Genomic DNA, 55,861 nt, shown 5'->3' on the forward strand with positions numbered 1-55,861 from the left:
GTGGTCGCGTACACCAGGTGCTTGCCGTTGTAGGGCGCGACGGTGAAGTCCTTCAGCGACGCCCAGCCCGACTTCGGCTGCGCCAGCGCACCGGTCGACGACCACCGGTACGACGACGGCAGGGTGCAGGTGCCACCCGGCGGGGGCGTGGTCGGCGGCGGCGTGGAGGGCGGTGGGGTGGAGGGCGGCGGTGCGGTCGTGGGCGAGCCGGTCGGGGTGGTGGTGCCGCCGGTGCAGGTCACCCCGTTGAGCGCGAAGCTGGTCGGGGCGGGGTTGCTGCTGGTCCAGGCGCCGTTGAAACCGAACGAGGTGGTGCCGTTGGTCGGCACGGACCCGTTGTAGCTGACGTTGCGGGCGGTGACGGCTGCCCCGCTCTGGGTGACGGTGGCGTTCCATGCCTGGGTGACGGTCTGTCCGGCGGCGTAGGACCAGGTGAGCGTCCAACTCGACAGCGGGTCGCCGAGGTTGGTGACGGCGACCTCGGCGCCGAACCCGCCGCCCCACTGCGACGACACGGTGTACCTGACCGAACAGCCCGCCGCCGCGGCTCCGGCGGGCAGCGCGGCGACGACCCCGGTCGTCGCGAGCAACGCGACGCCGGCCGACACCAGGCCGACATTGGCGGCCCTTGATCTGGACATGATGCTTCCTCCTGTGGTGGTGGCGGCCGCGCATTCATCACCCTGATCATGTTGTGAACGTTAACAGCCGCGACAGGAATGTTACGGGAGCGCTCCCATGCTCTCAACCGCAGAAATGAAGCAAAGACCAACATCGATCCCGGGCGGGGGGTGGGTCAGGGGGTGGCGCAGGGGATGGTGTCGGCGGCGCAGGACTCGGGGGCGTCGTGCAGGGGATCCGGGTCGCGGACGTCGAAGCGAATCGTCGTCGACCCGTCGGGCGGCAGCGCGTCACCGGTGAACGTCAGCACCGTGCCGTCCTGCGCCACCTCGGCCCCGGCCACCGAACCCACCGTGGCGCCGTCGCCGATCGTCACGGTCACCGTCCACCCCGAGCGGGGCCCCGGGCCGGGATTGCGCAGCACCACCTCGCCCCGGTAGCCGAAGACCCGGTCGGTGACCGTCTCGTAGGTGGCGGTCAGCGGTGCCACCGCAGGCGGCGGCGGACTCGGCGTACGGCTGGGGGAGCGGGACGCCGACGGTGAGGGGGAGGCGCTGCGCCGGGTGGGACTCGGCGTGGGCCGGGCGGTCGTGGGCCGCGGCGACGCGGCGGCGGTGGTGGAGGGCACGACAAGCGGTGGCGTGGACGGCGGCGGTCCGGCCGGCGCGGGCGGGGCGTCCCGGGTCGTCCAGAGCGCGGCGCCGGTGGTGGCGGCGAGCACCGCCACCGTGCCGGCCGCCAGCAGGAGCAGACGGCGGCGGGACCGGCCGGGTTCCGGCCCGCGCAGGGGGACCACCGGCAGTTCCGCGGTCAGGCCGCCCTCGGCGCGGCGCAGGTCCACCTCCTGGAAGGCGAGCCAGTCGAGGATCGCCGGCAGCCGCCCGGTCAACGCCCGCTCGTGCTGCTCGGCGCGGGCGTCGGCGTCCCAGTCGCCCTCCTCCAGGACCTCGCGCACGGAGAGTCGGGTGCCGTGCGCGGTGGGCGTGAGATCGCACGCCAGCCGGGTGGCCCGGTCGGCCTCCCGGCACCGCACCACCAGCCGTCGTGGTGCGCGCACCTCGACCACCTCGACCTCGGTGTCGGCGTCGTAGCCGGGAAGCCCGGCGGTCGCCAGCGTCCACCGGTCGTCCCCGGACGAGCTGTCGACGAACCACTTGGCCAGGAGCGCCCGCTCGGTCAACGCCTGCCAGACACGGGCGGGCGGGTGGAACAGGTCGACCTCGGTGGCGATCTCGATCACCCGGAGACTCTAAGGCCCGGGTCGCCCGGGCGGCCGTGGTGGTCGGATCACTCCGACCCGCCGTCGTGCCAGCGGGCCCGCCAGGCGGCCTCGCTCTCCTCGGCGCTGACCCGCTCCTGGTGCACCACCCGGCGCAGCGCGGCGCGGGAGTCCGCGAAGACCACCAGCTCGACCGCGACCAGCGCCAGGCAGATGGCGGTGACCAGGGCGAGCGCGCCGAGTGCCGGCAGGTGCCGGCCGACGGGCAGCCCCGCCGCCAGGACGACCACGGCGCCGACCCGGGTCCAGGACAGCGTCCGCAGGGTGCGCCACTGGAACGCCATGTTGGCGGCGAGATAGAGCATCACGCCGACGAAGAGCAACGGCACCGCCGGCCCGTGACCCCGTTCCGCCGCGCCGCCGACCGGGTCGGTGACGATCCGGACCAACTCCTCGGCGCCGATCGCGAACAGGATCACGCCGGCGATCATCGGCAGGTAGAGGTACGCGTACGCGTCGCGGGCCATGGCCACCCGGGGATGGCCCTGGGCGGCGTGCAGAGCGATCCGGGCGGCCGGCCCGATCATGTCGAAGTGCGCCCACCACAGCGCGGCGGTGAACAGGATCCCGCAGACCGCGGCCGGGATGGCCGGCCAGGTCACCGGCTTGCCCAGCAGGTTGCCGCCGACGCCGACCGAGATGACCGACTCGCCGAGCGCGATGATCAGGATCAGGTCGTACCGTTCGGTCCAGTGCTCGGCGGAGGTGATCTTCCAGCCGTCGGTGCCGGCCAGCACGCCGCTGCTGTACTGGATCACCACCACCGCGATCCACAGCCCGTCGCGCAGCCACGGCCCGGCGTCCGGGTCGACGTGCGGCGGCAGCAGCGCGGCCACCAGCAGCAGGCAGGTGGAGAGCAGCACCTCGGGCAGGAACAGCCACACCTTGCGCCGGGCCGGCGGATCGCCGCGGGTCGCGTACCAGTAGAGCAGCGTGTGCACGATCCGGATCACCACGTAGCTGACCACGACCAGGATCGGGCCGGCGGTGCCCTGGTCCTGACCGCCGAACGTCTGCGGCAGCGCCAGGGCGAACGTGAACAACGCGACCATGCCGACCACCATGAGGATCGGCACGAACCCCTCGCCCAGCCGCAGCCGCGCGGCCACCGCGCTGTGCACCACCCAGCACCACCACAGCACCGCGAGCACCAGCAGCGCGTGCAGCAGCTCCCGCACGGTCACGTTGGCGGCGGTGGCCCGGGTGATGATGAAGAAGGACACCACGAAGACGAGGTCGAAGAAGATCTCGAACTTGTCCACCCGGGTGGCGGGGGCGACCCGGGCCGCGGGCCCGAGCCCTTTGCGCCACCGGTCGCCGCCCACCGGGAGAGTGTGTCAGCCCAGCTCAGGGGCCGGGTCGGAATCGGGGGGCAGCCCACCCATCCGCAGCCGTGCCGGCGCCGAATCACCTGTGTGACGGACCATCTCGAGCGTGTGGGGCGCTACCGCCTGGTGCGCTGCGTCGGGCAGGGCGGCATGGGGCGGGTGTGGCTGGCCCGCGACGAGTTGCTCGACCGCGACGTCGCGGTCAAGGAGATGCTGCCCCGGGCCGGCGCGTCGCCGCAGGAGACCGCCGAGCTGCACGACAGCACCCTGCGCGAGGCGCGGGCCGCCGCCCGCCTGGACCACCCCAACGTGGTACGCGTGCACGACGTCATCACCGCCGACGGCCGGCCCTGGATCGTCATGCAGTACGTGCCGTCCCGGTCGCTGCACCGGATCGTCACCGACGACGGCCCGCTGCCGCCGCGGGTGGTCGCCCGCATCGGCGTCGAACTGGTGGAGGCGCTGCGCGCGGCCCACCGCGTCGGCGTGCTGCACCGCGACGTGACCCCGCGCAACGTGCTGGTCGCCGCCGACGGCCGGGCGCTGCTCGGTGACTTCGGCGTGGCGGCGGTGGAGGGCGCGGCGGCGCTGAGCCGGTCGTGGGGGATCACGGCCACCCCGCAGTACGTGGCGCCGGAGCGGGTCCGCCAGGGCGTGTCCTCGCCGGGCACCGACCTGTGGGCGCTGGGCGCCACGCTCTACACCGCGGTCGAGGGGCGACCGCCGTACCGGCGCGACGGCACCATGGCGACGCTGCTGGCCATGGCGACCGAGCCGCCGGACCGGATGCGCCGCGCCGGCCCGCTCGCCCCGGTCGTCGGCGGCCTGCTCGCCCGCGACGAGCGGCAGCGGCTGACCGCCGGCGAGGCGGCCCGGATGCTGCGTCGGGTCGCCGGCCTCGACGGGCGCCGCGGACTCGGCCTGCTGCGCCCGCCGTCCCGGCTCGTCGAGGGGACGGACCGGACGCCGGGCGTCGAGCCGTCGCGGTCACCCGAGAGCGACGCGGGCGAGCCGCGGCCGGCGACGGCGGAGGATGTCACCCAGGCGTTGCCGGCAGCGGAGGTGACGCAGTCGCTGCCCGCCGGAGAGGTGACGCAGGCGTTGCCGGTCGGAGACGTGACGCAGGCGGTGCCGCTGCCGGCGGCCGATCGGTCGCTGCCGTCGAGCGCGGCGGGCACCCGGGCGCGCCTGGCCGCGGACGTCACGCAGGCGATGGCGGCGGCGGACGTCATGCGGTCGCTGCCGTCGGAGTCGGAGGTCACCCAGGTCCTGCGGGGCGGGGCCGGGACGCCGGCTCCGGCGGGCGGCGACGTGACGCAGGTGCTGCCGGGCGGGGGCCGGGACGTCCGCCGGCCGCCCGTGCCGCAGCTCGACGTCCTGCCGCTGCGCGTGTCGACCGGCGGGCCGGACCGGCGTACCGGATGGCGGTCCGCGGCCACGCTTGCCACGGTGGTGGTGGCGCTGGCGGCGGCCGGCGGGGTGGCGGTCGCCGGCGTGCGGACCGCGCTCGGTGAGTGGCGCGACGGCACCGGGGCTGGCTCGGCCTCGACGGCGGCCGAGCCCGCCGTGACCGGCCCGGCGGCGGCCGGCTCCGCGTCGCAGGGCCCGCCCGCCGCGGTGAGTCCGACGCCGACCGGGGCCAGCCCGACGCCGACCGGGGCCGGGGCGGGCGCGGCGGGCGCGCCCTGCCTCACCCGGCCGTCCGGGTCGACGCCGGTTGCCGCCGGGCGTGCGCCCACCGGCAGCGGCCGGTTGCCGGAGGGGTGGGTGTGGCACCGGGACCGGGTCGGGTTCGCTGTCGCCCTGCCGGCCGGCTGGACCCGCGACACCGCCGGCGCGGTCGTCTGCCTGCGGGACCCGGTCGGGACGCGGGTGCTGGCGGTGCAGGTCGGTGGTGCCCGGGCGGCGGACCCGAGCGGGCTGTGGCGCCGCGAGGCGGAGCGGCTGCGCGCGGCGGGCGGGCTGCCCGGCTACGAGCGGATCAGCATCGGCCCGGTGATCCGGCCGGGTGGCGCGGCCGAGTGGGAGTACACCTGGGACGGTCCCGACGGCCGGCTGCACGCCCGACGGCTGGTCGCCAACGGCGCCGGGGCCGCCGGCCGGCACCGGCTGGTCTGGGTGACCGCGGACGGCCGGTGGCCGGCGGAGCAGGAGACCTACCGGGTGGTGCTGGCGAGCTTCCGCCGCCCCGGCTGAGCGGGAACCCATCCGGTCGCCGGGCCGCTCCGAATGCCTGACATGTCCCGGCGCCGAGCCGGGGCCGGCGACGAGGAGAAAGCCGTGAGACTGTCCCGAACCCTGCTGGCGCTGCCGGCGGCGGCGCTCGTACTCAGCTTCCCCGGTGTGGCGCACGCCGACGAGAGCGTGCGGGTGGCGCTGCTGGACCTCAACGAGACCGGGGCCGCCGGCACGGCGACGCTCACCGCTACCGACGGCGGTGACCTGCGGGTGCGGATCACCTCCACCGGCATGACGCCGAACTCCCCGCACGCGCAGCACATCCACGGCGCGGTCAACGGCATGGACTTCCACTGCCCGGACAAGTCCGCCGACGCCGACGGCGACGGCTACGTCAGCACCGAGGAGGGCCTGAAGATGTACGGCGACATCTTCATCTCGTTGACCACGACCGGTGACACCACCCGCGCCAGCGGGCTGGCGGTGGACCGGATGCCCAAGGCGGACGCCCAGGGCAGGCTGACCTACGACCGGGTCATCCCGGCCGCCGACCTGCCGGCCGGCACCATCGCCCACCTCAAGGACCTGCACCTGGTGCAGCACGGCATCGACGCCAACCGCAACGGGAAGTACGACATGGCGGCGCTCGGCGAGTCCACGTTCGCCAAGTCGGTGGGCGTGAACGGCATCCCGGAGGAGGCCACCGACCCGGCCACCTGCGGCATGGTCAGCGGCGCCGCCGCGGGTTCGGTGCCGGCCGGCGGCGTGGCCACCGGGGACGGCAGCACCGGGACCACCCCGACCGGCGGGTACGTCGCCGGGGGCCTGGCGTTGCTCGGCGCGTTCGGCCTGGTCGCGGCGCGGCGTCGCCTCGGCCGGCAGGGCTGAGCCGGTCGTGGACGACCCGCAGGAGCGTACGGCCACCGGCCCCCGCCGTCAGCGCGCCGCGCTCGCGGCGGGGGCCGGCCTGCTCGCCCTCGCCGCCGTCGTCACCGTCGGTCACGCCGTCACCCGGGCCGACGACCGCCCGCCGGAGGCGGCGCGTCCGGCGGTGACGGGCGGGGCCCCGACGACCGGCCAGGCCCCGACGCCACGCCCGGTCGGGCGGGCCGGCGACCTGACCAGTGGGCCGTTGATGGCCGACTCCCCGCCGGTGCGTGTCCGCATCCCGAGCCTGCGGGTGGACGCGCCGATCGTCCCGCTCGGGCTGCGCCCGGACGGCGCGATGCAGGTGCCGGACAGCGCGACCGACGTCGGCTGGTTCACCCGGGCGCCGGCGCCGGGCGCGCTCGGGCCGGCGGTGCTGGCCGGGCACGTGAACTGGAAGGGGCGCGCGGGCTCGTTCTTCGACCTGGCCCGGTTGCGCCCGGACACCACGCTGGCGGTGCGGCGGCGCGATGGCAGCACCGCGGTGTTCGTCGTCACCCGGGTCGAGCAGCACCCGAAGGACCGGTTCCCCACCGAGGACGTCTACGGCCCGACCGACCACGCGGCGCTGCGTCTGATCACCTGCGGCGGCGAGTTCGACCCCAGGCGGGACAGCTACCGGGACAACGTCATCGTCTACGCGCGGCTGGCCCGGGCGGAGCCGGCCCGGTGACGGCTCAGACGGCGTAGGCGGCGCCGGCCGGGGCGGCGTGCGCCAGGACGTCGCGCAGCACGTCGCGCAGCGGCGCGTCCGGGTGCTCGATCCACTGCTGGGCGCCGACGCGGAGCGTGGCCAGGAAGGTGGCCGCCAGCACCCGCGACCGCACCGGCACGTCGGGACCGATGAGCCGGCCGGCGATCTCCGCGGCCAGGTCCCGCTCGATGGCCGCGTACGCGCCGACCTGGTGGGCGGCCAGGCTCGGGTGGCCGTGCAACCGCCGGCGCCGGTTGAGCCAGGGCTCGGCCGGGTCGTCGTAGCTCTCGTCGGCCTGGAGCACGGCCGCCCGGGTCAGCGCGGCCCAGGGCGGCAGCTCGGTGGGCTGTGCCGCGAACAGCGCCAGCAGCCGGCGCAGCCGCAGCGTGTCGCCGTGGAAGAGCGCCTCCTCCTTGCCGGAGAAGTAGTTGGAGAAGGTGCGTCGGGAGACGTTGGCGGCGTCGGCGATGGCCTCGACGGTGACCCGGTCGGGGCCGTGCTCGACGGCCAGGCGCAGGGCGGCCTCGTGCAGCGCCAGGCGGGTGGCCGCCTTCTTCCGTTCGCGCAGACCGGTGCACTCCTCCACGCCGGCCAGCGTACGTGATCCTTTTCTCAATGGGCAAACTTGCCTGCTGGGCAAGATTTGTTGATGATTGCTTGAGGCAACCAAGCGGCCACCCCATCCGACACACCTGGAGGACGCGCGATGAGCGCACCCACCGCGACGGCCCAGGCCGCGCCCATGAGCCGGCGGCAGACGCTGGAGGCACTGAGCGGGCTGCTGCTGGTGCTCTTCGTGGCCATGCTGAGCAGCACCGTCGTCTCCACGGCCCTGCCGAAGATCATCGGGGCGCTCAACGGCTCGCAGACGCAGTACACCTGGGTGGTCACCGCCACCCTGCTCACCGCCACGGCGACCACCCCGATCTGGGGCAAGCTCGCCGACCTGTTCAACAAGAAGCTGTTGATCCAGGTCGCCATCGTGGTCTTCCTGGCCGGCTCCGTCGCGGCCGGCTTCTCGCAGAGCGCCGGTCAGCTCATCGCCGCCCGGGCCTTCCAGGGCATCGGCGTCGGCGGCCTCCAGGCGCTGGTCCAGGTCGCCATCGCGGCCATGATCCCGCCGCGCGAGCGGGGCCGCTACAACGGCTACCTGGGCGGCGTCATGGCGCTCGCCACGGTCGGCGGTCCGCTGCTCGGCGGCCTCATCGTCGACACCTCCTGGCTCGGCTGGCGCTGGTGCTTCTTCGTCGGCGTACCGGTCGCGATCATCGCGCTGTTCCTGCTCCAGATCACGCTGAACCTGCCCACCGTGCGCCGGCAGAACGTCAAGATCGATTACTTGGGCGCCGCGCTGATCGCCGCCGGGGTCAGCGTGCTGCTGATCTGGATCTCCTTCGTCGACGACTCCTTCGCCTGGCTCTCCTGGCAGACCGGCGCGATGGTCGGCGGCTCGGTGCTGCTGCTCGCGCTGGCGGTCCGGGTCGAGTCACGGGCCGCCGAGCCGGTGGTCCCGCTGGAGATCGTCCGCCAGCGCACCACCGCGCTGGCCATCCTGGGCAGCCTCGCGGTCGGCATGGCGATGTTCGGCGGCGCGGTCTTCCTCGGCCAGTACTTCCAGATCGGTCGCGGCTACAGCCCGACCGAGGCCGGCCTGCTCACCATCCCGATGATGGCCGGCGTGCTGATCTCCTCGATCGTGGCCGGTCGGATGATCACCGCCTCCGGCCGGATCAAGCCGTACATCGTGTTCGGCTCGATCGTGCTGGTCGCCGGCTTCGCGGTGCTCGGCACCATCGACCACGAGACGTCCCTGGTCATCGTCGGGGTGGCCATGTTCGTCGTCGGCGTCGGCGTCGGCATGACCATGCAGAACCTGGTGCTCGCGGTGCAGAACACGGTGGCGCTCAAGGACATCGGCGCGGCCAGCGCCAGCGTGGCCTTCTTCCGCTCGCTCGGCGGCACCATCGGCGTCTCGGTGCTCGGCGCGGTCCTGGCCCGGCGGGTCACCGACCGGATCACCACCGACCTCGCCGCGGCAGGCATCCCCACCTCGGGCAGCGGCGGCAGCAGCACGCTGAACCTCGACGCGCTGCCCGGGCCGGTGCGGGAGATCGTCCGGGCCGCCTACGGGGACGCGACCGGGCACATCTTCCTCATCTCGGCCGCCATCGCGGTGGTCGGCGTCGTGGCGGCGCTGTTGCTGCGCCCGGTTACCCTGCGCTCCAGCCTTGATCTTCCGGACACCGGTCGATCGGTGGCGGTGGGCGCCGACGCGGTCGACGGGGCGCCCGCGTTCGACGGGGTGAGCGCCGACCAGGCCGGCCGGGAGGAACACGCCCGCCGCTGAGGCCGTACCCCAGGGCCGTCGCCGACCCCGGCGGCGGCCCTGGTCCGTGCCGAGAGGCACCGAAGGAGGAGCCCGTGCCGCTCACCGAGACCACGTCCACGCGGGCCGGCGCGGTGCGCCGCGCGGCCCGCGAACTGGCGCTGGTCGCCGTGCTCTTCCTCGCCTACAAGGTGGGCCGGCAACTGATCACCGGGCGGGCCGGCACCGCGCTGGCCAACGGCGAGCGGATCTGGTGGCTGGAACGGGTGCTGCGCCTGCCCGACGAGGCGCTGGTGCAGGCGCCGCTGCTGGCGCACGAGCTGCCGGTGCGGCTGGCCAACAGCTACTACGCCTATGTGCACTTCCCGGCCACCGTGCTCTGCCTGGTCTGGCTCTACCTGCGGAGGCCGGCGCACTACCTGCGGCTGCGGCGGGCCCTCGCGGTGCTGACCGCCGCGGCGCTGGTGCTGCACGTCTGCGTCCCGCTCGCGCCGCCGCGACTGACCGCGCTCACCGGGATGGTGGACACCGGCAGCCGCTTCGGCCCCAGCGTCTACGGACCGCCGGAGGCCGACCAGCTCAGCAACCAGTACGCGGCGATGCCGTCGCTGCACGTGGGCTGGGCGCTCGCGGTCGCGTTGGCCCTGGTGGGGGTGACCGCCGGGCGGTGGCGCTGGCTCTGGCTGGCCCACCCGCTGGTCACCGCCGTGGTGGTGGTCGCCACCGGCAACCACTACTGGCTCGACGGGGTGGTCGCGGTGGCTCTGCTCGCGGTGATCCTGGCCGCGCTGCCCCGACCCGTGGCGCCGGTGGCGTCGCCGCCCCCGCCGGTGGCCGGGCCGCCGCGCCCGCACGTGGTGCCGCCCCCGCGCCGGGCCGGCCGCCGCCGGACCACGAAGGTCCCGACGGCGGCCGACGCCCGGCTCCGGCCACCCGGCCGGGGCTGAGCCGTGGCTCAGGAGCGGACGGTGCAGACCGTGCCGTTGAGCCGGAACACCCCCGGCGGCACGTTCGGCCCGCTGTACGCGCCGACGAACCCGACACTCGTGCTCCCGCCGTCGGCGGCGAGCCGGCGGTTGTCGGCGGTCGGGGTCACCCGCACCTGCGTGCCGGTCTGCGTCCAGGTGGCGTTCCAGCCGCTGCTCACCTGCTGCCAGCCGGTGGGCCAGGTCCACGTCAGCGTCCAGCCGTCGACCACGTCCGGGCCGGTGTTGACCACCTCGACGGTCGCCACGTAGCCGTTGCCCCAGTCGGTGTCCTCGTGGAAGCGCACCGCGCAGCCGCTCGCGGCCGGGCTGCCGGTGGCGAACGTCAGCGGCGGGGACGACCAGGAGACCCGGCCCGCGGTGTCCCGGGCCAGCACGTTGGCCGTGTAGCGGGTGCCCGGTTCGAGGTTGCGCACGGTGAACGACGTGCCGGCGGTCTCGCCGAGCTGCTCGCTGACCGCGCCGAACTGCCGGTACACCTCGTACTTGGCGATCGGCGCGGCGCCCGCGGCCGCCGCCGGCCAGGAGAGGGTCGCGGCGCGGTCGGTCACCGCACCCGCCGTCGGCTGCCCCGGCGCGGTCGGCCGCCCGGCGGAGCTGCCGGCCGGTCGCAGCACCAGCGTGGTGAGCGAGTACGGCGGCAGCGTCCGGGTGGTCGCGCTGCCGGCGCGGTCGGTGCGCACCCCGCTCGCGCCGTTGGTCAGCGTGTGCACGGTCGGCGCCTCGTCCGCCGGGGTGAAACCGGCGTAGTCGACGGTCACCGGGTAGGCGGTGTCCGGGTCCTTGTTCAGCAGTTGGACCGCGAGGCCGCCGTCCGGTCGACGCACCGCGTGCGCGCTGACCAGCGGCTGGTCGGTGCCGGCACGGACGAACTGGTCGCCGGGGCGGGCGAACAGGTTCATCATGGACAGTGCGTGGTAGGGCGCGAACGGCGTGTTGAACGCCGGTTCGCAGACCTCGCCGTCGCTGGTGCAGCCGCCGCTGGAGAGCAGCCCGAAGTCGCCGTAGTCGGTCTGCCCGGCCACCTCGGAGACGGTGCCGATGCCGTTGTGCACGTTCCACCACTGCACCGTGAACACGCCTTGTTCCAGCAGGCCGCTGTAGGCGTCGGCGAGGAACAGCGCGCCGGGCTGGGTGGTGCGGCCGGCGTCGACGTTCAGCTCGGTGAGGCTGATCCCGATCCGGTCGGCGTCCGGGCCGGCGTACCGGGAGATCTGCCGCCGCAGCAGCCAGGCGGCGTCGGGGAGCTGGTCGGTGCGGGTCAGCGACTCGGCCGCGCTGCCGCCCGGGTACCAGTGCACGTCCACGAAGTCGATCTTCGGACCGGCGAGCGAGAGCACGGTCCGGTTCCACGGTCCCGGGTCGCCGCCGGCGGTGATCCCGTCCGGCCAGTTGCCCGGCATGGTCAGCACCGCGCCGACCCTGACGCTCGGGTCGACCGCCTTCATCGCGTCGGCGTACTCGATCACCAGCTTGGCGTACTGGGTGGCGCTCTTGTCGGCGTGGTCGTCGGCCTCCCACGCCGACCCGTAGAGGCCGTTGCCGTAGTTCTCGTTGCCGACGGTCCAGAACTTCGCGCCGTAGCCCTTGGTGACGTTGGCGTACCGCACCCAGTCGGCCGCCTCGGCGGGCGTGCCGGTGCCGTAGTTCGCGATGATCATCGGCTGCGCGCCGACCCGGCGGGCGGCGGCCATGAACGTGTCGAAGTCGGTGTCCGGCGCGACGTAGCCGCCGGGCGCGGTGTGCGTCTTCCAGTGGTAGATGTCGGCGTAGGAGCCGCCGGGGTAGCGCAGCATCCGCACGCCGGCGGCCTTGAGCAGGTCGGACGTCTCGGGGCTGCCGAGCTTGGCGTCCCAGATGGCGTGGTTGACGCCGAGCGCGGTGTCCGGCACGGTGGCCAGCCCGGCGCGGGCGTTCACGGTCACCGCGACCGGGTCGACGGCGGCGCCGGCGGCGGGCGGTTCGACGGTGGCGAACGCGGTGGTGACGAGCAGCAGGCTCACCGCGTACGCGGTCCAGCGGCGCGCGCGGGGCAGGGATCTCCTCATAGGGGGTTCCTTCGAGAGGCGGGGTTCCCGGGTTCGGTCCCGCCGTCCGCCCGGATGCCTGCCGGCGCCCGGGTGCCCTGGGACGACGATCGGCTCCGCGTGCTGCCCAGAATTCCATGCGTGACGCGGCGGGCTCAAGGCTTAATTTATAGATAGGAGTCTTTACTGTTAACAAGGTTTAATTTATGTTCGTGACACCTTCCGTTTCCCCCCGAAGGAGTCACCGCCATGCGTCGAAGAATCACCCTGCCCCTGCTCACCACCGGTGCGGTCGCCGCCGGGCTGGCGCTCGCCGCGCCCGCGCAGGCCCACGGCTACGTCTCCGGGCCGCCCAGCCGCCAGGCGCTCTGCGCGCAGAACCGGGTGCCCGACTGCGGCCAGATCAGGTACGAGCCGCAGAGCGTCGAGGGACCCAAGGGCCTGAAGACCTGCCACGCCAACATCGCCCAGTTCGCGGTGCTCAACGACGACAGCCGCAACTGGCCGGCCACGTCGGTCGGCAGCACGGTGACGTTCACCTGGGTCAACACCGCCCGCCACGCCACCGCCAACTGGGAGTACTGGATCGGCGGCACCCGGGTCGCGGTCGTCGACGGCGGCGGCCGCCAGCCCGACGCCACCGTCTCGCACACCGTCAACCTGGGCGGCTACACCGGTCGGCAGAAGGTGCTGGCGGTCTGGAACATCAGCGACACCGCCAACGCGTTCTACTCCTGCATCGACCTGCAGATCGGCGGCGGAGGTGGCAACCCGACCCCCACCCCGTCGCCGACCCCGTCGCCCACGCGCACCGCCACGCCGTCGCCCACGCCCACCGGCTCACCCGCCCCGACCGGCACACCGGCGCCGGGCGGCACCTGGACCGCCGGGCGGTCGTACCAGGTCGGCGACACGGTGACCTACGCCGGCCTCAGCTACCGCTGCCGCCAGGCGCACACCGCGATCGCCGGATGGGAGCCGCCGAACGTGCCGGCGCTCTGGCAGCAGATCTGACCCGGCGCCGGGCAGGTCACCCGGGCGAGGTCGTGCCGCCGAGGCGGGTCGGACGATTCGCGCGCCGCGCGGGGACTGCCGCACGGGGCCCGTCGGGCGGTCGGCCGGTCCCGCCCGGCCGTCCGACGGGCCGGCGTTCGTCGCCCGCCGCTCGTCGCCCCGCAGCCCGGGTGCGGGTGCGCCGGAATCGTCCGGGCTGCCGTCCGGACCGCAACGCCCGAGACCAGATCGGAGGACCGACATGCGCCGACCTCTCGCCGCCCTGCTGGCCGTCCTGCTCACCGCCGGCGTCGCCGGTTGCGGTGGCGGCTCGCCGGCGCCCGCCGCGTCCCGGCCGGCGCCGGCCGTCGACGGCACGACTAGCGGCATCGACGCGCTCTTCCTCGCCATGATGGTGGCGCACACCGAGCAGACCCTGGAGATCGTCGCCGTCGGGCTCGACCGGGTCACCGATCCCGAGGTGCGTACCCTGCTCGCCGCCGTACGCGCCACCGAGACCGACGAGTCGGCCACCATGCGCGGCTGGCTGCGCGAGGCCGGTCCCTCGGCGGCGGCCGTCGCGGCGCGACACGACCACGCGGGGCACAGCGACGCCGCCGCCGGCCTGGCCCGGTTGCGGGCGGCCCCGGCCGCCGACGTCGACCGGGTGCTGCTCGACGTGCTCGCCGCGCACCAGCGCACCGCCGCCGCCCTGGCCCGCGCCCAGGTCGCCGCCGGCACCAGCGAGCGGGTACGCGACCTCGCCACCCGCGTCGACCGCTCCCGCACCGCCGAGGTGGCCCTGATGGCGAAGTTGGCCGCCGCGCCGCGAGGCTGACCTCGTCGACCCGGGAGTGGTGGCGCCCGGAATGCGCCGACCGCACTATTCGCGGCGTGCTCCCGCGCCACGGTCGAAGACAGCGGGCGGGGCATGACCTTCGTCACGGTGGGTGGGCGCCGGGCGGGGAGGCGTGCGGGGCCAAACGGGGCGGATCGGGGTCTTTCTCTCGCCCGCCGGCGTCTGCGCGGCGACGTGCGGCGGTGCGGGACGGGGACCGGGCGGTGGGGGCGTTCGCCTCTGGGCAAAACCGGCCGCGCGATGTCGCAGTCCGTGACTAGGCTTTCGCCGGACCTCGTCCCACCGCGCGCCCCGCGTGCGGCGCCGCCTCCCCTCGGACCGGACCGGAACCAGGAGACTGTCTGTGACCCAGCAACCCGTCGCGACATCGAACAAACTCGACGCCGCGGTGCTCAAGGTGGCCGGCGTCGTCGTGCTCGGCGCGATCATGTCGATCCTCGACGTGACCGTCGTCAGCGTGGCCATCCCGACGTTCCAGAGCGAGTTCGACGCGTCCTACGCGCGGGTCGCCTGGACCATGACCGGCTACACCCTCGCCCTGGCCACGGTCATCCCGCTCAGCGGTTGGGCCGCCGACCGGTTCGGCACCAAGCGGCTCTACATGGTGGCGTTGGCGCTGTTCACCATCGGATCCGGGCTGTGCGCCACGGCCGACTCCATCGGCGAGCTGATCGCCTGGCGGGTGGTCCAGGGCCTCGGCGGCGGCATGCTCATGCCGCTCGGCATGACCATCATGACCCGGGCCGCCGGCCCGAACCGGATCGGCCGGTTGATGGCCGTGCTCGGCATTCCGATGCTGCTCGGCCCGATCGGCGGCCCGATCCTCGGCGGCTGGCTGATCGACACCGCGAGCTGGCACTGGATCTTTCTGATCAACCTGCCGATCGGCGTGGTCGCGCTGATCTACGCCCAGCTCGCGCTGCCGAAGGACGCTCCCGAGCCGTCCCAGTCGTTCGACTTCCTGGGCATGCTGATGCTCTCGCCGGGCCTGGCGCTCTTCCTCTACGGCGTCTCCTCGCTGCCGGAGGCCGGCACGGTCACCGACACCGAGGTCTGGCTGCCCATGCTGGTCGGCGCGGCGCTCGTGATCGCCTTCGTGATCTACTCGTTCCGGCCCCGGCACCCGCTCCTCGACCTGCGGCTGTTCCGCAACCGCAACCTCACCCTCGCGTCGCTGACCCTGTTCGTCTTCATCATCGCGTTCATGGGCGCGGGCCTGCTGTTCCCGAGCTACTTCCTGCAGGTCCGGGGCGAGACGACGCTGACCGCCGGCCTGCTGATGGCGCCGCAGGGCATCGGCGCGATGCTCACCATGCCGATCGCCGGCATGCTCGCCGACCGGGTGCCGGTCGGCCGGACGGTGCCGTTCGCGCTGGTGCTCATCGCGGCCGGGTTCTTCACCTTCACCCAGCTCGGCACCGACACGTCCTACCTGCTGCTCTGCGGCTCGCTGTTCGTGATGGGCCTCGGCATGGGCGGCACCATGATGCCGATCATGACCTCGGCGCTGAAGACGTTACAGGCCGCGGAGGTGGCCCGCGGCTCGACGCTCGTCAACATCCTCCAGCAGATCGGCGGATCGGTCGGCGCGGCGGTGATGTCGGTGATCCTCACCAGCGAGCTGAACGGCTCGCGCCCGATCCCCGGCGTGACCGATCCGGGCAGCGGCGCCCCGGTGACCGAGGCCCAGCTCGCCATCGCCGTGCAGCAGCAGCCCGAGCTGGCCCAGCAGTTCCCGGTGCCGCCGTCGCTGATCGAGCGCGGGCTCGACTTCGCGGCCAGTTCCTTCGCCACCACGTTCTGGGTGGCGTTCGGTCTGGTGCTCCTCACCTTCATCCCGGCCGCCTTCCTGCCCCGCCGGCGCGAGCCGTCGCACCTGCTCGACGGCGAGCCGGGCGAGGAGCAGCGCCCGATGCCGGTGCCGATCCACTGATCCACGCCCGTCCCCGTGGGGCCGACCGCCGCCGGCGGCCGGCCCCACGGCGTCCCGACCGCCGGCCGGAGTCCAGGCCGCTCTGTTCCGCCCGACTCGCGCCCCACCCGCGGCAGGCCGGCATGCCGGCCGGATCCGCCACCGGCGGACCGGGCAGCGCCTAGGCTCGACGGAGGTGGCGGGGGAGAGGCGGGCACGGTGGGCACAGGCGGCGAGGACCGGTCGGCCCGGCGGCGCAAACGCCTGCTGCTGGCCGTGGTCGGCCTGATCCTGCTGCTGCTCGGTCTCACCGTGGCCAACGGCACTGTCGCCGGCGTCGAGGTGGTGCTCGCCCTGCTGCTCCTGGTGGCCAGCTACGCGATCCAGCGGGTCGCCCGCCGGGAGACCGTCTACCGGAACGGGCGGCGGTGACCGGCGCGACGACCCGGCCGGGCTAGGCTGACCGGCGTGGATCAGGAAGACCGGATCGCGCTGTTCCTCGACTACGAGAACCTGGCGCTGGGTGTGCGGGACCATCACGGCGGTCGGCCGTTCGACTTCCGTCCGATCGGCGACGCCCTGGCCGAACGGGGCCGGGTGGTGGTGCGCCGAGCGTACGCGGACTGGTCGTACTTCGACGAGGACCGGCGGATGCTCACCCGGTCGCACGTCGAGCTGATCGAGATCCCGCAGCGGATGGGCTTCTCCCGCAAGAACGCGGCCGACATCAAGATGGCCGTGGACGCGGTCGAGCTGGCGTTCGAGCGCGGCTACATCTCGACGTTCGTGATCTGCACCGGCGACAGCGACTTCACCCCGCTGGTGCACAAGCTGCGCGAGCTGAACAAGCGGGTGATCGGCGTCGGGGTGGAGAAGTCGACCTCGGCGCTGCTGCCGCCGGCCTGCGACGAGTTCCTCTACTACGACCGCCTCGAAGGGGTGGACGTGCCCCCGCCCGCGGCCCGCCGGGCTCGGCCGGCCCGCTCGGCCGGGACGGCGGCGGCGGAACCGGCGCCGGAGCCGGTGGTGGAGACCGCGCCGGTCGAGGAGGAGCCGTCGCGGGACGTAGACACCCTCGCCGTCCTGCTCGTGCAGACCGTGGCCGGCATGCAGGGCAGTGGCGGCGGTGAGGTGACCGCCTCCGGCCTGAAGCGGGCCCTGCTCCGCAAGGACCCGACGTTCAGCGAGTCGAACTACGGCTTCCGTACCTTCGGCGAGCTGCTGCGGCACCTGGCCGCCTCCAACGTGGTGGAGCTGGCCGCCGGCCCGGCCAAGGGCGACCCGGAGGTGTCGCTGCCCGAGCGGGGTGACCGGGAGGTCGCGTTCGGGCTGCTCCGGTCCGTGGTGGTGGACCTGGCCGGGGAGGGCGGCGCGGTGGCGCTGTCCGGCCTGAAGGACCAGCTCCGGCGCGCCCGGCCGGACTTCAGCGAGAAGAAGCTCGGCTACCGCAGCTTCCTCCAGTTCTGCAAGGCCGCCGCCACGGACGGGGCGGTGGAGCTGCGCTGGAGCGCCGACGACGGCGACTACCTGCTCAGCCCGCAGCCGTCCTGACCGACCCGGCCGGTGGGCTCAGGACGGCCCGCGGACGGCGGTCGGGCTCGGGACGGCCGGTGGGCTCAGGACGGCGGTCGGGCTCGGTGTGACGGTCGGGGTGGGCGCGGCGGGTGAGGGCGGAACCTGACTCGGTACCGGGTCGGTGGGCGTGGCCGGCGGTGGTGTCGGCGCGGACGGCCGGTCGTGGCCGACCGGCGGCGTCGTCGGGCCGGCGGCCGGCGTGCCGCTCCCGCCCGCCCCGACGGCCGGCGGACCGTTGCGGCCCGCCCCGCCAGGCGGCGACTGTCGGGTGGGTGCGCGATCCGGCCGGGGCCGGGACCGGGGAGCAGCGGGATCGCCGGAGGCCCGGGGACCGACCGGGGCTCCGGTGGCCGTGGTGGTGGGCGTGACCGGACCCGTGCCGACTCCACCGTCACCTGGCGCCGAGGCCGCCACCGGGCGGGCCGCGGGCTGGTTCGGCCCGGCGGTGGCCGGCCACGTCCCGGCGGAGGTCGCTCCGAGCAGGACGGCCACCATCGCGGCGCCGGCCGCCACCAGTCGTCCCGGCGGCATCCGGTCGGGCGGGGCGTCACCGGGGCCCAGCGGGCGGGGCGGCCGTGGCCGGGCGGCCCGGTGGGCGGCGCGCAGCGCCTCGACGTCCTGTGCGACCGCGCTTCTCGACCCGGTCGCGTCGGCGTGGGCGAGGGTCAGGTAGAACCGGGCGTTCGGGGCGCCGGGCGCCGGGATTCGCAGCCCGGACGGTGGCCCGCCGTCGGCCCGGTGCAGCAGCGTCACCGGGCGGTCGGGGTGGTGCCCGACGCCCCGCAGCTCACGCAGGGGCCAGTCCTGGTGGACGTCCCGGCCGGCGAAGGCCACCCGCCGGTCGGTCACCACGGCGGCGCCGGTGTCGACCACACGCAAGCCGGCCGGCAGCGGGCCGTCGTCCGGGTCGAGACCGCCGGCAAGGGTTCCGGCGGGCGCGGGCAGACCGGCCAGGTGCCGGGCGGTCGCCTCCACCAGCTCGACGACGGGCAGGACGCGGTAGACGACCTCGCCGTCGTCCAGCGGCACCGGGAGCGGCGTGCCGGGCAGCGCGCGCCCGTGGAACCCGTCCGCCTCGATCCGCAGCCGGTCGAGGTGCTCCGCCCGGCGGCGCCAGTCACGCGCCGCCGTCTCGTACGCCCGGCGGCGGAGTTCGTTCTCGCGGCGCGCCCAGGCCAGCCGTCGCGCCGGATGGGACTCGGTCGGGCCAGGTCGTCTCGCCGTCACACCCCGTACAACGGCGGCCACCGGGCGCGGACACGTGAGCGTGGCTATCATCCGCTTTGGTGGCGTTATGGCCGTGCCTAGACTCGGGGCCATGCCGCGGATCGTCCAGTTGCTGGCCTCGCCGGTGCACCGCTACCTCGGCCGCCCGGCGGACGGGCCCGCCCCGGCGCCGCCCGGCGAGCTGGTCGAGCAGGTGCGCCTGCGGGCCGGCCTCGGTGTCGTCGGTGACCGCTACTTCGGCCGGCCGGCGCACCGCACGGCGAGCGTCACGCTTGTCGCGCAGGAGTCGCTGCCCGCCGGCGTCGACCTCACCCAGCTCCGGCGCAACGTGCTGACCAGCGGCGTCGCTGTCGACGAGCTGGTCGGCCGGGTGCTCACCCTCGACTCCGGCGACGGCCCGGTCCGCCTGCGGGTGCACCGGGCCGCGCCGCCCTGCGCCTGGCTGGACGTGGTGGTCGCGCCCGGCACGTGGAAGGCGATGCGCCGCCGGGCCGGCGTACGCTGCGAGCCGCTCACCGACGGCGTCCTGCGGGTCGGGCCGGTGACCGTCACGGTCGGCGACTGACCGGAGCGCCGGAACTTTCCCCGGCCGCCGGCCGACCAACCTCGGGGTCACCGATCGCCGGATCGGCGGCGAGGTGACGGAGAGGACGCCAGAGATGAACCGAGCGGGGCCGGCGTCCGTACCGTCCGGCATGATCGTGCCGCAGCGGCGGGCGGGTCGCGGATGAGCCCGGACGCCGACGACGAGCAGGTGACCCGGTGGGCCCACCAGGCCGGCCGGGGCGACCAGCTCGCCGCCGCCGCGTTCGTTCGGGCGCTCCAGGGCCCGGTGTGGCGCTTCCTCGCCCACCTCGCCGGCCCGGCCGAGGCCGACGACCTCGCCCAGGAGACATTCCTGCGCGCGCTGCGCAGCCTGCCCGGGTTCGCCGGCCGCTCCTCGGCCCGGACCTGGATCTTCACCATCGCCCGCCGGGTGGCCGTGGACCACGTTCGGGCCGCCACCGTCCGCCCCCGGGTCGCCGCGCTGTCGGACTGGCAGGCCGCCGCCGAGGCGGCCGGGGCGGTCACCGCCGGCGGGGACGACGGCGTCGCGCTGCGCGGGCTCATCGCCGGACTCGCCCCGGACCGGCGGGAGGCGTTCGTCGCCACCCAGGTCCTCGGCCTCTCCTACGCCGAGGCCGCCGAGGTGTGCGGCTGCCCGGTCGGCACCATCCGGTCGCGGGTCGCCCGCGCCCGCGAGGACCTGGTCGCCGCCTGGGCCGGCGACGCCCGCGCCCGCCGGGCCCGCTGATCCGCCGGCCCGTCAGGCGGAAGCAACCCCCGTGGCCCGCACCTGGCGGGCGTCAGGCCGCGCGGCGGTCGCGGGCCTGCGCGGTGTACGGGCCGGGCGGCACCAGCCGCAGCGGCGCCGGCGCGGCCGGCTCCTCGGTGCGCAGCGCCCAGCGCGAGCCGGACGACAGGCGCCGGCCGGGCGGCGTGTCGCCGGGGCGCAGGCCGGGCCGGGACAGCAGCAGCATCACCGCCCAGCCGACCAGCAGGAAGCCGTGGCTGACCAGCCGGGTCATCGCCACCTGCCCGGTGATCAGGTCGTTCACCGACAGCAGGACCAGCGTGGCGACGAACGCGCTGAGCATCGGCAGCAGCCCGGACGGGGTGGACCGGCGCAGCGCGACGTAGAGGAAACCGGCGCCGACCGCCACGTTCCACGCCGCCGACTCGTGCCACAGGTGCTGGCCGGAGGTGTGCGCGTGCGCCACCACCGCCTCCCGGCCGATCTGCGCCAGGCCCAGCACCAACTGCACCGCGCCGAGCAGGCCGAGCGCCGCGCGCAGCCCCCACACCACCCGCTGGCGCCGGCTCGGCCGGGGCGGCGGCGCGGCGGCCAGCACGGACGCCACCAGGTCGGGCACCCGCGGGGCGAGCTGCGTACGGGCCCGGCGGGTGACGGCGGCCGCCGAGTCGAACCAGCCCCGGCACCCGGCGCAACCGCTCAGGTGCGCCTCCGCCGCTTCCGTCTCGGACCGGGACGCCTCCCCGTCCAACTGGGCCGACAGGATCTCCCGCCACTGCTCGCACGCCATGTAGGGATAGTCGTCCGGGCGCCCCGCCTGGTTCCCGCCGGGTGCCGGAACAGGCCGGCGACTACCCCCGGCGGGCGCGGGTAAGCGGGCCGGACCGCCGTGCGGAGGGAGCCAGGTGACACGCGCGTTCGTGAACTGGTCCGGCAGCCTCTCCTTCACCCCGGCGCGGTGGGCCGAACCCGCCGGCGAGGACGAGGTGTGCGCGCTGGTGCGCCGGGCCCGCGACGACGGGCTCACGATCCGCCCGGTGGTCTCGGGGCACTCGTCCAGCCCGCTGGTGCGTACCGACGGGATCCTGCTCGGCCTGGACCGGCTCGCCGGGGTGGTCGCCGACGACGGCCGGACCGCCACCGCCTGGGCCGGCACCACGCTGAAGGCGCTCGGCGAAGGTCTCTACGACGCCGGCCTGGCCATGGACAACCTGGGTGACGTCGACTACCAGTCGATCGCCGGGGCGACCGCCACCGGCACCCACGGCACCGGGCTGGGCTTCGGCAACCTGAGCACCCAGCTCACCGGTGTACGCCTGGTCACCGGCACCGGCGAGGTGCTGGAGATCGCCGCGGACCGCAACCCGGAACTGCTGCCGGCCGCCCGGCTGTCGCTGGGCGCGCTCGGCGTCGTCACCCGGGTCACCCTGGACGTGCAGCCCCGCTACGAGCTGCACCGGCGGTCCTGGTGCGCGCGGCTCGACTGGACGCTCGACCACCTGGCCGAACTCCAGCACACCAACCGCAACATGGACTTCTACTGGTATCCGCGCAGCGACCGGACGCAGATCCGAGTGATCAACCGGGTCGACGAGGCGCGCGACCGGTCGCCGTGGCCCGGCGCGTGCACGCCGGACGGCGCGCCCCGGCAGAGCCAGGTCGGGCCGACCCACCGGACCATTCCCCGGCGCCGGGAGCTGCGGTTCGAGGAGATCGAGTACATGCTGCCCTCGGAGGCGTTCCCGGCCTGCTTCGCGGAGGTGCGCCGCCGGGTGCGGGAGCGGCACCGGCGGGTGGCCGGCTGGCGGGTGCTGGTCCGCACCGTCGCGCCGGACGACATCTGGCTGAGCAACGCCCACGGTCGGCCCACCACCACCATCGCGTGCCTGCAGAACACGACCCTGCCGTACGAGGACTACTTCCACGACATGGAGGCGGTCTTCCGGCACTACGGCGGCCGGCCGCACTGGGGCAAGAAGCACTGGCTCGGCGCGCGGGAACTGCGTCCCCTCTATCCCCGCTGGGACGACTTCCAGGCGGTCCGCCGCCGCCTCGACCCGGACGGGGTGTTCCTCGCCCCGTACCTGGCCCGGCTGCTGGAGGAGTCGTGACGGCGCCGGTCGGCGCCCGGGTGTGGGTGGTGCCCGGCGGGCACGTGCCGTTCCCGGCGCACGGCGTGGAGCCCGAGTTCACCGGCTTCGACCAGCTCTGCGTGCTCAACGCCGGCGGCGACGACGCCGGGCTGACGCTCGACTTCTACTACGAGGACGCCGAGCCGGTCGGGCCGTACCGGCTGCTCGTGCCCGCCCGCCGGGTCCGGCACGTGCGGGTCAACGACCTGATCGACCCGGAGGCGGTGCGGCTGGACCGCCCGTACGGCTGCGTGCTGCGCTCACCGGCGCCGGTGGTGGTGCAGTTCCTGCGCCAGGACACCCGGCTGCCCGGCGTGGTGGCGCTGACCGGCACGATGGCGTACCCGGGGTGAGGTTCGAGCGTGCGGCGGCGGGTACCCCGGCGCATGCGGGGAGCCGGCGACCGGGTACGCGAGGCGGGACGGGCCAGCCGGGAGCGGCTGCGCACGTACTTCATCGTGGCGGTCCAGGCGGGCCTGGCCGCGGCGCTGGCGTGGCTGATCGCGCGCGAGGCGCTCGGCAACCCCGACCCGACGTTCGCGCCCGCCGCGGCGGTAGGTGTCATCGCAGCCTCGTTGGGCGGGCGGACCCGGCGCACGGTCGAGCTGGTCGTCGGCGTGGTCCTCGGCATCGTCGTCGGCGACGCGCTGATCCACCTGCTGGGCACCGGCCCGTGGCAGACCGGCGTGATCGTCTTCCTGGCGGTCACCGCCGCGGTGCTGGTCCGGGGCACCGGCGCGCTGGTCACCCAGGCCGGCGGTACGGCGGTGCTGGTCGCCACGCTCACCCCGGTCTCGCCGGACCTGGAGCTGCCCCGGACGATCAACGCGCTGGTCGGCGGCGCGGTCGGCCTGCTGGTGGTGCTGGTGCTCGCGCCGCTCAACCCGCTGCGCACGGTACGCCGGGTCGCCGACCCCGCGCTGGACATATTCGCCCGGGAGATGACCGCCTCGGCGGAGGCGCTGGCCCGCGGCGACCTGCGCGCCGCCGACGCGGTGCTGACCCGGATGCGCGCCGCCGAACCCGAACTCGACCGGATCGACGAGCTGGTGAGCGCCGCCGACGAGGTGGTCCGCTTCTCCCCGGTGCGGTGGCGCCGCCGGCGGGCGCTGGCCGCGTACCGGCGGGGCGCCGAGCACCTGGACCGGGCGTTCCGCAACAGCCGCGCGCTGGTCCGGCGGGTCGGCACCACGCTGCGCGACGACGAGCCGGTGCCACCGGACCTGCCGGCCGCGCTGGAGCACTTCGGGGCGGCGATCCGGTTGCTGCACCGGGAGTTCCTCGCCGCCCGGGAGCCGCTGGCGGCCCGGGAGCGGGTGCTGCGGGCGGTCCGCGAGGCCGGCGCGGCGTGCCGCCAGGACATCGGGTTCTCCGGCACCATCGTGGTCTCGCAGTTGCGGACCGCCGCCAACGACGTGCTGCGTGCCACCGGCGTGCCGCCGGACGAGGCGCGCCGCCTGGTCCGCCGGGCCGCCGCCGGCCGCGCGCTCTCCGCCTAGCGGCGCTCCGGGCCCTTCGGTACGCGGCCGCCGGCGGGCGCTCGCCCTGGCGCCGACCTCGCCTCCGCGCCTCCGCGCCTCCGCGCCTCCGCGCCTCCAGGCTCTCGCCTTTCGGTAACGGGGCCAGCCTCCCGGGGTCCTCGAGCCGTTAGGAAAGACCCGGGGTTTTTCCGATATGACTGAGAGTCATAATTATGACTGAGAGTCATACCGCAGAAACCGAGTCCATGCAGGGAAGCGGGACGCACCCATGGCGTTCCGGTCACGGCTCGGTGAGCTGGTGGGTGGAACGCTGTGGGTGTCTCCGGAGGGTGGAGACACCCACAGCGTTCCAGTAGTGCGGCGGCGGGGTGGCGGGTGGAGCGCTGTGGGTGTCTCCGGGGGGAGGGGGGTGACAGTGACGCATCGACCGATGCCGTCGGCGGGTGGGCGGCCGGCGGTTAGCATGGGCCGTGCCCGAGCAGCCGACGATCGCCGACGCCACCCTCGCCCGCATCAACGAGGGCGTGCAGGCGCACCACCAGCAGGGTGAGCGGGACGCCGCCCGCGACCTGTTCGCCGAGGTCTGGGACGAGATCGGCGGCGAGCGGGGCGACCCGCTGCACGTGTGCGTCCTGGCGCACGCGATGGCCGACGTGCAGGACGACGCCCGCGAGGAACTGCGATGGGACGAACGGGCGCTCGCGGCGGCCGGCCGGCTCACCGACGCGCGGGTGGCCGAGTCGGGCGTGCCGCTGTCGGTGGCCGCGCTCTATCCGTCGCTGCACCTCAACCTGGCGGAGTGCCACAACCGCCTCGGTGACCTCGACCGCGCCCGGGAGCACCTGCGACATGCGGAGGCGGGGATCGGCGCTCTCGGCGACGACGGCTACGGCATGCTGATCCGGGGCGGGTTGGACCGCCTGCGGCAGCAGTTGGCCGTCGACTAGTCAGGGCGGCGCGCGGCGGGAGCGGTCGAGCCACGACAGGAAGCGGTCCCACAGCACGGCCGGGTCCGGCCCGTCGTGCGGGTCCAGCGCATAGAGGTCGCCGACCGCGTCGTGCAGCGCCCCGGCCAGGTCGACGGCCAACCCGACGGTGTCGCCGGCGTACTCCCGCAGCAGCCCGGCCCGCGCGGCCGGGCACGGCCAGGGGAGTCCGTCGTGGTGGCAGAGCCAGATCGGGCGTACCGGCCGATGCCCGTCCCCGGGCAGGCTCACCGCAACCTCAGCGCCACCGCGCGGGCCTCCTCGTCGCTCAGCGGCAGGAACCACAGGAACCGGCGGACGATCGTCACCGGATCCGGCCCGCCGGGCCGGCCGCGCAGGTCGCGCAGCGCGTGGCGGGTGACCCGGGCGAACTCCGGCAGCAGCGTCGCCCGCCGGGCCGCGTCCGTGGGGACGGACCGCAGCGCCGGGCAGGGCCAGTCCTGCCCGCACCCGTCGCACACCCAGGCCGGCCCACGGGCGCGGTGGGCGACCGGCGGCACGACCCGGCGCGGCAGGCGACGGTACGGCGCGACGGCCGGCTCGCTCGACCGGCGCGACGACGGCACGGGCGGCCGTCCGGCGCGCGGCGGCAGGGGATTCTCGTCGGGCACGGCGCCCTCCCTCCACGGAACGTTGGTGACACTCTGCTGTGGAGGCACTACGGTCGGAAGGGTTCCCCGAGGTCCGGCGGGAGCTGGGAGAACCGCCCGGCCGGTGGGAGGGCCGTGAATTGTCGATCTCTGATCTGGAGCACACTGGATGGCCGAGGTCCCGGGGCCCGTGGCGGGCTTCATCGTTGCCGAGATCCGCCGTGCCCGGGGCGCGTCGGGGATGACGCAGGAGGCCTTCGGCACGCACGCCGGCTTCAGCGCGTCGCACGTCAGCGCCGTGGAGAGCGGCACCCGCGCGCTCACCGTCGACTTCATCCGGGGCGCGGACCGGGCGGTCCGCAACGGAGGGCTCTTCGAGCGACTGGCGACCGAACTGGGCACGCCGGCGTGGTTCCGGCCGTGGCTCGACGCCGAACGCGGCGCGACCCAACTACGCTACTTCGAGCCCAACCTGATCCCGGGGCTCCTCCAGGTGGAGCACTACGCGCGCGTCGTGCTCCGCACCGTCGACAGTCTCACCGACGCCGAGGTGGAGCATCGGGTGTCGACGCGGATGGATCGGCAGGGGATCCTCACCGGGGAGCGACCACCGCAGTTCGTCGCCGTGATCGACGAGGCTGCCGTTCGTCGGGGTGGTGACGGACTCGCGGGGATCATGTCGCAGCAGATCGCCCACCTCATCGGGCTCGCCGAACTGCCACACGTGCACATCCACGTCATCCCGTGCGACAGCGGTCTGCACGTCGGGCTGTCCGGGCCGTTCGCGCTGGCGAGGTCGAGCGACGGCGTGTGGGTGGGACACCTGGAGAACCAACTCGGCGGGGACGTGGTCGACAAGGACGATGACGTGGCTACTCTTCAGGCGCGATGGGAGAGCGTGCGGAACGAGGCCCTACCGCGCCGGCAGTCCATCGACCTGCTGAAGGAAGTGGAGAACCAGCATGGACCTCGGTAACGCTCGGTGGCGCACGTCGACCCGCAGCGGCGCGAGCGGCGGGAACTGCGTCGAGGTGGCCGACAACCTGCCCGGCGTCGTCGCGGTCCGCGACTCCAAGGACCCGACGGGCCCGGCGCTCGCCTTCGCCCCGGCGGCGTGGCGCGCGTTCGTCACGTCCGCCGCCGCTCGCCCCCGGTGAGCCGTGCGATGACTTCGGCCGGGGACGCCGGTCTACCTCCCGACTGAGAGAACCGAGCACCCGGGAGTACGACATGGGCGTCATCCAGATCGAGCTGTTCACCACCCTGGACTTCGTGGCGCAGTCGCCCGGCAGCCCGGAGGAGGACCCGGAGGGGTTCCCGTTCGGCGGCTGGCAGGCGCCGCTGCTGGACGAGGCGACCGGCGCGCAGGTCATGAAGGCGTACGAGGGCACGGACGCGCTGCTGCTCGGCCGGCGGACCTACGACATCTTCGCCGCCTACTGGCCGCACCAGGAGGGCGGCGAGGACAACGCGATCGCCACGCTCTTCAACCGCATCCCGAAGTACGTGGCCTCCCGGGGCCGGCCGGACCTGTCGTGGCAGGGGTCCACCAAACTCGGCCCGGACCTGGCCACGGCGGTACGCGAGGTGCGGGACCGGCACCAGAACGTGAAGGTCGTCGGCAGCCTCGACCTGGTGCAGACGCTGCTGCGGGAGAAGCTGTTCGACCGGATCGACCTCTGGGTGCACCCGATCCTGCTCGGCGTCGGCAAGAAGGTGTTCGACGGCGGGGCGGTGCCCACCAACGTCACGCTCCTGGAACCGCCGGTCGCCAATGCGAAGGGCACCGTCTACCTGCGCTACGGGCTCGCCGACGGCACGCCGGGGACGGGCGACATGGGCGCGCCCGACCGCGGCGTCGGGGACGACGGCTGACCGGGGGTCGGGCGCGGCGGTGGCTCAGAGGCCGAAGAAGTCGAGATAGCCGTCGATCTGGTGGGCCAGCATGGGTTCACCGGGATGCGCGGGCAGGCCCCGGTCGCGGGCGGCGCGCAGCAGTGCCGTCTCCGCGGGGGACATGATGATGTCCGCGACCACCGCCCGCGCCGGCAGCTCCGACACCGGGAACGGCGGCGGGTCACCCGGGCGCAGCCCGACGGGTGTCGCGTTGACCGCGAGGTCGACGTCGGCCAGTCGCGGCCGGGCCGCCGCGTGGACCCGACCCGGGTACGCGGCCGACAGCCGCCCGCCGAGCGTGGCCAGCCGGGCCGGGTCGGTGTCGGCCAGGTACAGCTCGGCCACCCCGGCGTCGAGCAGCGCCACCGCGATGGCGCTTCCCGCGCCGCCGGCGCCCACCAGGCAGGCCCGCCTGTCGCGCGGGTCGTGCCCGGCCGCGACCAGGCCGCGTACGAACCCGTCGCCGTCGAACGTGTCCGCCGTCCAGGTGCCGTCCGCCTCGCGGCGCAGCGCGTTGACGCTGCCGGCCCGGACGGCCCGGTCGGTGGCCCGGTCGGCGAGGCGGAGCACCGCCGCCTTGTGCGGCACGGTCACCAGCATGCCGTGCAGGTTGGTGACCTGCCGCAGCCCGGCCACCACCTCCGGCAGCGCGGCGGCGGGCACGTGCACCGGCACCAGCACCGCGTCCGTGCCCCGCCGGGCCAGCACCGGGTTGAGCAGGCCGGGCGCGCGCACCTGGGCGATCGGGTCGCCGAGCAGCGCGTAGAGGCGGGTGGCGCCGCCGATCGCGCTCACCGCACCGGCTGCGGGTGGCGCAGCGTCCGCAGCGCGCCCGCCCAGGCCAGCACCTCGTCCAGCATGGCGCCGACCGCCTCCCGCTGGTGCGGGCCGGGACGGAAGTCGCGGAACGCCACGAAGTCGGTGTGCAGGGAGAGCGCCACCTGGGAGCGGACCACCGGCACCGACACCTGCCCGAGCACCAGCCGTAGGTGCTCGGCGGCGCGGGTGCCGCCGTGCACGCCGTAGCCGACCAGCCCGGCCGGCTTGTGGTGCCATTCCTGGTAGAGCGCGTCGACGGCGTCCTTGAGCACACCCGGGATCGAGTGGTTGTACTCCGGGGTGACGAAGACGAACGCGTCCAGCGCGCCGACGACAGCGCCCCACCGGCGGATCGCCGGCCGGCTCGACGGCGCCATCGACGGGGGCAGCGGCTCGGCGAAGTGGGGCAGCGGATGGTCCGCCAGGTCGACGACTTCCGCCTCGACGTCGGCGCGGGCGGCGGCGATGTCGCGTACCCAGCGGGCCACCGCGTCGGCCTTGCGGCCCGGGCGGGTGCTGCCGGCGACGACCCCGATCCTGATCATTGGCTGTTCTCCCTGGTCGAGTGCCCGACCCCGACCGGGACCGGGGTGCCCGCGAGGTCGCGGGCGAGGTGCAGCGCGCCGTGCAGCGAGGAGAGCCCGCCGAGCGCGGCGGCGACGACGCGGGGCGCGGGCCGTCCCGGTCGGCCGACGGCGAGCCGCCCGACCTGCGGCACGAAATCGGGCAGCCCGGTGGCGAATCCGCCGCCGACGATCGCCAGGTCGGTGGCGAGCAGTTCGCCGAGGCTCACCACCGCGGCGGCCAGCGCCACGCAGGACGGCTCGATCGCGGCCACTGCCCACTGTCGACAGTCGTCGAGTCCGGCGCGCAGCCGGTGGTGGTCGACCGGCCCGCCGCGCAGCCGGGCCGCGCGACGCAGCGTGGCCGGCCCGGACGCGACCGCCTGGAGGCAGCCGGACCGTCCGCAGTCGCACCGGTCCCCGCCCAGGTCGACCACCATGTGTCCGACCTCGGCGGACGCACCGGCCGGGGCGTTGCGCCCACCGAGCACGATCCCGCCGCCGACGCCGGTGCCGACGCCGAGGTAGAGCACGTCGGCGCGGCCCGCGTGCCGGGCCTCGGCCAGCGCCGCCAGGTCGCCGTCGTCGGCGTACCCGGTCGGGGTGTCGGGGAACAGGCGACGCAGCGCGCCGGCCAGGTCCAGGCCGACCCAGCTCGGCCGGCCGGGCCAGGCCACGACGACGCCGGACCGGTCGACGGTCGCCGGCATGGCCACGCCGACCGCGCCGACCGGGCCGAAGCCGGCGCGCAGCGCGGCCACCTCGGCGGCCAGCACCGCCAGGTCGGCGGCCGGGTCCGCGCCGGCCGGCCAGGTGACGATCCGTTCGTACGCGGGCCGGCCGGCCGCCTCGGCGCGCAGCGCGACCTTCGTGCCCCCGACGTCGACGCCCAGCAGCGCGGCGCCCGGCCCGCCCGTCACGCCGGCCTCAGTGCGCCAGCAGGTGCAGGAACGCCAGCGCGGCCGAGGCGAACGCGAAGAACAACGGCACCATGATCACCTTGCCGTCGTCCTTGGCGCGCAGGTGGTAGGCCACGGCGGCGATCAGCAGCACGGTGACGCCCACCGCGGCGAGCAGGCCGAGCTGCCAGAACTTCAGGCCCAGCAGCAGCCCGGCGACGCCGGCCAGCTCCAGCAGGCCGATGACGCGGGTCAGCCCGGCGGAAACGCCGAGGTGCGACATCCGCTCGCGCATCTGCGCGTTGCCGGTGAGCTTCTGCACGGCCAGCGGGATCAGGATGATGGCCAGCAGGATGGTGAGAACGATGATCGCGACGGTCACGGGGTTCCTCGGGGGTCGGGTCGTCGCGGCGGACGACCGGTACGGGGTGGACGGTCAGGACACGGTCGCGACGAGCGCGCGGGCCGCCAGCCGGTAGCCGAGCGCGCCGAGGCCCACGATCACCCCCGCAGCCAACGGGGCGAGCACCGACTCGTGCCGGAAGCTCTCCCGGGCCCACACGTTGGACAAGTGGACCTCCAGCCACGGGCGGGGATAGTTGGCCAGCGCGTCGCGCAGACTCCAACCGGCGATCATCAACGCGCCCGGGTTCACGATCGCGCCCACCGTCTCATAACTGTCCTGGATGGTACGGATCATCTCGCCCTCGCAGTCGTGCTGTCTCGCGACGACCCGCCACCCCCGACCGGCGACCTCCTCGCCGACCGCCCGCTCGATGTCCGCCAGCGTGTCGGTGCCGTAGATCTCCGGTTCGCGGCTGCCGAGGATGCCCAGGTTCGGGCCGTTGAGCAGGAGCACCTCGGGCACGTTGCACCTCACCGGAATCGGACGACGACAGACCATCGGAGTATCGACGCCGCCCCCGCGCGAAGCCCCGCCGGCAGGGGGCGGTTAGGGGCGGCTAGGGGCCGTTAGGGGAGGTCAGCGCCGTGTCGGCTCGGTTAGCGTCCAGCCGGGCCGTTCCGATCTGGATCAGGGAGTGGGACATCATGAGTGATCTGTCGGCGCCGGAGTTCCCCGAGTGGCCGCAGTTCGGCGACGAGGAACGGACCGGCCTCATCCGGGCCCTGGAACAGGGCCAGTGGTGGCGCGTCGGGGGCAACGAGGTCGACACGTTCGAGGCCGAGTTCGCCGCGTACCACGGGTCGTCGCACGCGCTGGCCGTCACCAACGGCACGCACGCGCTGGAGGTGGCGCTGGAGGTGCTGGGCGTCGGACCGGGCACCGAGGTCATCGTCCCCGCCTTCACCTTCATCTCCTCGTCGCTGGCCGCGCAGCGCCTCGGCGCGGTGGCCGTGCCGGTCGACGTGGACCTGGACACCTACTGCGTCGACCCGGACGCGGTGGCCGCCGCCATCACCGACCGCACCCGCGTGGTGATGCCGGTGCACATGGCCGGCCAGTTCGCCGACATGGACGCGCTCGACAAGATCACCTCCGACGCCGGCGTCGCGCTGCTCCAGGACGCCGCGCACGCGCACGGCGCGCAGTGGCAGGGCCGGCGGGTCGGCGAACTCGGCTCCGTCGCCGCCTTCAGCTTCCAGAACGGCAAGCTGATGACCGCCGGCGAGGGCGGCGCGGTGCTCTTCCCCGACGAGGAGAGCTACGAGAAGGCGTTCCTGGTGCACAGTTGCGGCCGGCCCCGCACCGACCGCGACTACCTGCACCGCACCACCGGGTCGAACTACCGGATGAACGAGTTCAGCGCCGCCGTGCTGCGCGCCCAACTGTCCCGGCTGGACGGTCAGATCGCGGTGCGCGAGCAGCGCTGGCCGTTGCTGGCCAGCCTGCTCGCCGAGATCCCCGGCGTGGTGCCGCAGGGACGCGACCCGCGCGGCGACCGCAACCCGCACTACATGGCCATGTTCCGGATCCCCGGCATCACGCCGGCACGCCGCCGGGCCGTGGTCGACGAGCTGATCGCCAGGGGCGTCCCGGCGTTCGTGGCGTTCCGCGCCATCTACCGCTGCGAGGGCTTCTGGCTGGCCGGCGCGCCGGACGAGACCGCCGAGCAGATCGCCGAACGGTGCCCGAACGTCGAGCAGATCCACGCCGACTGCGTCTGGCTGCACCACCGCACGCTGCTCGGCACCGAGGAGCAGATGCACCGGATCGCCGCCGTGCTCGCCGACGTGCTGGCCGGATGACCGGGCCGCAGCCGGCCGCCGCGCCGGGGCATACCGTCCGGGTCGCGGTGGCCGGTCTCGGCTGGGCCGGGCGGCAGATCTGGCTGCCCCGGCTCGCCGCGCACCACCGGTTCACGGTGACCGCGGTGGTCGACCCGGACGCCGCCGCCCGGGACACCGCCCGCGCCGCGCACGGCGTGCCCGACGCGTACGCCGACGTCGCCGACCTGCCCGCCGACGCCGCCGACCTGGTGGTGGTGGCCGTCCCCAACCACCTGCACGCCGCCGTCGCGGCCCGGCTGCTGCGTCGGGGCGTACCGGTGTTCCTGGAGAAGCCGGTCTGCCTCACCTCCGCCGAGGCCGACGACCTGGCCGACGCCGAGCGCGCCGGCGGCGCGGTGCTGCTCGCCGGCAGCGCCGCCCGCTACCGCGCCGACGTGCGGGCCCTGCTGCGGGCCGTGGTGGACCTCGGCCCGGTCCGGCACGTCGACGTCGCCTGGGTACGCGCCCGCGGGGTGCCCGACGCCGGCGGCTGGTTCACCCGGCGGGACCTCTCCGGCGGCGGCGCGCTCGTCGACCTGGGCTGGCACCTGCTCGACACGGTGCTGCCCCTGCTCGGACCGGCGCCGATCGCGCACGTGGTCGGCAGCGTCTCCGACGACTTCGTCAACGACGGCGCCGCGCAGGCCGCCTGGCGCGGCACCGCCGGGTGCGGTGGACGCGGCGACGTCGAGGACACCGCCCGCGCGTTCCTGCTCACCGCCGACGGCGCGTCCGCCGCGCTGCACGCCTGCTGGGCGTCGCACGAGGCGACCGACCGCACCACCATCTCGGTGCACGGCACCCACGGCTCGGCGACGCTGCGCTGCACGTTCGGGTTCAGCCCGAACCGGGTCGGCGCGCCGGAGCTGATCCGTACCAGCGACGGCGAGACCGTCACGCTGCCGCTGCCCGCCGAGACCATCGGGGCCGAGTACGACAGGCAGCTCGACGCGCTGCCCGGCCTGCTCGCCGACCAGGCCAACCGGGGCGTGGCCGCCGCCGACGCCCGCCGCACCATCGACGCCATCGAACGCGTCTACCGCTGCGCCCGGCCCACCCCGCCGGTGCCCGCGCTGGCGGGAGCGCGCGACCGGTGAGAACCACCGGGCGACCTCACCCTTCGGGAGCAGCCATGAGCCAGCCGCCGTCGACACTCGGCGCCGCCGTCCTCGCCCCGCGTCCGGGCCCGATCCGCGCTGTCGTGTTCGACCTCGACGGGGTCGTGGTCGACAGCTCGGCGGTGATGCGCGAGGCGTTCAGCGTCGCGTACGCCGAGGTGGTGGGCGCCGGGCCGGCGCCGTTCGAGGAGTACAACAAGCACATGGGACGGTACTTCCCGGACATCATGCGGCTGATGGGGCTGCCGCTGGAGATGGAGGCGCCGTTCGTCCGGGAGAGCTACCGGCTGGCGCACCGGGTGCCGCTGTTCCCCGGCGTCCGCGACACGCTCGAGGCGCTGCACGAGCGCGGCGTCCGGATGGCGGTCGCCACCGGCAAGAGCGGCCCACGCGCCCGGTCGCTGCTGGACCTGCTCGGCGTGCTCGGGCTCTTCGACCACGTGATCGGCTCGGACGAGGTGCCCCGGCCCAAGCCGGCGCCGGACATCGTGCTGCGCGCGCTGGAACTGCTCGACATGCCGCCGGGCGTGGCGATGATGGTCGGCGACGCGATCACGGACCTGACCAGCGGCCGCGACGCCGGGGTGACCACGGTGGCCACCACCTGGCACGGCGGTGACGTGAGCGCGCTGCTGGCCGCCGGCCCCGACCTGGTGGCGCACAAGCCGGAGGAACTGCTCACGCACTGCCCGGCGGTGCGCTGAGGCACGACCCGCCGGTGGTGAGGCAGGAACGCGTATTCCTCGTCGTTGAACGACTCGACCGGTTCGCTCATCCCCGCATTGTGCGCCCCCAACGCCCGGAGATGCACCCATGCCGTTCCACCCGCGGGCCGGCTGGACCACGAGTGGAACGCCATGGGCGTCAAAACAGGCCGGAGACACCCATGGCGTTCCACCCACGGGCCGGATGAGGGCGTCGGGCCTCGACCCACGTACGTCGCGGATCGCCCCGGGTCGCGTACCGCCTACATCTCGGCCAGGGCGGCGCGGACCTCGGTCTCCGGCACGTCCGGGACCAACTCGGGACCGCGCTCGCCGTCCAGCACGAAGGTCAGGCCGGCGGTGGACTTCTTGTCCCGGCGCATGAACGCGATCAGCTCGTCGGCGTCCACGCCGGACGGGAGCGCGGTGTCCAGGCCGTAGCCGGCCACCACCTCGTGGTGCTCGGCCACCCGCTCGGCGGGAATCCGACCGAGCCGGCCGGCCAGCCGCCCGGCGAACACCGTGCCCACGCCGACCGCCTCGCCGTGCCGCAGCCGGAAGTCGGTGGCCCGCTCCAGCGCGTGGCCGAGCGTGTGACCGTAGTTCAGGATGTGCCGCAGCCCGGCGTCGCGCTCGTCGGCGGCGACCACCCGGGCCTTGAGCGCCACGCACGCGGTGATCTGCTCGGTCACCGTCCGGCCGCGCAGGTCGCCGGCACCGATGAAGTGCGCGCGGGCGATCTCGCCGTAGCCGTTGCGCCGCTCCACCTCCGGCAGCGTGGTCAGGTGCTCGGTGTCGCAGAGCACCGCGCGCGGCTGCCAGTAGACGCCGACGAGGTTCTTGCCCTCCGGCAGGTTCACCGCCGTCTTGCCGCCCACGCTGGCGTCCACCTGGGCCAGCAGCGACGTCGGCACGTGGATCACCGCGACGCCCCGGTGGTAGAGGCCGGCGGCCAGGCCCACCACGTCGGTGGTGGTGCCACCGCCGCAGGAGACCACCGCGTCCGCGCGGGTCAGCCCGAACTCGGCGAACGCCCGGCCCAGTGCCTCCACGGTGGACAGCGTCTTGTCGTGCTCGCCGTCGCGGGCCGGCACCACCCGGTGCGGCACACCCGGGTCGGGCGTCCACTCCGGCGGCCGGGCGGACACCACCACGACCCGGCGGGCGCCGAGCCGGGCCACCTCCGCGGCCAGCCGGTGCCGCACGCCCGGGCCCACGAGCACCGGGTACGCGCGCTCGCCCAGCTCCACGTCGACGCGTTCCACTGTCATCCGGCCCTCCCACGTGTCGCGGCGACGCTCTGCCCGGCCAGCCGCAACGCCAGCGCGGCGAGCGAGTCGACGGCCGGGTCGATGCCCCAGCGGCGGTGGCTGAGCTGGGCGTGCTCGGCGACCAGGAAGCCGCGCGGCGCGGCCGGGTGGTCCTCGGCGACCACCTCGGTGACCCGGTCCAGATAGCCGCGCCAGGCCACCGACACCGGATCGTCGGCGAGCGGCAGGTCGGCGGCGGCCAGCACGATCTTGTCCACGCCGGCCTGCGCCTGGGCGGCGAGGTCCCGGCGCTGCGCCCCGGTCAGCGCGCGGCTGCGGTCCTGCCAGTGCAGGAACAGGAAGGCCGCCCGGTCGCCGGCCGGCAGCAGGCCGCACAGGTGCCGCAGGTGTGCCACCGCGAGCGGCAGCTCCAACCCGGCCAGCCACGGCGGCTCACCGCCGAGCAGGCCCAGCGCCACCTCGCTGCCGGCGTGGGCGAGCGGTCCGCCCCGGGCCGGGTCGCGCACCGCGTACGCCGGTGGCGCCGGCCGGGCCACCGGGCCGAGCCGGTCGCGGGCCAGGTCGAGCGCGGCGGGCCCGGCGTGCAGGCCCAGCCGCAACCGGGTCGGGCCGGGGAAGTCGAGCCGGTCGAAGAACCAGCAGCCGCCCGGGTCGGCGGCGCGCAGCTCGGCCACCAGCCCCGCCAGCACCGTGCCGACCACCTCGGCCGCCCGCGCGTCGACGCATCCCCCGCCGGGCACGGCGAGGTCGGCGAACAACCAGGAGCGTTCCATGGCACCTCGACTGTCGGCGGTGGGTACGCGGCGTCCTCGGGGCGTGCCCATCATGGCCGCGCCGGCCCGCCGGAGAGCCCGCGCGCGGGCCGGAACCGGGGTCCGGTTAGGGGGCGACAGGGGTAGGTCGCCGCCGGGGGGCTGGCCAGACTTGGGCCGTTACGGCGAAGGACGGATGTGCTGACATGCTTCGGAGTGACCTGGTCCAGCCGTTGCCCGACCTGCTCCGGGCCCACGCCGGCCGGCTGCCGGACCAGGTGGCGTTCCGCGACGCGGACCGGGCGGTGTCCTGGGCCGCGCTGGAGGCGGTCACCCGCCGGCTGGCCGGGCACCTGGTCGACGCGGGCGTCGCCCGGGGCGAGCGGGTCGCGTTCTGCCTGGGCAACCGGGTGGAGACGGTGGAGACCTGGCTGGCCGTGACCCGGGCCGCCGCGGTCGGTGTACCGCTGAACCCGCGCAGCGCGGACGCCGAGCTGGCCCACCTGCTCGACGACTCCGGCGCGGTGCTGGTGGTGACCGACCCGCAGCACCTCGACCAGCTCCTACGGCTGCGGGCGGACCGGCCCGACCTGCGGATCTGGGTGACCGGCGACGGGCCGTACCCGGAACCGGCGACGGCCTGGCCGGCGCTCGTCGACGCGGCGCCGACCGCCGACGCCCGTGACGACCTCGGCCTGGACGAGGTCGCCTGGATGCTCTACACCTCCGGCACCACCGGCCGGCCCAAGGGCGTGCTGTCCACCCAGCGCACCTGCCTGTGGTCGGTGGCCGCCTGCTACGTGCCGGTGCCGGAGCTGACCTCCGCCGACCGGGTGGTCTGGCCGCTGCCGCTGTTCCACAGCCTCTCCCACATCGGCTGCGTGCTGAGCGTGACCGCGGTCGGCGCGAGCGCCCGCCTGGTCGACGGCTTCGCCGCCGCCGACGTGCTGGCCGCGGTCGCCGAGGACGAGGCGACCGTGCTGGCCGGCGTCCCGGCCATGTACCACCACCTGGTCGACGCCGCCCGCGCCGACGGGTTCCGCGCGCCCGCGCTGCGGGTGTGCCTGGTCGGTGGCGCGATCACCACCGGGGAGCTGCGCCGCGCGTTCGAGGACGTCTTCGACGCGCCGCTGCTCGACGCGTACGGCAGCACCGAGACGTGCGGTTCGATCGCGGTGACCCGCCCGGACGAGCCCCGGCCCGAGGGCTCCTGCGGCCGGGCCGTGGACGGCGTCCAGGTGCGGCTGGTCAGCCCGGACACCGGCCGCGACGTGCCCACCGGCGACGAGGGCGAGGTGTGGGTACGCGGCCCGAGCGTCATGCTCGGCTACCACGGCATGCCCGAGGCCACCGAGGCGGCGCTGCGCGACGGCTGGTACCGCACCGGAGACCTGGCCCGCCGCGACGCCGACGGGAACCTCTTCGTCACCGGCCGGCACCGGGAACTGATCATCCGGGGCGGGGAGAAGGTGCACCCGGTCGAGGTGGAGGACGTGCTGCGCGCCGTGCCCGGCGTCGCCGACGTCGCGGTCACCGGCCGCCCGCACGAGGTGCTCGGCGAGGTACCTGTCGCGTTCGTGGTGCCCGCGCCGGAGGGCTTCGCGCCGGCCGCCGCGTACGCCGCCTGCCGCGAGCGGCTCGCGTACCACAAGGTGCCGCAGGAGCTGTACGAGATCGACGAGGTGCCGCGCACCGCCTCCGGGAAGGTCACCCGGCGGCTGCTGCGGCAGCGGCCGGCCCGGCTGCGCGCGGTCAACGGCACCCACCACGAGTCGCTGACCCGGCTCACCTGGCGTCCGCTGGACCCGGCCGCCCCCGTGCCCGGCCGGCGCTGGACCGTCGTCGGGCCGCGGGCCGGGGCGGTCGCCGACGCGCTGGCCGCCGAGGGCGAGGACGTGCACACCGGCGCCCACTCGGTCGAGGGCGGCGCGGACGTGCTGGTGCTGGCCGGCGTCGACCCGGCGGCGTTGCCCGGCTGGCTCGACGACAGCCGGCACGCCGGCGCCCGGGTGGTGGTGCTGACCACCGGCGCGGTGGACGTGTCCACCGCCGAGAACCCCGACGACCCCGACCTGGTCCCGGCTGCCGCCGTGGCCTGGGCGCGGGCCCGCTGCCGGCAGGCCGACCGGCCGGGCCGGATCGTGCTCGTCGACACCGACGCCGACCCCGCCTCGGTGGCGCTGCTGCCGTCCGTGGTGGACGCCGGCGCCGCCCAGGTGGCGTTGCGTGCCGGCGCCGCCCGGCACGCGGTGTCCGCACCGGCCGCCGCGCCGGCCCGGGAGCACGCGGCCACGGTGCTCGACCCGGCCGCGCCGGTGGTGCTGGCCGGCGCGGACACCCCCGAACGCGCGGCGCTGGCCGGTCACCTGGCCGGCGGGTACGGCGCCCGGTCGGTGTGGTTGCTGCCGGACGCCGCACCCGCCACCGACGTCTCACCCCGCGACGGGCAACCGGTCGGGGCGGCCGTGCTGCGGGTGTCCGACGTCGACCTGGCCGACCCGGACCGCACCGCCCGGCTGCTCGACCTCGCCGGCCGGCTGGACCGGGACACCCGGCACGCCGCCGCCACCGCGTACACCGTGCTGGTCCCCGCCGACGTGCTGCTCGGCGCCGCCGGACGGGAACCGGCGGCGGCCGCCGTCGCCGCGCTGCACGCGCTCGTCGCCCGGCGGCACGCGGCCGGGCTGCCGGCCCGGCTGGTCGGGGTCACCGGCCCGGCGTGGGCCGAGGCCGCCGCGTTCGACGCCGCGCACGACGGCGACGAGCTGACGCTGGTGGCCGTCCCGGCCGAGCGGGTCGCCGCCCACCCGGCCTGGCGGGGCCCGGCCCGACCCGACGACGACGCGGGCGCGCTGCGCCGCCGGCTCGCGGCGCTCGCCACCGCCGACGGCGACCGGCTCCTGGCCGACCTGGTCCGCGCCGCCACCGCCGAGGTCGCCGGGCTGCCCGGCCCCGGCGCGGTCCGGCCCGGCCGGGCGTTCACCGAACTCGGGTTCACCTCGGTCCGCGCGGTCGCGCTGCGCGACCGGCTGAACCGGGCCACCGGCGCCCGGCTCCCCGCCACCGCCGCCTTCGACCACCCGACGCCCGCCGCGCTGACCCGCCACCTGGCCGCGTTGCTGCGCGGCACCGGCCCGACCGACGCCGCCGCCACCGGCCCCGCCGCCGGCACCGGCCCGGTCACCACCGACGACCCGGTGGCGATCGTCGCCATGGCGTGCCGGCTGCCCGGCGGCGTCACCGGCCCGGACGAGCTGTGGGAGCTGCTCGAAGCCGGCGGCGAGGGGCTCACCGGCTTCCCCACCGACCGGGGCTGGGACCTGGCGCACCTGTTCGCCGACGACCCCGACCGGGCCGGCACCTCGTACGTGCGGGTGGGCGGGTTCCTGGCCGGCGCCGGGGACTTCGACGCCACCCTGTTCGCGATCAGCCCGCGCGAGGCGCTCGCCATGGACCCGCAGCAGCGGCTGCTGCTGGAGACGTCCTGGGAGCTGTTCGAGCGCGCCGGGATCGACCCGACCGGGCTGCGCGGCAGCGCCACCGGCGTGTTCACCGGCGTGATGCACCACGACTACGCGGCGAACGTCGGCCAGGCGCCGCCCGGCACCGAGGGCTACCTCGGCGTCGGCACCGCCGGCAGCGTGGTCTCCGGGCGGGTCGCGTACGCGCTGGGCCTGGAGGGGCCGGCGGTGACCGTGGACACCGCCTGCTCGTCGTCGCTCGTCGCGCTGCACCTGGCCGCGCAGGCGCTGCGCGCCGGGGACTGCGCGCTCGCCGTCGCCGGTGGCGTCGCGGTGATGGGCACCCCGCAGGCGTTCGTCGAGTTCAGCCGCCAACGCGGACTCGCGCCGGACGGCAGGTGCAAGGCGTTCGCCGAGGCCGCCGACGGCACCGGCTGGTCCGAGGGCGTGGCCGTGCTGCTGCTGGAGAGGCTCAGCGACGCCCGCCGCCACGGCCACCCGGTGCTGGCGCTGCTGCGCGCCAGCGCGGTCAACTCCGACGGCGCGTCCAACGGGCTCACCGCGCCGAACGGGCCGGCCCAGGAACGGGTCATCCGGCGGGCGCTGGCCACCGCCGGGCTCGGGCCGGGCGACGTGGACGCGGTCGAGGCGCACGGCACCGGCACCCGCCTCGGCGACCCGATCGAGGCGCAGGCGCTGCTGGCCACGTACGGGCAGGGGCGGCCGGCGGACCGTCCGCTGCTGCTCGGCTCGCTCAAGTCGAACCTCGGGCACACCCAGGCGGCGGCCGGCGTGGCAGGCGTGATGAAGATGGTGCTCGCGCTGCGCCACGGCACGCTGCCGCGCACCCTGCACGTGGACGCGCCGACCGGCGAGGTGGACTGGACGGCCGGCGCGGTCGAACTGCTCACCGACGCCCGGCCGTGGCCCGACGTGGACCGGCCCCGCCGCGCCGGGATCTCCTCGTTCGGCATCAGCGGCACCAACGCCCACGTCGTCGTCGAGGCGGCTCCCGACGCGCCCGCCCCGCCGCCGGTCACCCGCCCCGCCCCGGCCGGCGTCGTGCCGTGGCTGCTCTCCGCCGCCAGCCGGGAAGGACTGCGGGACCAGGCGGCCCGGCTGCTGAGCCGGCTGGACCGGATCGACGCCGACCCGGCCGACGTGGCGTACGCGCTGGCCACCACGCGGGCGGCGCTGGACCACCGGGCGGCGCTGCTGGTCGGCGACCCGGCCGACGCCCGCGCCGGGTTGACGGCGCTGAGCCGGGGCGACACCGACCCGGCCGGCGTGCTCACCGGTCGCGTCTCCGACGGCCGGCTGGCCGTCCTCTTCGGCGGGCAGGGCGGGCAGCACACCGGCATGGGCCGGGAGTTGCACGAGGCGTACCCCGTCTACGCGGAGGCGTTCGACGCCGCCTGCGCCGAACTGGACCGGCACCTCGACGGACCCCCGGTCGCCGACGTGGTCCTCGCGCCCGCCGGCGACGCACGGGCCGCGCTGCTCGACGAGACCCGCCACACCCAGCCGGCGCTGTTCGCCGTCGAGGTGGCGCTGCACCGGCTGCTCGAATCCTGGGGCGTCCGCCCCGACCTGCTGCTCGGCCACTCGATCGGCGAGATCGCCGCCGCGCACGTGGCCGGCGTGCTCACCCTCGCCGACGCCGCCGCGCTGGTCGCCGCGCGGGGCCGGCTCATGCAGGCGCTGCCGGCCGGCGGCGCGATGGTGGCGGTGGAGGCCGACGAGACCGAGGTGTCGCCGCACCTGACCGAACGGGTCGGGCTGGCCGCCGTGAACGGGCCGACCGCCGTGGTCCTCTCCGGTGACGCCGACGCGGTCGAGGCGGTCGCCGCGACGCTGCGCGCCGCCGGTCGGCGCACCAGCCGGCTGCGGGTGTCGCACGCGTTCCACTCGGCCCGGATGACGCCGATGCTCGACGCGTTCCGGGAGGTCGCCGCCGGGCTGAGCTACCGAACGCCGCAACTGCCCGTGGTGTCCACGCTGACCGGCGCGCCTGTCGACGCGGCCCGGCTCACCTCACCCGAGCACTGGGTGGCGCACGTCCGCGACACGGTGCGTTTCCTCGACGGCGTCCGCGCCCTGCACGCCGAGGGCGCCACCACGTTCCTGGAGATCGGGCCCGGCGGCGTGCTCACCGCGATGGCCGCGGCCTGCCTCGTCGACGGCGGCGACGACCTCGCGTTCGTGCCCACGCTGCGCGCTGGCACGGCCGAACCGGCGGCGCTGCTCACCGCCGCCGCCCGGCTGCACGTCCGGGGCGTGCCGGTGGACCGGGCCGCGCTGTCCGGCCCCGGCCCGCACGCGCCCGTCGCGCTGCCCACCTACGCGTTCCGGCACCGGCACTACTGGCTGCCCGCCACGCCCGGCGCGCCCGCCGGCGACACCGGGCACCCGCTGCTCGCCGCCGTGCTGCCGGTCGCCGGCACCGGCCAGGTGCTCGCCACCGGACGGTTCACCGCGACCCGGCCGGCCACCCCGGACGGCACGACGCCGCTGCTGCCCGCCACCGCGCTGCTCGACGCGCTCGGCCACCTCGGCGAGCGTCTCGACACGCCGGTCCTGGCCGACCTGCGGATGCCGGAGCCGGCCCCGCTGCCCGCCGGCCTGGCGGTCGACCTGCAGATCGACGTCGCCGGCCCGGACGCCGCCGGTCGCCGCGCCGCCCGCTGCCACGTCCGCGCCGGGGACCACGAGCCGTGGCGTGCCGTCGCCGACGCGGTGCTCGCCCCCGCCGACCCGCTCGCCGCGCCCGGCGTACCGGCTGCGACCTGGCCGCCGGCCGGCGCCCGACCGGTCGAGGCGACGCACCCGCTGCTGCGGGCCGCCTGGACCGCCGGGGACCGGCTGCACCTCGACGTCCGGCTGCCCGACGACGCCGCCGACCCGGACGCCGAGCGGTACGGCGTGCACCCGGACGTGCTCGACGCCGCGCTGGACCTGCTGCCGCTGGCCGGGTTCGCCCCGTCGGCCGGGCCGGGGGAGCGGATCGTGCCCACCGACTGGACCGGCGTGCGCCGGCACGCCACCGGCGCGTACGCGCTGCGGGTCAGCCTCGCCCCGGCCGGCGCGGACGCGGTCACGCTCACCGCGGTCGACGACGCCGGCCGGCAGGTGCTCGACGTCGACCGGATCGCGCTGCGGGCCGTGACGCTGCCGTCCGCCGCCGCCCCGACGCCGGAGACCGGCCCGGCCGGGCTCTACACCGTGGACTGGCTGCCCGCCCCGACCGGACCGGTGCCGACGTGGACGCTCGCCGACGCCGTACCCCCGACGGGGCCGCTGCCGCCGGTGCTGGTGCTGCGGCTGCCCGACGGCGACCCGGACGCCACCGTCGCGTCGCGCGCCGACACGATCGGGCTGGACCTGCTCGGCGTGCTCCAGCGCTGGCTCGCCGACCCGCGCGCCGCCGACACCCGGCTCGCGGTGGCGGTCCGCGACGGCGACCCGGCACACGCCCCGGCCGCCGGCCTGCTCCGGGTGGCCCGCGCCGAGCACCCGGACCGGTTCCTGCTGCTGCACCTGGAGACCGCCGACGACGCCACGATCCGCGCCGCGCTGGCCGCCGCCGACGACGAACCGGAGGTCGCGGTCCGCGACGGCCGCGCCTGGCTGCCCCGGCTCCGCCCGGCCGCCGAGCCCGACGCCGCCGCGCGGCCGGTGCCGGTCGGCGGCGCGGCGCTGCTCACCGGCGGCACCGGCGGCATCGGCCGGCACGTCGCGGTCCACCTCGCGCGGGCGTACGGGGTGCGGGAGCTGGTGCTGCTCAGCCGCGCCGGACGGCCCGCGCCGTGGACCGACGAGCTGGCCGCCGAGGGTGTCACGGTCCGGGTGGTCGCCGCCGACGTGGCCGACCGGGACGCGCTCGCCGCCGTGCTGGCCCCGCTCGCCGACCGGCTGACCGTCGTCGTGCACGCCGCCGGCGCCACCGACGACGCGCTGCTCACCGACCTCGACGCGGACCGCTGGGCCGCCACGCTGCGGGCCAAGGTGCACGGCGCCTGGCACCTGCACGAGCTGACCGCCGGCCTCGACCTGGCCGCGTTCGTGCTGTTCTCCTCCGCCTCCGCCGTCTTCGGCAGCCCCGGCCAGGGCAACTACGCCGCCGGCAACGCGTTCCTCGACGCGCTCGCCGCGCACCGCCGCGACCTCGGGCTGCCCGGCGCCGCGCTCGCCTGGGGCCTGTGGGCCGAGACCGACGGGATGGCCGGCCGGCTCACCGCCGCCGACCTGGCCCGGCTCGCCCGCGCCGGCACCCGCCCGCTGGACGCCGCCGCCGGGCTGGCGTTGTTCGACGCCGCGCTGCGCGCCGAGCCGGCGACACTGGTGCCGATCGGGCTGGACCTGGCCGCGGTGCGCGCCACCGGGGAGGTGCCGGCGCTGCTGCGGGCGCTGCTGCCGCCGGCCCCGCGCCGCGCCGTCGTCGCCGAGTCCGGCGCCGGCGCCGGACTCGCCGACCGCCTGGCCGGTCTCGGGGAGCCGGACCGGGCCGCGTTCCTGCTCGACCTGGTCCGCACCCGCTGCGCCACCGTCGTCGGCCACGCCGGGCCGGAGCAGATCGAACCACGCCGGCCGTTCAAGGAACTCGGCTTCGACTCGCTGATGGCGGTGGAGCTGAGCAACCGGCTCTCCGCCGCGACAGGCTTCCGGCTCGCCCCGCACGCGGTGTTCAACCACCCCACCCCGGAACTGCTCGCCGCGCACCTGCACGCCCGGCTGCTCGGCACCGCCGCCACCGAGGTCGCCGACGCCGCCACGATCGCCCTGGACGAGCCGGTCGCGGTCGTCGCGATGGCGTGCCGGTTCCCCGGCGGCATCGGCTCCCCGGAGGAGCTGTGGCGGCTGCTCGACGCCGGCGGCGAGGCGATCGGCGACCTGCCCACCGACCGGGGCTGGGCGCTGGCCGACCTGTACGACCCGGAGCCCGGCACGCCCGGCCGCACCTACACCCGGGCCGGCGGCTTCCTCACCGGGCTCGCCGACTTCGACGCCGCGTTCTTCGGCATCAGCCCGCGCGAGGCGCTCGCCATGGACCCGCAGCACCGGCTGCTGCTGGAGACCTCGTGGGAGGCGCTGGAACGCGCCGGCATCGACCCGGACACGCTGCGCGGCAGCCGTACCGGCGTCTTCGCCGGCACCCACGGCCAGGACTACGCCGACCTGATCGCCCCCGGCGCCACCTCCGACGACGGCGAGACCACCGCCGACGAGGGACACCTGCTCACCGGCACCGCCGCCAGCGTGCTCTCCGGGCGGGTGGCGTACGCGCTGGGGTTGCAGGGGCCGGCGGTCACCGTGGACACCGCCTGCTCCGCCTCGCTCGTCGCGCTGCACCTGGCCGCCCAGGCGCTGCGCCAGGGCGACTGCGACCTGGCGCTCGCCGGCGGCGTGTCGGTGCTGTCCAGCCCGGCCGGGCTGACCGGGTTCAGCCGCCAGCGCGGTCTCGCCCCGGACGGCAGGTGCAAGGCGTTCGCCGAGTCCGCCGACGGCTTCGGCATGTCCGAGGGCGTCGGGGTGCTGGTGGTGGAACGGCTCTCCGACGCCCGCCGGCGCGGGCACCCGGTGCTGGCCGTGGTCCGCGGCTCGGCGGTCAACTCCGACGGCGCGTCCAACGGGCTCACCGCGCCCAACGGGCCCTCGCAGGAGGCGGTGATCCGGGCCGCGCTGGCCGCCGCCGGGCTCGACCCGTCCGACGTGGACGCGGTCGAGGCGCACGGCACCGGCACGCCGCTCGGCGACCCGATCGAGGCCGAGGCGATCCTCGCCACCTACGGCCGCCGGCCCGACGGCGTCCCGCCGCTGCTGCTCGGCTCCGTGAAGTCCAACCTCGGCCACACCCAGGCCGCGGCCGGCGTCGCCGGGATCCTCAAGGTCGTCCTCGCCATGCGGCACGGCCGGCTGCCCCGCACGCTGCACGCCGAGCAGCGCACCAGCCGGGTCGACTGGGCGGCCGGCGCGGTCGACCTGCTCACCGAGGCCCGGCCGTGGCCGCGCGCCGACCGGCCGGCGCGCGCCGGCGTCTCCTCGTTCGGCATCAGCGGCACCAACGCCCACGTGGTGGTCGAGGCCGCGCCGCCCGAGCCGGCCGTCGACGCCGAGCCGCCGGCCGGGCCGGCGGCGCTGCCGTGGCTGCTCTCCGCGCGTACACCGGAGGCGCTGGCCGGGCAGGCCCGCCGGCTGCGCGACCACCTCGCCGAGCGGCCCGAGCAGTCGCCGCGGGACGTGGCCTGGTCGCTGGCCACCACCCGGGCCGGTTTCGACCACCGGGCCGTGCTTGTCGGTGGCCCGGCGGAGGTCGCCGCCGGTCTGGACGCGCTCGCCGCCGGCACGCCCGCCGCCGACCTGGTGCGCGGCGACGTCACCGCCACCGGCAAGGTGGTGTTCGTCTTCCCCGGCCAGGGCTCCCAGTGGGCCGGCATGGCGCTGGACCTGCTCGACGAGGCGCCCGTGTTCGCCGAGCGGATGGCCGCCTGCGACGCCGCGCTGCGCCCCTGGCTGGGGCACCCGCTGCGGGACCTGCTGCGGCAGGCGCCCGGCACGCCCGACGCCGAGCGGGCCGACGTGGTGCAGCCGCTGCTGTTCGCGGTGATGGTGTCGCTGGCCGAGCTGTGGCGCTCGTACGGCGTCCAGCCCGCCGCCGTGGTCGGCCACTCGCAGGGCGAGATCGCCGCCGCCTGCGTGGCCGGCGTGCTCTCCCTGCCGGACGCCGCCCGGCTGGTGGCGCTGCGCGCCCGGGCGTTGCGCAAGCTGGCCGGCGCCGGGGTGATGGCCGCCGTGCCGCTGCCGGTCGAGGCGGTCCGCGCCCGGGTCGCCCGCTACGGCGAGCGGCTGTCCGTGGGCGCGGTCAACGGCCCGGCGAACGTGGTGGTCTCCGGCGAGCCGGACGCGGTCGACGCGTTCGCCGCCGACCTGGCGGCCGACCGGGTGCGGCTGCGCCGGATCCCGATCGACTACGCCTCGCACTCCGCGCAGGTGGAGCGGATCCGCGCCGATCTGGCCGAGGCCGTCGAGGGCGTCACGCCCGGACCGGCGGCGGTGCCGATCTACTCCACCACCGACCTGTGCTGGCTCGGCGGCGAGGAGATGGACGGCGACTACTGGTACCGCAACCTGCGCCAGCCGGTGGAGCTGGCGGACGCGGTGCGCGCGCTGACCGCCGAGGGTCACCACACGTACGTCGAGTGCAGCCCGCACCCGGTGCTGACACCAGGCATCGAGCAGACGGTCCAGGAGCACGACCACCCGGCGCTGGTGGTGGGCTCGATGCAGCGCGACCGGGGCGACCGGGCCCGGTTCCTGCTCGCCGTGGCCGCGCTGCACGTGCGCGGCGTGCCGGTCGACTGGCAGACCGTGCTGGCCGGCGGTCGCCGGGTCGACCTGCCCACGTACGCGTTCGCGCACCGCCGCTACTGGCCCCGGCCGGTCAGCGGCGCGGCCGACGTCGGCGCGGCCGGGCTGGCCGCCGCCGGGCACCCGCTGCTCGGCGCGTCGGTGCCGCTGGCCGACGGCCGGGGGCACCTGTTCACCGGCCGGCTCGCGGTCGCCGAGCAGCCCTGGCTGGCCGACCACCGGGTCGCCGGCCGGGTGCTGGTGCCCGGCACCGGGCTGGTCGAGCTGTGCCTGCGCGCCGGCGACGAGGTCGGCTGCCCGGTCCTCGACGAGCTGGTCATCGAGGCCCCGCTGACGCTGCCCGAGGACGCGCCCACCCAGGTGCAGGTCGCGGTCGGCCCGGCCGCCGACGACGGCCGCCGCCCGGTCACCGTGCACTCGCGGCCCGCCGCCGGCCCGGCCGACGCGCCGTGGACCCGGCACGGCAGCGGCACGCTCTCCGCCGCCGAGCCCCGACCGGCCACCCCGGCCGGACCGCCGCCGGACGCCGGCGCCGTCGACCTGACCGGCTTCTACGAGCGACTGGTCGACGAGGGGTACGGCTACGGCCCGGCGTTCCAGGGCCTGCGCGCGGTCCGCGCCGGCGACGACGAGGTGTACGCCGAGGTGGAGCTGCCGGCCGGCCCGCGCGCCGACGCCGACCGGTACGCGCTGCACCCGGCGCTGCTCGACGCCGCGCTGCACGCCGCGCACTTCGGTGGTCTCGCCGACGCCGGAGGTGACCGGATCCTGCTGCCGTTCGCCTGGAACGGGCTCACCGTGCACGCCACCGGCGCCACCACGCTGCGGGTACGGCTGCGCCGGGTCGGCCCGCACGCGTTCGCGCTGTCCGCCACCGACCCGGCCGGCGCGCCGGTGGTCGAGGCGGCGTCGCTGGCCATGCGTCCGATCTCCCGCGCCGAGCTGGGCGCCCGCGACGACGCGGTCACCGACGCGTTGTTCCACCTGACCTGGCAGCCGCTGCCCACGCCGCCCGCGCCGGCCCCGGCCCGGATCGCCGTGCTCGCCGCCCCGGGCGCCGACGCCGCCGACCCGGCCGCGCAGGTGCCGACCGTCGACCCGGCCTCCGGGACCGACCTGCCCGACCCGGCCGACCTGTCGCGCCACGCCGACCTGTCCGCGCTGGCCGCGACGATCGACGCCGGCGCCGCGCCGCCGGACGCGGTGCTCGCGCCACTCGTCGCGTCTCGCGACGGTCGACCCGCGCGGGACGGTGATCCCGCCGCCCCGGACCGGGCGCGGCGGCTCGCCGGTGACGCGCTCGCGCTGGTGCAGCGCTGGCTGGCCGAGCCGCGCTGGGCCGAGACGCGGCTGGTCCTGATGACTTCCGGCGCGGTCGGCGTGCACGGCCCCGGCGAGGTGGGCGACGCCGACGCGGCCGCCGCCTGGGGACTGGTCCGCTCCGCCCAGTCCGAACACCCGGACCGGTTCGTGCTGCTCGACGCCGACACCGAGCCCGACGCGGCCACCCTGACCGCCGTGCTCGCCGCCGACGAGCCGCAGGTGGCGCTGCGCGACGGCGGCGCGTACGCGCCCCGGCTGGCCCGCCGCGCCGACGCGCCGACGCTCGCCCCGCCCGCCGACGCGACCGCCTGGCGGCTGGACGTGCCCCGCCGGGGCAGCCTCGACCACCTGGCGCTGGTGCCCACCGACGCGGCCGACGCGCCGCTCGGCGCGTACGACGTCCGGGTCCGGGTCCGCGCCGCCGGCCTGAACTTCCGCGACGTGCTCAACGCGCTCGGCCTCTACCCGGGCGACCCCGGCCCACCCGGCGGGGAGGCCGCCGGCGTGGTCGTCGAGGTCGGCGCGGACGTCACCGACCTGCGCCCCGGCGACCGGGTGCTCGGCGTGTTCACCGGCTGCTTCGGCCCGGTCGCGGTCACCGACCGGCGGCTGCTCGCACCGATGCCTGACGGTTGGACGTTCGCGCAGGCCGCGACCGTGCCGGTGGTGTTCCTCACCGCCTGGCGCGGGCTGGTCGGGCTGGGCCGGCTGCGGGCCGGGGAGTCCGTGCTGGTGCACGCCGGCGCCGGCGGCGTCGGCATGGCCGCGGTGCAGATCGCCCGCCACCTCGGCGCGGACGTGTTCGCCACCGCGAGCGAGGGCAAGTGGCAGGCGCTGCGGGACCTCGGCGTGCCCGACGACCACCTGGCGTCGTCCCGGACGCTCGACTTCGAGGCCCGCTTCCTCGCCGCCACCGGCGGCCGGGGCGTGGACGTGGTGCTCGACTCGCTGGCCCGCGAGTTCGTCGACGCGTCGCTGCGGCTGCTGCCGCGCGGCGGCCGGTTCCTGGAGATGGGCAAGACCGACCTGCGCGACCCGGCCCGGGTCGCCGCCGACCACCCCGGCGTCGACTACCAGGCGTACGACCTGACGCAGGTCGCGCCGGACGAGATCCAGCGGATGCTCACCGAGATGCTGGCGCTGTTCGCCACCGGCGCGCTGCGCCCGCTGCCGGTGCGCGCCTGGGACGTCCGGCAGGCCCCGGACGCGTTCCGCTACGTCAGCCAGGCCCGGCACGTCGGCAAGGTGGTGCTGACCATGCCCGAGTCGTGGGACCCGGACGGCACGGTGCTGCTCACCGGCGGCACCGGCCTGCTGGGCGGCCTGGTGGCCCGCCGGCTCGTCACCGGGCACGGCGTGCGGCACCTGCTGCTGGCCAGCCGGGGCGGTCCGGACGCGCCCGGCGCGGCCGAGCTGACCGCCGAGCTGACCGCGCTCGGCGCCACCGTCACGGTGGCCGCGGCCGACGTCGCCGATCGGGCGGCGGTGGCGGGGCTGCTCACCGCCGTGCCGGCCGCGCACCCGCTGACCGCCGTGGTGCACCTGGCCGGCGTGCTCGACGACGGGGTGGTCACCGCGCTCACCCCGGAACGGCTCGACACCGTGTTCCGGCCCAAGGTGGACGCCGCCCGCCACCTCGACGAGCTGACCCGTCACCTCGACCTCGCCGGCTTCGTGTTGTTCTCCTCCGGGGCCGGCGTGTTCGGCGTGCCCGGCCAGGGCAACTACGCCGCCGCCAACGCCTGGCTGGACGCGCTGGCCCGGCGGCGACGCGGCGCCGGCCTGCCCGCCCGCGCGTACGCCTGGGGGCTGTGGGCGCAGGCCAGCACGCTGACCGCGGGCGTGGACCGGGCCGGCACCACCCGGGACGGTCAGCTCGCCATCCCGTCCGACCTCGGCATGGCGCTGTTCGACGCCGGCCTCGCCGCGCCGGAGGAACACCTGGTGCCGACCCGGGTCGACCGGGCCGCGCTGGCCGGCCGGCCGCACGTGCCGGCGCTGATGCGCGGCCTGGTCCGCGCCGATCGGCCGAAGGCCCGCGCCGCCACCACCGGCGGCACCGACCTGGCCGGGCGGCTGCGCGCGCTCACCGGCGCGGAACAGTCCGCGCTGCTGCTCGACCTGGTCCGGGCCACCGCCGCGGCGGTGCTCGGCCACGGCAGCCCGGACGCCATCCGGGACGGCCAGGCGTTCCACGAGCTGGGCTTCGACTCGCTGACCGCGGTCGAGCTGCGCAACCGGCTCACCGAGGCGACCGGGGAACGGCTGCCGGCCACCGCCGTCTTCGACTACCCGGACCCGGCGGCGCTGGCCGGCTACCTGCGCTCCCGGCTGGTGCCCGACGGCGCGCAGGCCGCCCCGGCGGTGCTCGCCGAGCTGGAACGCCTGGAACGGGCGCTCGCCGAGACCACGGTCGAGGCGGACCTGCACACCCAGGTGGCGGCGCGGCTGGAGGTGCTGGTCGCCAAGTGGCGGACCATGCGCGGCGCCTCCGCCACCGACGACGACCTGGACCTCGACCGGGCCAGCGACGACGAGATCTTCAGCCTGATCGACACGGAACTCGGGCTGTGACGGCCCAGGCGGACGAACGAGGGACGGCGATGACCGACGTACTGATCGTGGGCTACGGCCCGGTGGGCCAGGTGGCCGCGATCCTGCTGGCGCAGCGCGGCTTCACGGTGCGGGTGCTGGAGAAGTGGACCACCCCGTACAGCATGCCGCGCGCCGTCTCCTACGACGGCGAGGCCAGCCGGATCCTCGCCGCGTGCGGCGTGGCCGACCGGCTCGGCGACGTGACCGAGCTGTCCGGCGAGTACACCTGGAAGAACGGCTTCGGCCGTACGCTGCTGCACGTGCGCGCCGCGCCGGACGGCCCGTCCGGGTGGCCCGACTCCACGTCGTTCTACCAGCCCGGAGTGGAGGAACGGCTGGCCGAACGCGGGGCGGAGCTGCCCGGCGTGCAGGTGCGGCGAGGCGTCGAGGTGACCGACCTGGTCGACCACGGCGACCGGGTCGAGGTGACCGCCGTGGACGGCGACGGCGGCCGGCACACCCACACCGCGTCCTGGGTGCTCGGCTGCGACGGCGCGAACAGCTTCGTCCGGGGCTGGCTCGGCGCGACAGTCACCGACCTGGACTTCGCCCACGACTGGCTGGTCTGTGACGTGATGCTGCACACCCCGCGCGAGTTCACCCCGAACAACCTGCAGATCTGCGACCCGGCCCGGCCGCGCACCGCCGTCTCCGCCGGCCCGAACCACAGGCGGTGGGAGTTCATGCGGGTGCCGGGGGAGACCCTGGAGGAGTTCCGCACCGAGGCCAGCGCGTGGCGGCTGCTCGGGCTGTTCGACATCACCCCGGACAACGCCCGGCTGGACCGGTACGGCGTCTACACCACGCAGGCCTGCTCCGCCGACGTGTGGCGGCGCGGGCGGGTGTTCCTGGCCGGCGACGCCGCGCACGTGATGCCGCCGTTCCTCGGGCAGGGCATGAGTTCCGGCTTCCGGGACGTCGTCAACCTGGCCTGGAAGCTGGACCTGGTGCGCCGCGGCCGGGCCGGGGAGGCGTTGCTCGACACCTACCAGGCGGAACGGCGCGCGCACGTGCAGCACGCGATCCGGATGTCGATGGACTCCGGGGCGGTGATCTGCGAGACCGACCAGAAGAAGGCCGCCGGCCGGGACTCGGTGATGCTCGCCGCGCTGCGCCGGCGTACCCAGCAGCGGCACGTCCGCTCGCTGCGCGAGGCGATCGTGGACGGGGTGCTGCACCGCGCCGGGGACGGCACGCCCGCGCCGCGCGCCGGCGAGCCCGCCCCGCAGGGCCGGGTCACCGTCGACGGACGCACCGGCGGCTTCGACGACGTGGTGGGCGTCGGCTTCACGCTGCTCACCCGGGAACCCGCCGTGCTTGACGACGACGCGGTCGCGTTCCTCGACGACCTCGGCGCGTACCGGCTGGTCGTGCGGCCGGCCGACGAGGACGCGGCGGCGGGCGGGCTGGCCGACCTCGACGGCGTCTACGCGACCTGGCTGGGCGGCGCGGACGCCGCGCTGATCCGGCCGGACTTCTACCTCTTCGGCGTGGCCGCCGGCCCCGACGCCGCCGCCACGCTGGTGGCCGACCTGCGCCGGCAGGTCTCCGCCCCCGCCCTGCAGTCCTGACCAACCCCCGCACAGCCCTGAGGAGCTGACATGCTGGAGAACCTCCGCACCCTCGGCCGGGTCATCCGGACCCTGGCCACCAAGGACCCGGTGACCCGGGTCCGCCGCTTCTACGAGATCCAGTCGCCGGATGTCGAGTTCGCGGCCCGCACCTCCCGCTACATGAACGTCGGCTACTGGGAGGAGGGCGTCACCAGCATCGACGTGGCCGGTCAGGCGCTTGCAGACAAGCTCGCCGACGCCGCCGGGTTCAAGCCCGACGACACCGTGGTCGACGTCGGCTTCGGCTACGGCGACCAGGACTTCGCCTGGCTGCGGGACCGCCGGGTGGCGAAGGTGCACGGCATCAACGTGACCCCCCGGCACGTCGAGCACGCCCAGGAGCGGGCCCGCCGCGAGGGCCTGGCCGACCGGGCCGACTTCCAGCTCGGCACCGCCACCGCGCTGCCGTTCCCGGACGCCAGCGTGGACCGGGTGGTGGCGCTGGAGTCGGCGTTCCACTTCCACCCGCGCAGCGCGTTCTTCGCCGAGGCGTTCCGGGTGCTGCGGCCGGGCGGCACGCTCGCCACCGCCGACATCATCCCGCTGAGCGACGACACCCCGCGCATGTCGATCAGCTCGGGACCGCTGAGCTTCGTCAAGTTCAGCCTGCCGGACGAGAACTGGCACGACCGGGCGACCTACGGCGAGCAGCTCGCCGCCGCCGGCTTCACCGGCGTGGAGGTCACCTCCATCGCGGACCGCACCTGGGAGGGGTGGCGCAGGTTCCAGTCCGCCCGCCCGTCCGACCCCGCGTTCCGCGCCGCCGCCGAGGGCAGCGCGGTCAAGGGGATGGCCAACCACTGGCGGGACACCGAGCTGATCAAGAAGGAGCTGGGCCTGCTCGACTACGTCATCGCGGTGGCGCAGAAGCCCTGAGACGCCGCGGTCCCCGCCGCCCGGACCGGGCGGCGGGGACCGGCGTGGATCCTCAGCCGACCGCCGCGCCGGTCAACGCCGCCGAGAGGGTACGCAGGATCGCCGGCTGGTGGGACGCCAGGAAGAAGTGCCCGCCGCCGAACACGTGCAGGTCGAACGCGCCGGTGGTGTGCTCCGCCCAGGCATTGGCCTCGTCCACGGTGGTCTTCGGGTCGGCGTCCCCGGTGAACACGGTGACCGGGCAGCTCAGCTTCGGCCCCTCGGCGTACGTGTAGGTCTCCGCCGCCCGGTAGTCGCTGCGGATCGCCGGCAACGCGGCGCGCAGCATGTCCGGGTCGCCGAGCACCGCCGAGTTGGTGCCGCTGAGCTTCTTCACGTCGGCCAGCAGCCCGTCGTCGTCGAGCAGGTGCACGGTCTCGTGCCGGTGGCACGACGGCGCCCGGCGGCCGGACGGGAACAGGTGCGCCACCGCCTGCCCCTCGGCCTCGATCAGCCGCGCCACCTCGAAGCCGAGGGTCGCGCCCATGCTGTGCCCGAAGAACGCCAACGGCCGGTCCCGCCAGGGGCGCAACACGTCGGCCACCTGCCGCGCCAGCTCATCGATCGTCGGCACGCAGGGCTCGTGCCGGCGGTCCTGCCGGCCCGGGTACTGGACGCTGAGCACCTCCACGCCCGGCGACAGTGCCCGGGACACCGGGAAGAAGAAGCTCGCCGAGCCGCCGGCGTGCGGCAGGCACACCAGCCGCGGGGCGCCCGCCGGGGCCGGGTGGAACCGGCGAACCCACAGGCCGTTGTCGTGGTCGGTCATCGTCACGTGGTCCTTCCGGCGGTGGCGCCCGCGACCCGGGCGCCAGGGCGGTCCACCGGACGCTAACCGCGCCGCCGCCGGCCCGGCCACCCCTAGCCGGCCGGGCCCACGGGTTAGGGGTTGTCGCAGCTCAGCGCGACGCCATAGCTTCCCCGCAAAGGGGACCCGTGGCTCCCGGATGACGCGTGCGCGCCGGACGACGGCAGGTCCCCGCCGACCGAGGGTCAGGTTGATGGACACCGAAGAGAAGCTCCGGGAGTATCTGAAGAGGGTCACCACCGACCTGCGGCGGACCCGGCAACGGCTCCGCGACGTGGAGGACGCCGCCCGCCAGCCGATCGCCGTGGTCGGCATGGCCTGCCGGTTCCCCGGCGGGATCACCTCGCCGGACGCGCTGTGGGACCTGGTGGCGGCCGGTGGGGACGCGATCGGCCCGTTCCCCGACGACCGGGGCTGGGACCTCGCCACACTCTACGACCCGGAGCGGGAACGCCCCGGCACGTCCTGCGTGCGTGACGGCGGTTTCCTGGCCGACGCCGCCGGCTTCGACCCGGCGTTCTTCGGCGTCTCCCCCCGGGAGGCCCTGGCGATGGACCCGCAGCAGCGGCTGCTGCTGGAGGTGTCCTGGGAGGCGTTCGAGTCCGCCGGCGTGGACCCGACCGGCCTGCGTGGCGGGCGCGTCGGCGTCTTCGCCGGGTTGACCCACGCCGACTACGCGGCCGGCGCCGCGGACGTGCCGGACGGGGTCGCCGACTACCTGGGGCTGGGCAGCGCCGGAAGCGTCAGTTCCGGCCGGGTGTCGTACGCGCTCGGGTTCGAGGGGCCGGCCGTCACCGTCGACACCGCCTGCTCCTCGTCGCTCGTCGCGCTGCACCTGGCCGTGCAGTCGCTGCGCGCCGGCGAGTCCGACCTGGCCCTGGCCGGCGGTGTGACGGTGTTGCCGACCCCGTCGATCTTCGTGGACTTCACCCGGCAGAACAACCTGTCCTCCGACGCCCGCTGCCGGGCGTTCGCCGACGCCGCCGACGGCACCGCGCTCGGCGAGGGCATCGGCGTGCTGCTCGTCGAACGCCTCGCCGACGCCGAGCGGCTCGGCCACCGGGTCCTGGCCGTGGTACGCGGCACGGCGGTCAATCAGGACGGCGCGTCGAACGGGTTGACCGCGCCGAACGGCCCGTCGCAGCAGCGGGTGATCCGGGCCGCGCTCGCCGACGCCCGGTTGTCCGGCGCCGAGGTGGACGTGGTGGAGGCGCACGGCACCGGCACCACGCTCGGCGATCCGATCGAGGCGCAGGCGGTGCTGGCCACGTACGGGCAGGAACGCGAGACGCCGCTGCTGCTCGGCTCGATCAAGTCCAACATCGGGCACACCCAGACCGCCGCCGGGGTGGCCGGCGTGATCAAGATGGTGCAGGCGATGCGGCACGGCGTGGTGCCGGCCACGCTGCACGTGGACGCGCCGTCGTCGAAGGTGGACTGGTCGGCCGGGGCGGTGGAACTGGCCACGTCGGCGCGGCCCTGGCCGGCGACGGACCGGCCCCGCCGCGCGGCCGTCTCCTCGTTCAGCATCTCCGGCACCAACGCGCACGTGGTCCTGGAGGCGCCCACAGCGGTCGAGGACGAGCCGCCGGCCGCCCTCGACGCGGACGCGCTGCCGGTGGTGCAGTGGCTGGTGTCGGGGCGGTCGGCGGACGCCCTGGCGGCGCAGGCGGCCCGGCTGCTCGACCACCTGCGCGCCAACGCCGGCCTGTCGCCGGCCGACGTCGGCTTCTCCTCGGCGACCACGAGGGCCGCGTTGGCGCACCGGGCGGCGGTGGTGGGTGCGGACCGGGATTCGTTGCTGGCCGGGTTGACGGCGATCGCCGGGGGCGGATCGGCGCCCGGTGTGGTGACGGGGGAGGCGTCGTCGGGTCGGCGGGCGGTGGTGTTCACCGGTCAGGGGTCGCAGCGTCCCGGCATGGGTCGGGAGTTGTATGCGGCGTTTCCGGTGTTCGAGGAGGCGTTCGACCGGGTGTGCGCGGGGTTCGAGGGTCGCCTCGATCGTTCGTTGCGGGAGGTGGTGTTCGACGGCGGTGAGCTGCTGGACCGGACCGTGTTCGCGCAGGCGGGTTTGTTCGCGGTGGAGGTGGCGTTGTGGGAGCTGGTGTCGTCGTG

43 protein-coding genes are annotated in these 55,861 nt (G+C 75.8%); 26 read left to right on the plus strand and 17 right to left on the minus strand.

What is annotated here, in order from left to right; translation table 11 throughout:
- The 3 genes from ACIA5A_RS27750 to ACIA5A_RS27760 all read right to left on the minus strand — a co-directional run.
- A partial coding sequence (locus tag ACIA5A_RS27750; RefSeq protein WP_396767377.1) for a non-reducing end alpha-L-arabinofuranosidase family hydrolase occupies nt 1-641 on the minus strand: 641 nt, incomplete at its 3' end.
- Between the two features lie 155 nt (nt 642-796).
- Entirely contained in the window at nt 797-1,861 is a 1,065-nt protein-coding gene (locus tag ACIA5A_RS27755; RefSeq protein ID WP_396767378.1) for an SRPBCC domain-containing protein, read from the minus strand.
- A 47-nt stretch (nt 1,862-1,908) separates the two neighbouring features.
- Nucleotides 1,909-3,225 (minus strand): low temperature requirement protein A, encoded by a 1,317-nt coding sequence (locus ACIA5A_RS27760; protein ID WP_396767379.1) that lies wholly within the window; start codon nt 3,223-3,225, stop codon nt 1,909-1,911.
- Nucleotides 3,226-3,315: 90 nt separating this feature from the next.
- On the opposite strand from ACIA5A_RS27760, the gene ACIA5A_RS27765 reads away from it, so the two are divergent.
- The 3 genes from ACIA5A_RS27765 to ACIA5A_RS27775 all read left to right on the plus strand — a co-directional run bounded on the left by ACIA5A_RS27765 (nt 3,316) and on the right by ACIA5A_RS27775 (nt 7,006).
- Nucleotides 3,316-5,424, plus strand: coding sequence for a protein kinase (locus tag ACIA5A_RS27765; protein ID WP_396767380.1), 2,109 nt, complete (start codon nt 3,316-3,318; stop codon nt 5,422-5,424).
- Nucleotides 5,425-5,508: 84 nt separating this feature from the next.
- Nucleotides 5,509-6,294, plus strand: a complete 786-nt coding sequence (locus ACIA5A_RS27770) for an LPXTG cell wall anchor domain-containing protein (protein ID WP_396767381.1) — start codon at nt 5,509-5,511, stop codon at nt 6,292-6,294.
- Between the two features lie 7 nt (nt 6,295-6,301).
- Nucleotides 6,302-7,006 (plus strand): class F sortase, encoded by a 705-nt coding sequence (locus tag ACIA5A_RS27775; protein ID WP_396767382.1) that lies wholly within the window; start codon nt 6,302-6,304, stop codon nt 7,004-7,006.
- Between the two features lie 4 nt (nt 7,007-7,010).
- On the opposite strand, the gene ACIA5A_RS27780 is transcribed toward ACIA5A_RS27775, so the two are convergent.
- Complete coding sequence (locus tag ACIA5A_RS27780) at nt 7,011-7,613, minus strand: TetR/AcrR family transcriptional regulator (RefSeq protein WP_396767383.1); 603 nt, start codon at nt 7,611-7,613, stop codon at nt 7,011-7,013.
- Nucleotides 7,614-7,733: 120 nt separating this feature from the next.
- Here ACIA5A_RS27780 and ACIA5A_RS27785 point away from each other — a divergent pair, with 120 nt between their 5' ends.
- Together ACIA5A_RS27785 and ACIA5A_RS27790 are read left to right on the plus strand one after the other, a co-directional pair.
- Nucleotides 7,734-9,374: an MDR family MFS transporter gene (locus ACIA5A_RS27785; protein ID WP_396767384.1), complete on the plus strand. Its 1,641-nt coding sequence runs from the start codon at nt 7,734-7,736 to the stop codon at nt 9,372-9,374.
- A 74-nt stretch (nt 9,375-9,448) separates the two neighbouring features.
- Nucleotides 9,449-10,300 carry a phosphatase PAP2 family protein gene (locus ACIA5A_RS27790; RefSeq protein ID WP_396767385.1) on the plus strand — a complete coding sequence of 284 codons (852 nt, stop codon included), beginning with the start codon at nt 9,449-9,451 and terminating at the stop codon, nt 10,298-10,300.
- A gap of 8 nt (nt 10,301-10,308) precedes the next feature.
- Here ACIA5A_RS27790 and ACIA5A_RS27795 read toward each other — a convergent pair whose 3' ends face one another.
- Nucleotides 10,309-12,387: a cellulose binding domain-containing protein gene (locus ACIA5A_RS27795; RefSeq protein ID WP_396767386.1), complete on the minus strand. Its 2,079-nt coding sequence runs from the start codon at nt 12,385-12,387 to the stop codon at nt 10,309-10,311.
- Nucleotides 12,388-12,615: 228 nt separating this feature from the next.
- Here ACIA5A_RS27795 and ACIA5A_RS27800 point away from each other — a divergent pair, with 228 nt between their 5' ends.
- From ACIA5A_RS27800 to ACIA5A_RS27820, 5 genes are all read left to right on the plus strand, one after another.
- Nucleotides 12,616-13,380 carry a lytic polysaccharide monooxygenase gene (locus ACIA5A_RS27800; RefSeq protein ID WP_396767387.1) on the plus strand — a complete coding sequence of 255 codons (765 nt, stop codon included), beginning with the start codon at nt 12,616-12,618 and terminating at the stop codon, nt 13,378-13,380.
- Nucleotides 13,381-13,621: 241 nt separating this feature from the next.
- Nucleotides 13,622-14,197: a DUF305 domain-containing protein gene (locus tag ACIA5A_RS27805; protein ID WP_396767388.1), complete on the plus strand. Its 576-nt coding sequence runs from the start codon at nt 13,622-13,624 to the stop codon at nt 14,195-14,197.
- 364 nt (nt 14,198-14,561) lie between these two features.
- Nucleotides 14,562-16,151, plus strand: coding sequence for a DHA2 family efflux MFS transporter permease subunit (locus tag ACIA5A_RS27810; protein WP_396767389.1), 1,590 nt, complete (start codon nt 14,562-14,564; stop codon nt 16,149-16,151).
- A 198-nt stretch (nt 16,152-16,349) separates the two neighbouring features.
- Nucleotides 16,350-16,562, plus strand: coding sequence for a hypothetical protein (locus ACIA5A_RS27815; protein WP_396767390.1), 213 nt, complete (start codon nt 16,350-16,352; stop codon nt 16,560-16,562).
- A 36-nt stretch (nt 16,563-16,598) separates the two neighbouring features.
- Complete coding sequence (locus tag ACIA5A_RS27820; protein WP_396767391.1) at nt 16,599-17,681, plus strand: NYN domain-containing protein; 1,083 nt, start codon at nt 16,599-16,601, stop codon at nt 17,679-17,681.
- Nucleotides 17,682-17,699: 18 nt separating this feature from the next.
- On the opposite strand, the gene ACIA5A_RS27825 is transcribed toward ACIA5A_RS27820, so the two are convergent.
- Nucleotides 17,700-18,932, minus strand: a complete 1,233-nt coding sequence (locus tag ACIA5A_RS27825; RefSeq protein ID WP_396767392.1) for a hypothetical protein — start codon at nt 18,930-18,932, stop codon at nt 17,700-17,702.
- Between the two features lie 91 nt (nt 18,933-19,023).
- Here ACIA5A_RS27825 and ACIA5A_RS27830 point away from each other — a divergent pair, with 91 nt between their 5' ends.
- Nucleotides 19,024-19,497, plus strand: coding sequence for an MOSC domain-containing protein (locus ACIA5A_RS27830; protein WP_396767393.1), 474 nt, complete (start codon nt 19,024-19,026; stop codon nt 19,495-19,497).
- 162 nt (nt 19,498-19,659) lie between these two features.
- The gene (locus ACIA5A_RS27835) at nt 19,660-20,226 is read left to right on the plus strand and encodes a sigma-70 family RNA polymerase sigma factor (RefSeq protein ID WP_396767394.1); all 567 of its coding nucleotides are present in this window, start codon (nt 19,660-19,662) and stop codon (nt 20,224-20,226) included.
- Nucleotides 20,227-20,278: 52 nt separating this feature from the next.
- On the opposite strand, the gene ACIA5A_RS27840 is transcribed toward ACIA5A_RS27835, so the two are convergent.
- A complete protein-coding gene (locus tag ACIA5A_RS27840; RefSeq protein ID WP_396767395.1) occupies nt 20,279-21,016 on the minus strand; it encodes a zf-HC2 domain-containing protein in 738 nt (245 codons plus the stop codon).
- 115 nt (nt 21,017-21,131) lie between these two features.
- On the opposite strand from ACIA5A_RS27840, the gene ACIA5A_RS27845 reads away from it, so the two are divergent.
- From ACIA5A_RS27845 to ACIA5A_RS27860, 4 genes are all read left to right on the plus strand, one after another.
- A complete protein-coding gene (locus ACIA5A_RS27845; RefSeq protein ID WP_396767396.1) occupies nt 21,132-22,337 on the plus strand; it encodes a D-arabinono-1,4-lactone oxidase in 1,206 nt (401 codons plus the stop codon).
- Nucleotides 22,334-22,711: a sensory rhodopsin transducer gene (locus tag ACIA5A_RS27850; protein ID WP_396767397.1), complete on the plus strand. Its 378-nt coding sequence runs from the start codon at nt 22,334-22,336 to the stop codon at nt 22,709-22,711. The genes ACIA5A_RS27845 and ACIA5A_RS27850 overlap by 4 nt, the downstream gene beginning before the upstream one ends.
- Nucleotides 22,712-22,720: 9 nt before the next feature.
- Nucleotides 22,721-23,857: an FUSC family protein gene (locus ACIA5A_RS27855; protein ID WP_396767398.1), complete on the plus strand. Its 1,137-nt coding sequence runs from the start codon at nt 22,721-22,723 to the stop codon at nt 23,855-23,857.
- 452 nt (nt 23,858-24,309) lie between these two features.
- Nucleotides 24,310-24,786: a hypothetical protein gene (locus ACIA5A_RS27860; protein ID WP_396767399.1), complete on the plus strand. Its 477-nt coding sequence runs from the start codon at nt 24,310-24,312 to the stop codon at nt 24,784-24,786.
- Here the strand turns inward: ACIA5A_RS27860 and ACIA5A_RS27865 are convergent, their stop codons facing one another.
- Together ACIA5A_RS27865 and ACIA5A_RS27870 are read right to left on the minus strand one after the other, a co-directional pair.
- Nucleotides 24,787-25,056 carry a hypothetical protein gene (locus tag ACIA5A_RS27865; RefSeq protein WP_396767400.1) on the minus strand — a complete coding sequence of 90 codons (270 nt, stop codon included), beginning with the start codon at nt 25,054-25,056 and terminating at the stop codon, nt 24,787-24,789.
- Nucleotides 25,053-25,436, minus strand: a complete 384-nt coding sequence (locus ACIA5A_RS27870) for a hypothetical protein (protein ID WP_396767401.1) — start codon at nt 25,434-25,436, stop codon at nt 25,053-25,055. Before ACIA5A_RS27870 ends, ACIA5A_RS27865 begins: the two co-directional genes overlap by 4 nt.
- 148 nt (nt 25,437-25,584) lie before the next feature.
- Between ACIA5A_RS27870 and ACIA5A_RS27875 the strand changes: the two genes are divergently transcribed.
- The 3 genes from ACIA5A_RS27875 to ACIA5A_RS27885 all read left to right on the plus strand — a co-directional run bounded on the left by ACIA5A_RS27875 (nt 25,585) and on the right by ACIA5A_RS27885 (nt 27,290).
- Nucleotides 25,585-26,391 (plus strand): helix-turn-helix domain-containing protein, encoded by an 807-nt coding sequence (locus ACIA5A_RS27875; RefSeq protein WP_396767402.1) that lies wholly within the window; start codon nt 25,585-25,587, stop codon nt 26,389-26,391.
- Nucleotides 26,378-26,572 carry a DUF397 domain-containing protein gene (locus tag ACIA5A_RS27880; RefSeq protein WP_396767403.1) on the plus strand — a complete coding sequence of 65 codons (195 nt, stop codon included), beginning with the start codon at nt 26,378-26,380 and terminating at the stop codon, nt 26,570-26,572. Before ACIA5A_RS27875 ends, ACIA5A_RS27880 begins: the two co-directional genes overlap by 14 nt.
- Nucleotides 26,573-26,645: 73 nt before the next feature.
- On the plus strand, nt 26,646-27,290 hold the full coding sequence (locus ACIA5A_RS27885) for a dihydrofolate reductase family protein (protein ID WP_396767404.1): 645 nt from the start codon (nt 26,646-26,648) through the stop codon (nt 27,288-27,290).
- A gap of 24 nt (nt 27,291-27,314) precedes the next feature.
- On the opposite strand, the gene ACIA5A_RS27890 is transcribed toward ACIA5A_RS27885, so the two are convergent.
- The 5 genes from ACIA5A_RS27890 to ACIA5A_RS27910 are packed head-to-tail and all read right to left on the minus strand — an operon-like array spanning nt 27,315 to nt 30,460.
- Nucleotides 27,315-28,106 (minus strand): shikimate dehydrogenase family protein, encoded by a 792-nt coding sequence (locus ACIA5A_RS27890; protein ID WP_396767405.1) that lies wholly within the window; start codon nt 28,104-28,106, stop codon nt 27,315-27,317.
- A complete protein-coding gene (locus tag ACIA5A_RS27895) occupies nt 28,103-28,675 on the minus strand; it encodes an NADPH-dependent FMN reductase (protein WP_396767406.1) in 573 nt (190 codons plus the stop codon). Before ACIA5A_RS27895 ends, ACIA5A_RS27890 begins: the two co-directional genes overlap by 4 nt.
- Nucleotides 28,672-29,613: an ROK family protein gene (locus tag ACIA5A_RS27900; RefSeq protein ID WP_396767407.1), complete on the minus strand. Its 942-nt coding sequence runs from the start codon at nt 29,611-29,613 to the stop codon at nt 28,672-28,674. Before ACIA5A_RS27900 ends, ACIA5A_RS27895 begins: the two co-directional genes overlap by 4 nt.
- Nucleotides 29,614-29,620: 7 nt before the next feature.
- Nucleotides 29,621-29,974, minus strand: a complete 354-nt coding sequence (locus ACIA5A_RS27905; RefSeq protein WP_396767408.1) for a DoxX family protein — start codon at nt 29,972-29,974, stop codon at nt 29,621-29,623.
- A gap of 54 nt (nt 29,975-30,028) precedes the next feature.
- The gene (locus ACIA5A_RS27910) at nt 30,029-30,460 is read right to left on the minus strand and encodes a type II 3-dehydroquinate dehydratase (RefSeq protein ID WP_396767409.1); all 432 of its coding nucleotides are present in this window, start codon (nt 30,458-30,460) and stop codon (nt 30,029-30,031) included.
- Between the two features lie 182 nt (nt 30,461-30,642).
- Here ACIA5A_RS27910 and ACIA5A_RS27915 point away from each other — a divergent pair, with 182 nt between their 5' ends.
- Genes ACIA5A_RS27915 through ACIA5A_RS27925 form a run of 3 tightly spaced genes read left to right on the plus strand, consistent with a single transcriptional unit; the run spans nt 30,643 to nt 33,643 of the window.
- Nucleotides 30,643-31,800, plus strand: coding sequence for a DegT/DnrJ/EryC1/StrS family aminotransferase (locus ACIA5A_RS27915; protein WP_396767410.1), 1,158 nt, complete (start codon nt 30,643-30,645; stop codon nt 31,798-31,800).
- The gene (locus tag ACIA5A_RS27920) at nt 31,797-32,918 is read left to right on the plus strand and encodes a Gfo/Idh/MocA family protein (protein WP_396767411.1); all 1,122 of its coding nucleotides are present in this window, start codon (nt 31,797-31,799) and stop codon (nt 32,916-32,918) included. Before ACIA5A_RS27915 ends, ACIA5A_RS27920 begins: the two co-directional genes overlap by 4 nt.
- Before the next feature lie 35 nt (nt 32,919-32,953).
- Entirely contained in the window at nt 32,954-33,643 is a 690-nt protein-coding gene (locus ACIA5A_RS27925; protein WP_396767412.1) for an HAD-IA family hydrolase, read from the plus strand.
- A 263-nt stretch (nt 33,644-33,906) separates the two neighbouring features.
- On the opposite strand, the gene ACIA5A_RS27930 is transcribed toward ACIA5A_RS27925, so the two are convergent.
- Nucleotides 33,907-34,914, minus strand: a complete 1,008-nt coding sequence (locus tag ACIA5A_RS27930; RefSeq protein ID WP_396767413.1) for a 3-dehydroquinate synthase family protein — start codon at nt 34,912-34,914, stop codon at nt 33,907-33,909.
- Complete coding sequence (locus ACIA5A_RS27935) at nt 34,911-35,687, minus strand: hypothetical protein (protein ID WP_396767414.1); 777 nt, start codon at nt 35,685-35,687, stop codon at nt 34,911-34,913. Before ACIA5A_RS27935 ends, ACIA5A_RS27930 begins: the two co-directional genes overlap by 4 nt.
- A gap of 185 nt (nt 35,688-35,872) precedes the next feature.
- On the opposite strand from ACIA5A_RS27935, the gene ACIA5A_RS27940 reads away from it, so the two are divergent.
- From ACIA5A_RS27940 to ACIA5A_RS27950, 3 genes are read left to right on the plus strand one after another with little or no spacing between them, the layout of a single operon-like run.
- The gene (locus ACIA5A_RS27940) at nt 35,873-50,389 is read left to right on the plus strand and encodes an SDR family NAD(P)-dependent oxidoreductase (protein ID WP_396767415.1); all 14,517 of its coding nucleotides are present in this window, start codon (nt 35,873-35,875) and stop codon (nt 50,387-50,389) included.
- A 29-nt stretch (nt 50,390-50,418) separates the two neighbouring features.
- Nucleotides 50,419-51,981, plus strand: coding sequence for a bifunctional 3-(3-hydroxy-phenyl)propionate/3-hydroxycinnamic acid hydroxylase (locus tag ACIA5A_RS27945; protein WP_396767416.1), 1,563 nt, complete (start codon nt 50,419-50,421; stop codon nt 51,979-51,981).
- Between the two features lie 30 nt (nt 51,982-52,011).
- Nucleotides 52,012-52,899, plus strand: a complete 888-nt coding sequence (locus tag ACIA5A_RS27950) for a class I SAM-dependent methyltransferase (RefSeq protein WP_396767417.1) — start codon at nt 52,012-52,014, stop codon at nt 52,897-52,899.
- Nucleotides 52,900-52,951: 52 nt separating this feature from the next.
- On the opposite strand, the gene ACIA5A_RS27955 is transcribed toward ACIA5A_RS27950, so the two are convergent.
- Nucleotides 52,952-53,707, minus strand: coding sequence for a thioesterase II family protein (locus ACIA5A_RS27955; protein WP_396767418.1), 756 nt, complete (start codon nt 53,705-53,707; stop codon nt 52,952-52,954).
- Between the two features lie 229 nt (nt 53,708-53,936).
- On the opposite strand from ACIA5A_RS27955, the gene ACIA5A_RS27960 reads away from it, so the two are divergent.
- The coding region (locus ACIA5A_RS27960) for a type I polyketide synthase (protein WP_396767419.1) at nt 53,937-55,861 on the plus strand (1,925 nt) is incomplete at its 3' end.

Source organism: Micromonospora sp. NPDC051300 (assembly GCF_044455315.1).
GTDB classification, from domain to species: domain Bacteria; phylum Actinomycetota; class Actinomycetes; order Mycobacteriales; family Micromonosporaceae; genus Micromonospora; species Micromonospora robiginosa.

Bases quoted from the DNA above. Each gene is read 5' to 3' on its own strand.
- ACIA5A_RS27785 (WP_396767384.1), top strand. From the start codon at position 7,734: ATGAGCGCACCCACCGCGACGGCCCAGGCCGCGCCCATGAGCCGGCGG.
- ACIA5A_RS27795 (WP_396767386.1), bottom strand. From the start codon at position 12,387: ATGAGGAGATCCCTGCCCCGCGCGCGCCGCTGGACCGCGTACGCGGTG.
- ACIA5A_RS27800 (WP_396767387.1), top strand. From the start codon at position 12,616: ATGCGTCGAAGAATCACCCTGCCCCTGCTCACCACCGGTGCGGTCGCC.
- ACIA5A_RS27805 (WP_396767388.1), top strand. From the start codon at position 13,622: ATGCGCCGACCTCTCGCCGCCCTGCTGGCCGTCCTGCTCACCGCCGGC.
- ACIA5A_RS27830 (WP_396767393.1), top strand. From the start codon at position 19,024: ATGCCGCGGATCGTCCAGTTGCTGGCCTCGCCGGTGCACCGCTACCTC.
- ACIA5A_RS27835 (WP_396767394.1), top strand. From the start codon at position 19,660: ATGAGCCCGGACGCCGACGACGAGCAGGTGACCCGGTGGGCCCACCAG.
- ACIA5A_RS27840 (WP_396767395.1), bottom strand. From the start codon at position 21,016: ATGGCGTGCGAGCAGTGGCGGGAGATCCTGTCGGCCCAGTTGGACGGG.
- ACIA5A_RS27875 (WP_396767402.1), top strand. From the start codon at position 25,585: ATGGCCGAGGTCCCGGGGCCCGTGGCGGGCTTCATCGTTGCCGAGATC.
- ACIA5A_RS27880 (WP_396767403.1), top strand. From the start codon at position 26,378: ATGGACCTCGGTAACGCTCGGTGGCGCACGTCGACCCGCAGCGGCGCG.
- ACIA5A_RS27885 (WP_396767404.1), top strand. From the start codon at position 26,646: ATGGGCGTCATCCAGATCGAGCTGTTCACCACCCTGGACTTCGTGGCG.
- ACIA5A_RS27895 (WP_396767406.1), bottom strand. From the start codon at position 28,675: ATGATCAGGATCGGGGTCGTCGCCGGCAGCACCCGCCCGGGCCGCAAG.
- ACIA5A_RS27915 (WP_396767410.1), top strand. From the start codon at position 30,643: ATGAGTGATCTGTCGGCGCCGGAGTTCCCCGAGTGGCCGCAGTTCGGC.
- ACIA5A_RS27920 (WP_396767411.1), top strand. From the start codon at position 31,797: ATGACCGGGCCGCAGCCGGCCGCCGCGCCGGGGCATACCGTCCGGGTC.
- ACIA5A_RS27925 (WP_396767412.1), top strand. From the start codon at position 32,954: ATGAGCCAGCCGCCGTCGACACTCGGCGCCGCCGTCCTCGCCCCGCGT.
- ACIA5A_RS27930 (WP_396767413.1), bottom strand. From the start codon at position 34,914: ATGACAGTGGAACGCGTCGACGTGGAGCTGGGCGAGCGCGCGTACCCG.
- ACIA5A_RS27935 (WP_396767414.1), bottom strand. From the start codon at position 35,687: ATGGAACGCTCCTGGTTGTTCGCCGACCTCGCCGTGCCCGGCGGGGGA.
- ACIA5A_RS27940 (WP_396767415.1), top strand. From the start codon at position 35,873: ATGCTTCGGAGTGACCTGGTCCAGCCGTTGCCCGACCTGCTCCGGGCC.
- ACIA5A_RS27945 (WP_396767416.1), top strand. From the start codon at position 50,419: ATGACCGACGTACTGATCGTGGGCTACGGCCCGGTGGGCCAGGTGGCC.
- ACIA5A_RS27950 (WP_396767417.1), top strand. From the start codon at position 52,012: ATGCTGGAGAACCTCCGCACCCTCGGCCGGGTCATCCGGACCCTGGCC.
- ACIA5A_RS27955 (WP_396767418.1), bottom strand. From the start codon at position 53,707: ATGACCGACCACGACAACGGCCTGTGGGTTCGCCGGTTCCACCCGGCC.